Source organism: Citrobacter sp. XY323 (assembly GCF_025106035.1).
In the GTDB taxonomy this organism is placed as follows: Bacteria; Pseudomonadota; Gammaproteobacteria; order Enterobacterales; family Enterobacteriaceae; genus Citrobacter; species Citrobacter braakii.
This window is the reverse complement of sequence record NZ_JANYUK010000002.1, coordinates 1-57,671: the sequence shown is the minus strand read 5'-3', so window position 1 is coordinate 57,671 and position 57,671 is coordinate 1. Positions and strand designations below refer to the sequence as shown.

The 57,671-nt window shown below is 51.9% G+C and carries 44 protein-coding genes and 1 pseudogene (1 of these 45 running past the window's edge); 15 read left to right on the top strand and 30 right to left on the bottom strand.

The window, feature by feature from the left end; genetic code table 11:
* On the bottom strand, positions 1–2,028 hold the 5' portion of the coding sequence (gene pepN / locus N0B36_RS03710) for an aminopeptidase N (RefSeq protein WP_204551613.1). 585 nt of this gene lie to the left of the window's left edge; the window shows 2,028 of its 2,613 coding nt (coding positions 1–2,028); it begins with the start codon at positions 2,026–2,028; its stop codon lies off the left edge, out of view.
* 266 nt (positions 2,029–2,294) lie between these two features.
* Between pepN and pncB the strand changes: the two genes are divergently transcribed.
* The 4 genes from pncB (at position 2,295) to aspC (ending at position 8,115) form a co-directional block, all read left to right on the top strand.
* On the top strand, positions 2,295–3,497 hold the full coding sequence (gene pncB, locus N0B36_RS03705) for a nicotinate phosphoribosyltransferase (RefSeq protein ID WP_016152465.1): 1,203 nt from the start codon (positions 2,295–2,297) through the stop codon (positions 3,495–3,497).
* 165 nt (positions 3,498–3,662) lie between these two features.
* Positions 3,663–5,063: an asparagine--tRNA ligase gene (gene asnS, locus N0B36_RS03700; protein WP_016152464.1), complete on the top strand. Its 1,401-nt coding sequence runs from the start codon at positions 3,663–3,665 to the stop codon at positions 5,061–5,063.
* Between the two features lie 601 nt (positions 5,064–5,664).
* Complete coding sequence (ompF, locus tag N0B36_RS03695) at positions 5,665–6,741, top strand: porin OmpF (protein ID WP_016156126.1); 1,077 nt, start codon at positions 5,665–5,667, stop codon at positions 6,739–6,741.
* Between the two features lie 183 nt (positions 6,742–6,924).
* Positions 6,925–8,115 (top strand): aspartate transaminase, encoded by a 1,191-nt coding sequence (aspC, locus tag N0B36_RS03690; protein WP_016152462.1) that lies wholly within the window; start codon positions 6,925–6,927, stop codon positions 8,113–8,115.
* A gap of 54 nt (positions 8,116–8,169) precedes the next feature.
* On the opposite strand, the gene N0B36_RS03685 is transcribed toward aspC, so the two are convergent.
* From N0B36_RS03685 to cmoM, 7 genes are all read right to left on the bottom strand, one after another.
* A complete protein-coding gene (locus N0B36_RS03685; RefSeq protein WP_047501159.1) occupies positions 8,170–8,817 on the bottom strand; it encodes an MBL fold metallo-hydrolase in 648 nt (215 codons plus the stop codon).
* A gap of 28 nt (positions 8,818–8,845) precedes the next feature.
* Complete coding sequence (locus N0B36_RS03680) at positions 8,846–9,394, bottom strand: YcbK family protein (RefSeq protein WP_016152461.1); 549 nt, start codon at positions 9,392–9,394, stop codon at positions 8,846–8,848.
* A gap of 177 nt (positions 9,395–9,571) precedes the next feature.
* On the bottom strand, positions 9,572–11,323 hold the full coding sequence (ldtD, locus tag N0B36_RS03675; protein WP_200046463.1) for a L,D-transpeptidase: 1,752 nt from the start codon (positions 11,321–11,323) through the stop codon (positions 9,572–9,574).
* 255 nt (positions 11,324–11,578) lie between these two features.
* Positions 11,579–16,039 (bottom strand): chromosome partition protein MukB, encoded by a 4,461-nt coding sequence (gene mukB, locus N0B36_RS03670; RefSeq protein ID WP_016156124.1) that lies wholly within the window; start codon positions 16,037–16,039, stop codon positions 11,579–11,581.
* Positions 16,039–16,743: a chromosome partition protein MukE gene (gene mukE, locus N0B36_RS03665; RefSeq protein ID WP_016152457.1), complete on the bottom strand. Its 705-nt coding sequence runs from the start codon at positions 16,741–16,743 to the stop codon at positions 16,039–16,041. Before mukE ends, mukB begins: the two co-directional genes overlap by 1 nt.
* On the bottom strand, positions 16,724–18,046 hold the full coding sequence (gene mukF / locus N0B36_RS03660; protein ID WP_016156123.1) for a chromosome partition protein MukF: 1,323 nt from the start codon (positions 18,044–18,046) through the stop codon (positions 16,724–16,726). Before mukF ends, mukE begins: the two co-directional genes overlap by 20 nt.
* Positions 18,039–18,842, bottom strand: a complete 804-nt coding sequence (gene cmoM / locus N0B36_RS03655; RefSeq protein ID WP_016152455.1) for a tRNA uridine 5-oxyacetic acid(34) methyltransferase CmoM — start codon at positions 18,840–18,842, stop codon at positions 18,039–18,041. Before cmoM ends, mukF begins: the two co-directional genes overlap by 8 nt.
* Positions 18,843–18,977: 135 nt before the next feature.
* Here cmoM and elyC point away from each other — a divergent pair, with 135 nt between their 5' ends.
* A complete protein-coding gene (gene elyC, locus N0B36_RS03650; protein WP_047501165.1) occupies positions 18,978–19,742 on the top strand; it encodes an envelope biogenesis factor ElyC in 765 nt (254 codons plus the stop codon).
* A gap of 35 nt (positions 19,743–19,777) precedes the next feature.
* On the opposite strand, the gene N0B36_RS03645 is transcribed toward elyC, so the two are convergent.
* The 13 genes from N0B36_RS03645 to N0B36_RS03585 all read right to left on the bottom strand — a co-directional run bounded on the left by N0B36_RS03645 (position 19,778) and on the right by N0B36_RS03585 (position 34,810).
* Positions 19,778–20,671 (bottom strand): YcbJ family phosphotransferase, encoded by an 894-nt coding sequence (locus N0B36_RS03645; RefSeq protein WP_016152453.1) that lies wholly within the window; start codon positions 20,669–20,671, stop codon positions 19,778–19,780.
* A gap of 163 nt (positions 20,672–20,834) precedes the next feature.
* Positions 20,835–21,581, bottom strand: a complete 747-nt coding sequence (gene kdsB / locus N0B36_RS03640) for a 3-deoxy-manno-octulosonate cytidylyltransferase (RefSeq protein WP_016152452.1) — start codon at positions 21,579–21,581, stop codon at positions 20,835–20,837.
* Positions 21,578–21,760 carry a protein YcaR gene (gene ycaR / locus N0B36_RS03635; RefSeq protein WP_003035793.1) on the bottom strand — a complete coding sequence of 61 codons (183 nt, stop codon included), beginning with the start codon at positions 21,758–21,760 and terminating at the stop codon, positions 21,578–21,580. Before ycaR ends, kdsB begins: the two co-directional genes overlap by 4 nt.
* Positions 21,761–21,811: 51 nt before the next feature.
* The gene (locus tag N0B36_RS03630; protein WP_259686082.1) at positions 21,812–23,044 is read right to left on the bottom strand and encodes a winged helix-turn-helix domain-containing protein; all 1,233 of its coding nucleotides are present in this window, start codon (positions 23,042–23,044) and stop codon (positions 21,812–21,814) included.
* A 41-nt stretch (positions 23,045–23,085) separates the two neighbouring features.
* On the bottom strand, positions 23,086–24,063 hold the full coding sequence (lpxK, locus tag N0B36_RS03625) for a tetraacyldisaccharide 4'-kinase (RefSeq protein ID WP_259686080.1): 978 nt from the start codon (positions 24,061–24,063) through the stop codon (positions 23,086–23,088).
* Positions 24,060–25,808, bottom strand: coding sequence for a lipid A ABC transporter ATP-binding protein/permease MsbA (gene msbA / locus N0B36_RS03620; RefSeq protein ID WP_047501171.1), 1,749 nt, complete (start codon positions 25,806–25,808; stop codon positions 24,060–24,062). Before msbA ends, lpxK begins: the two co-directional genes overlap by 4 nt.
* Positions 25,809–25,844: 36 nt before the next feature.
* Complete coding sequence (locus N0B36_RS03615; protein WP_259686079.1) at positions 25,845–28,109, bottom strand: ComEC family protein; 2,265 nt, start codon at positions 28,107–28,109, stop codon at positions 25,845–25,847.
* A gap of 206 nt (positions 28,110–28,315) precedes the next feature.
* Positions 28,316–28,600, bottom strand: coding sequence for an integration host factor subunit beta (ihfB, locus tag N0B36_RS03610; RefSeq protein ID WP_003035780.1), 285 nt, complete (start codon positions 28,598–28,600; stop codon positions 28,316–28,318).
* A gap of 160 nt (positions 28,601–28,760) precedes the next feature.
* Entirely contained in the window at positions 28,761–30,434 is a 1,674-nt protein-coding gene (gene rpsA, locus N0B36_RS03605) for a 30S ribosomal protein S1 (RefSeq protein ID WP_003035776.1), read from the bottom strand.
* Between the two features lie 113 nt (positions 30,435–30,547).
* Positions 30,548–31,231 (bottom strand): (d)CMP kinase, encoded by a 684-nt coding sequence (gene cmk / locus N0B36_RS03600; protein WP_016152447.1) that lies wholly within the window; start codon positions 31,229–31,231, stop codon positions 30,548–30,550.
* A gap of 233 nt (positions 31,232–31,464) precedes the next feature.
* The gene (aroA, locus tag N0B36_RS03595; RefSeq protein ID WP_259686078.1) at positions 31,465–32,748 is read right to left on the bottom strand and encodes a 3-phosphoshikimate 1-carboxyvinyltransferase; all 1,284 of its coding nucleotides are present in this window, start codon (positions 32,746–32,748) and stop codon (positions 31,465–31,467) included.
* A gap of 68 nt (positions 32,749–32,816) precedes the next feature.
* On the bottom strand, positions 32,817–33,905 hold the full coding sequence (gene serC / locus N0B36_RS03590) for a 3-phosphoserine/phosphohydroxythreonine transaminase (protein ID WP_049043001.1): 1,089 nt from the start codon (positions 33,903–33,905) through the stop codon (positions 32,817–32,819).
* A 212-nt stretch (positions 33,906–34,117) separates the two neighbouring features.
* Positions 34,118–34,810, bottom strand: a complete 693-nt coding sequence (locus tag N0B36_RS03585) for a DUF421 domain-containing protein (protein ID WP_016156114.1) — start codon at positions 34,808–34,810, stop codon at positions 34,118–34,120.
* 136 nt (positions 34,811–34,946) lie between these two features.
* Here N0B36_RS03585 and ycaO point away from each other — a divergent pair, with 136 nt between their 5' ends.
* The 4 genes from ycaO (at position 34,947) to pflA (ending at position 41,237) form a co-directional block, all read left to right on the top strand.
* On the top strand, positions 34,947–36,707 hold the full coding sequence (gene ycaO / locus N0B36_RS03580; RefSeq protein ID WP_047414124.1) for a 30S ribosomal protein S12 methylthiotransferase accessory factor YcaO: 1,761 nt from the start codon (positions 34,947–34,949) through the stop codon (positions 36,705–36,707).
* Between the two features lie 404 nt (positions 36,708–37,111).
* Complete coding sequence (focA, locus tag N0B36_RS03575) at positions 37,112–37,969, top strand: formate transporter FocA (RefSeq protein WP_003831909.1); 858 nt, start codon at positions 37,112–37,114, stop codon at positions 37,967–37,969.
* 59 nt (positions 37,970–38,028) lie between these two features.
* Positions 38,029–40,311, top strand: a complete 2,283-nt coding sequence (pflB, locus tag N0B36_RS03570) for a formate C-acetyltransferase (protein WP_016152441.1) — start codon at positions 38,029–38,031, stop codon at positions 40,309–40,311.
* 185 nt (positions 40,312–40,496) lie between these two features.
* Positions 40,497–41,237, top strand: a complete 741-nt coding sequence (gene pflA, locus N0B36_RS03565) for a pyruvate formate lyase 1-activating protein (protein WP_003035751.1) — start codon at positions 40,497–40,499, stop codon at positions 41,235–41,237.
* 61 nt (positions 41,238–41,298) lie between these two features.
* Here the strand turns inward: pflA and N0B36_RS03560 are convergent, their stop codons facing one another.
* Complete coding sequence (locus N0B36_RS03560; protein WP_016156113.1) at positions 41,299–42,147, bottom strand: MurR/RpiR family transcriptional regulator; 849 nt, start codon at positions 42,145–42,147, stop codon at positions 41,299–41,301.
* 121 nt (positions 42,148–42,268) lie between these two features.
* Between N0B36_RS03560 and N0B36_RS03555 the strand changes: the two genes are divergently transcribed.
* Genes N0B36_RS03555 through N0B36_RS03535 form a run of 5 tightly spaced genes read left to right on the top strand, consistent with a single transcriptional unit; the run spans position 42,269 to position 46,077 of the window.
* Positions 42,269–42,544: a PTS sugar transporter subunit IIB gene (locus N0B36_RS03555; RefSeq protein WP_016152439.1), complete on the top strand. Its 276-nt coding sequence runs from the start codon at positions 42,269–42,271 to the stop codon at positions 42,542–42,544.
* A gap of 16 nt (positions 42,545–42,560) precedes the next feature.
* A complete protein-coding gene (locus N0B36_RS03550) occupies positions 42,561–43,826 on the top strand; it encodes a PTS ascorbate transporter subunit IIC (RefSeq protein ID WP_046274698.1) in 1,266 nt (421 codons plus the stop codon).
* Positions 43,827–43,838: 12 nt separating this feature from the next.
* Positions 43,839–44,636 carry a transketolase gene (locus N0B36_RS03545; RefSeq protein ID WP_016156111.1) on the top strand — a complete coding sequence of 266 codons (798 nt, stop codon included), beginning with the start codon at positions 43,839–43,841 and terminating at the stop codon, positions 44,634–44,636.
* Entirely contained in the window at positions 44,636–45,547 is a 912-nt protein-coding gene (locus N0B36_RS03540; protein ID WP_047501183.1) for a transketolase family protein, read from the top strand. The genes N0B36_RS03545 and N0B36_RS03540 overlap by 1 nt, the downstream gene beginning before the upstream one ends.
* 53 nt (positions 45,548–45,600) lie before the next feature.
* Positions 45,601–46,077, top strand: a complete 477-nt coding sequence (locus N0B36_RS03535) for a PTS sugar transporter subunit IIA (protein ID WP_049283211.1) — start codon at positions 45,601–45,603, stop codon at positions 46,075–46,077.
* Between the two features lie 45 nt (positions 46,078–46,122).
* On the opposite strand, the gene N0B36_RS03530 is transcribed toward N0B36_RS03535, so the two are convergent.
* Positions 46,123–47,271, bottom strand: coding sequence for an MFS transporter (locus tag N0B36_RS03530; RefSeq protein ID WP_016152434.1), 1,149 nt, complete (start codon positions 47,269–47,271; stop codon positions 46,123–46,125).
* A gap of 385 nt (positions 47,272–47,656) precedes the next feature.
* Here N0B36_RS03530 and ycaC point away from each other — a divergent pair, with 385 nt between their 5' ends.
* Complete coding sequence (ycaC, locus tag N0B36_RS03525; RefSeq protein ID WP_016152433.1) at positions 47,657–48,283, top strand: isochorismate family cysteine hydrolase YcaC; 627 nt, start codon at positions 47,657–47,659, stop codon at positions 48,281–48,283.
* 29 nt (positions 48,284–48,312) lie between these two features.
* Here ycaC and N0B36_RS03520 read toward each other — a convergent pair whose 3' ends face one another.
* The 7 genes and pseudogenes from N0B36_RS03520 to ftsK form a co-directional block, all read right to left on the bottom strand.
* Entirely contained in the window at positions 48,313–49,176 is an 864-nt protein-coding gene (locus N0B36_RS03520; RefSeq protein ID WP_181220603.1) for a dimethyl sulfoxide reductase anchor subunit family protein, read from the bottom strand.
* A gap of 1 nt (position 49,177) precedes the next feature.
* Entirely contained in the window at positions 49,178–49,795 is a 618-nt protein-coding gene (locus N0B36_RS03515; protein ID WP_003035741.1) for a DMSO/selenate family reductase complex B subunit, read from the bottom strand.
* Positions 49,796–49,805: 10 nt separating this feature from the next.
* On the bottom strand, positions 49,806–52,250 hold the full coding sequence (gene dmsA, locus N0B36_RS03510; protein ID WP_259686075.1) for a dimethylsulfoxide reductase subunit A: 2,445 nt from the start codon (positions 52,248–52,250) through the stop codon (positions 49,806–49,808).
* A 236-nt stretch (positions 52,251–52,486) separates the two neighbouring features.
* Positions 52,487–53,779: a serine--tRNA ligase gene (serS, locus tag N0B36_RS03505; protein WP_003831902.1), complete on the bottom strand. Its 1,293-nt coding sequence runs from the start codon at positions 53,777–53,779 to the stop codon at positions 52,487–52,489.
* Between the two features lie 92 nt (positions 53,780–53,871).
* Entirely contained in the window at positions 53,872–55,215 is a 1,344-nt protein-coding gene (gene rarA, locus N0B36_RS03500) for a replication-associated recombination protein RarA (RefSeq protein WP_016152429.1), read from the bottom strand.
* 10 nt (positions 55,216–55,225) lie between these two features.
* Positions 55,226–55,837 carry an outer membrane lipoprotein chaperone LolA gene (gene lolA / locus N0B36_RS03495; RefSeq protein ID WP_003831898.1) on the bottom strand — a complete coding sequence of 204 codons (612 nt, stop codon included), beginning with the start codon at positions 55,835–55,837 and terminating at the stop codon, positions 55,226–55,228.
* A gap of 111 nt (positions 55,838–55,948) precedes the next feature.
* Positions 55,949–57,671 (bottom strand): annotated as a pseudogene (ftsK, locus tag N0B36_RS03490) (DNA translocase FtsK); the annotation flags it as partial.

Genomic DNA, 57,671 nt, shown 5'->3' with positions numbered 1-57,671 from the left:
GCCAATATCGGCATGCTCAACGCGGTACTCATCAAGATGATTAGCGTTATAGATGGCGAGGAATTCATCAGCCAGTTCGGCCGCCAGCGTGCGAGTTAACGCTTCACGTACTTCCGTTATCGCCACCGGATCGATGATGTCGAACAGTTCAGCAATTTCATTCACCGAAGGCAGCGTCAGAATCTCTGCCGCCAGTGCCGGATCGATTTTCTCATCCAGCAAAATCGCCCGGAATGCATCGGCCACGTGTACCGGCAGCGACAGCGGCTGTCCCTGCTGATGGCGGGCTACGTTGAGCTTAATATAGGTCGCCAGCAAGCTTTGCGCCGCGTCCCAACGAGAGAAATCGTTACGCGCATGACGCATCAGGAAGGTCAGTTGCTGATCGCTCCATTTGTATTCCAGTTTTACCGGTGCGGAAAATTCGCACAGCAGTGCCGGAACCGGCTGGAAGTAGACATTATCAAAGACAAACGTCTGCTCAGTCTGGGTGACATTGAGTACGGAATTCACCGGGTGCCCGCCTTTTTGCAGCGGGATCACTTTCCCTTCGTTGTCATACAACTCGAGGGCGAAAGGAATATGCAGCGGTTGTTTTTCGGCCTGATCCGGCGTGGCCGGCGTGCGCTGGCTGATAGTCAGCGTGTACTGCTCAGTGGATGGATTGTAGTCATCACGCACGGTCAGAATCGGCGTACCGGACTGACTGTACCAGCGGCGGAAATGCGAAAGATCGACGTTGGACGCATCTTCCATCGCCTGCACGAAATCATCACAGGTTGCAGCGCTGCCGTCATGACGCTCAAAGTACAACTGCATCCCTTTCTGGAAGTTAGCCTCACCGAGCAGGGTGTGGATCATACGAATAACTTCAGCGCCCTTTTCGTACACGGTCAGGGTATAGAAGTTGTTCATTTCAATAACCATATCCGGACGGATAGGATGCGCCATTGGGCTGGCATCTTCGGCAAACTGCAGGCCGCGCATGGTGCGCACATTGCTGATCCGGTTTACCGCGCGTGAGCCGAGATCGGAACTGAACTCCTGATCGCGGAACACGGTTAGCCCCTCTTTCAGGCTCAACTGGAACCAGTCGCGACAGGTCACGCGGTTGCCGGTCCAGTTGTGGAAATATTCGTGACCGATGACGCGCTCAATATCGAGGTAGTCTTTGTCGGTGGCGGTATCGGTACGTGCCAGCACATATTTGGAGTTAAAGATGTTCAGACCTTTATTCTCCATCGCCCCCATGTTGAAGAAATCGACCGCGACAATCATATAAATGTCGAGGTCATATTCGAGGCCAAAGCGCTCTTCATCCCATTTCATGGAGTTTTTCAGTGAGGTCATCGCCCACGGCGCGCGGTCCAGGTTGCCGCGATCGACGTACAGTTCCAGCGCCACTTCACGCCCGGAACGGGTGGTAAAGGTGTCGCGCAGGACGTCGAAATCACCGGCTACCAGCGCAAACAGATAACACGGTTTCGGGAACGGATCCTGCCACTGTACCCAGTGACGACCATTTTCCAGTTCCCCCTGCGCCACACGGTTACCGTTGGAGAGCAGGAACGGATATTGGGTTTTATCGGCGATAATTTTGGTGGTAAAACGCGCCAGGACATCCGGCCTGTCGAGATACCAGGTAATATGGCGGAACCCTTCCGCTTCACACTGGGTGCACAGCGCATCGCCGGACTTGTACAGTCCTTCCAGCGCGGTATTGGCCGCTGGGCTAATTTCATTCACGATACGCAACGTAAAACGTTCCGGCAGTTGACTGATGACCAGAGCGCCCTCTTCTTCTTTATACTCTGCCCACGGCTCGTCGTTCACGTGGATCGACACCAGGGTCAGATCTTCACCATTCAGGCGCAGGGGCGCATCGGACGCGCCATGACGGACAGCCTGGCTCACGGCGGTGACCACGGTTTTTTCAGCATCCAGGTCAAAGGTCAAGTCAATATCAGTAATCTGGTAATCCGGCGCACGATAGTCGTGACGGTATTTGGCTTGTGGCTGTTGTGTCATAAAAAAACCTTTAGCATCTTTGGTAGAGTCTCGGCTTCAGTCTATTCCTGTTGCGTAAATCGCGCTACGCAGAATGTTCATCTTTTCAGGCACAAACACCCTTTTTGCTACATTTTTATAACACGCGGCACGAATTGCCCTCGACCAGAAAGACAGCTTATGGTGTGATCGGGGTTCAATAAATCGCTAAACAAGGTATACTCCAGCGGTTTTCTTAGTTGTTTATTGTACTAAACGCTCCCGTGAGAGGATGCTACTGCGCACCTATGACACAATTCGCTTCTCCTGTTCTGCACTCGCTGCTGGATACAGACGCTTATAAGTTGCATATGCAGCAAGCCGTTTTTCACCACTACTATGATGTACAAGTAGCGGCTGAATTTCGTTGCCGTGGCGATGACCTGCTCGGTATTTATGCCGATTCTATTCGTGAGCAGGTGAATGCTATGCAACACCTGCGACTGCAGGAGGACGAGTACCAGTGGCTCTCCGGCCTGCCTTTCTTTAAAGCTGATTACCTCACCTGGTTACGTGATTTCCGCTATAACCCGGAACAGGTTTGCGTCACCAATGATAACGGGAAGCTGAACATTCGCTTAACCGGGCCGTGGCGTGAAGTGATCATGTGGGAAGTCCCGCTGCTAGCGGTTATCAGCGAGATGGTACACCGTTACCGTTCGCCCGAATCAGGCGTCCCGCAGGCACTCGATGAGCTGGAAAGCAAACTAGTAGAATTCTCTGCTTTAACGAAAGATGTCGATATGTCCCGCTTCCATCTGATGGATTTCGGTACGCGTCGTCGTTTTTCACGTGAAGTACAGCAGGCTATTGTTAAACGCCTGCAGCGAGAGCCCTGGTTTGTCGGCACCAGTAACTACGATCTGGCCCGCCGCCTGTCATTAACCCCAATGGGCACGCAGGCGCATGAGTGGTTCCAGGCTCATCAGCAAATCAGCCCTGAGCTTGCCACCAGCCAGCGCGTTGCCCTGGCCGCCTGGTTAAATGAATATCCTGACCAACTCGGCATTGCGCTGACCGATTGCATCACCATGGATGCGTTTTTACGCGACTTTGGTGTCGAGTTTGCAACCCGCTATCAGGGTTTACGCCATGACTCAGGCGACCCGGTGGAATGGGGTGAAAAAGCCATCGCCCATTATGAAAAACTGGGCATTGATCCGCTGAGCAAAACGCTGGTGTTTTCAGATAACCTCGATTTGAAAAAAGCGATTGAGCTCTACCGCCACTTCTCTTCTCGTGTGCAGTTGAGTTTTGGTATTGGCACACGTTTAACCTGTGATATTCCCCAGGTTAAGCCGCTCAATATTGTAATCAAGCTGGTGGAATGTAACGGCAAACCTGTGGCGAAGTTATCTGATAGCCCGGGTAAAACCATCTGCCACGATAAAGCGTTCGTGCGCGCGCTACGCAAAGCCTTCGATTTGCCGCATATTAAAAAAGCCAGTTAAACCTTCCAGGGAGCCAGTTTGGCTCCCTTTTCACGCTAATTTCCGAAATCTTTCACTCCAGCTACGAATTCTGCTTGTCTGATTGCAGATGCCAGGTAACATAGGTATCCCCCCATTACGGGTGGACATGTGTTTATATATCCGACTATTAACAGAGAGAATATTATGAGCGTTGTGCCTGTAGCCGACGTACTCCAGGGCCGCGTAGCCGTTGACAGCGAAGTCACCGTGCGCGGATGGGTGCGTACCCGCCGAGATTCAAAAGCTGGCATCTCCTTCCTCGCCGTTTATGACGGTTCCTGCTTTGATCCTGTACAGGCCGTCATCAATAATTCTCTGCCCAATTACAATCAGGACGTACTGCGCCTGACGACGGGTTGTTCAGTTATCGTAACGGGTAAAGTCGTTGCATCTCCTGGACAAGGACAGAGCTTTGAAATTCAGGCCACTGAGGTTGAAGTAGCCGGCTGGGTTGAAGATCCTGATACCTATCCAATGGCGGCTAAGCGTCACAGCATTGAGTATCTGCGTGAAGTGGCGCACATGCGCCCACGTACCAACATGATTGGTGCCGTCGCGCGTGTACGTCATACGCTGGCGCAAGCGCTGCATCGCTTCTTCCACGAGCAGGGTTTCTTTTGGGTATCGACTCCGCTGATCACCGCTTCCGATACGGAAGGTGCCGGTGAAATGTTCCGCGTGTCTACGCTGGATCTGGAAAACCTGCCGCGTAACGATCAGGGCAAAGTCGATTTCGACAAAGACTTCTTTGGTAAAGAAGCTTTCCTGACCGTTTCCGGTCAGCTGAACGGCGAAACCTACGCCTGTGCTCTGTCCAAAATTTATACCTTTGGCCCGACGTTCCGTGCAGAAAACTCTAATACCAGTCGTCACCTGGCAGAGTTCTGGATGCTGGAACCGGAAGTGGCTTTCGCCGACCTGAACGATGTTGCAGGCCTGGCTGAAGCGATGCTGAAGTACGCGTTCAAAGCCGTACTGGCTGAGCGTGCGGATGATATGAAATTCTTCGCCGAACGTGTCGACAAAGACGCGATTTCACGCCTGGAACGTTTCATTGAGGCTGACTTCGCGCAGGTGGATTACACCGACGCGGTAAGCATTCTGGAAAAATGCGGCAAACAGTTCGAAAACCCGGTTTACTGGGGTGTGGATCTGTCTTCTGAGCACGAACGTTATCTTGCTGAAGAGCACTTTAAAGCGCCGGTCGTCGTTAAAAACTACCCGAAAGATATCAAAGCGTTTTATATGCGCCTTAACGAAGACGGTAAAACCGTTGCAGCAATGGACGTCCTGGCTCCGGGAATCGGTGAAATCATCGGTGGTTCTCAGCGTGAAGAGCGTCTGGACGTACTGGATGCCCGTATGCTGGAAATGGGTCTGAACAAAGAAGATTACTGGTGGTATCGCGACCTGCGTCGCTACGGTACCGTTCCACATTCCGGCTTCGGTTTGGGCTTTGAGCGTTTGATCGCTTACGTGACCGGCGTGCAGAACGTCCGTGACGTTATTCCGTTCCCGCGTACCCCGCGTAACGCCACGTTCTAACCCTGCATTTTTGATACAAAAGCCAGCATTGCTGGCTTTTTTTTGTCACCGCTTCACGTTTTGGGATCCCCCTCCCGCGTTTAACACAACCCTTCGCCTTCCCCCTTCCTGTTACGTAATATTTCACCGCAACATATTTGAACAAAAAATAATCAGCATTTTTATTGTGGATTAGCATTTTCTGATTAGATAGTACATTTTCTGACCATTTGCACGGCATTCCAGACGTCCAGAAATAGCTATCTGTAAACCATGAACTTTATGGCAGAACAGAGAAAAAAGGAGTTTATCTAAATTAAATATAAGAAAATCATATAAATAGAAATAGAAGTGGTGATTTTTAGCGCACGGACATCTGAAATTTGAAGTTGTTCACAAAGTTGCACAAAAATAACATTTTGTTACACACTTTTTCTTTTTGAAACCAAATCTTTATATTTGTAGCACTTTGACGGTAGCGAAACGATAGTTTGAATGGAAAGATGCCTGTCAGACACATAAAGACACCAAACTCTCATCAATAGTTCCGTAAATTTTTATTGACGGAAATTATTGGCGGCAGTGGCAGGTGTCATATAAAAACCGATGAGGGTAATAAATAATGATGAAGCGCAATATTCTGGCAGTGGTTATCCCTGCTCTGCTGGTAGCCGGGGCAGCTAACGCTGCAGAAATCTATAACAAAGATGGCAACAAAGTAGACCTGTACGGTAAAGCAGTAGGTCTGCACTATTTTTCCAAGCACAACGGTGACAATGCCTACGCACCTAATGGCGATCAGACTTACGCCCGTCTTGGTTTCAAAGGGGAAACTCAGATTAACGACCAACTGACCGGTTACGGCCAGTGGGAATACCAGTTCAGCGGCAATAACTCTGAAGGCGGTGATGATGCTCAGAATGGCAACAAAACCCGTCTGGCGTTTGCCGGTCTGAAATTTGGTGACGCAGGCTCCTTCGATTACGGTCGTAACTACGGCGTCGTTTACGATGCTCTGGGTTACACCGATATGCTGCCAGAATTCGGTGGTGACACTGCTGCTTCCGACCAGTTCTTCTCCCAGCGTAACGGCGGTCTCGCAACTTACCGTAACTCTAACTTCTTCGGCCTGGTTGAAGGCCTGAACTTCGCTGTTCAGTACCTGGGCAAAAACGAGCGTGATGACGTTCGTCGCTCTAACGGTGATGGCGTTGGCGGCTCTGTTAGCTACGAATTCGAAGGTTTTGGTATCGTAGGTGCGTATGGTGCAGCTGATCGTACCGATGCCCAGCAAAACCCACTTCTGCGCGGCCACGGCGACAAAGCTGAGCAGTGGGCGACCGGCTTGAAATACGATGCTAACAACATCTACCTGGCGGCGAACTACAGCGAAACCCGTAACGCAACCCGTATCGCTAACGGTTATGCTAACAAAACTGAAGACGTCCTGTTGGTTGCTCAGTACCAGTTCGACTTCGGCCTGCGTCCGTCCCTCGCCTATACCAAATCTAAAGGTAAGGACATCGAAGGAATCGGCGACGTAGATCTGGTGAACTACTTCGAAGTGGGTGCGACTTACTACTTCAACAAAAACATGTCCACCTATGTTGATTACATCATCAACCAGATCGATTCTGACAACAAACTGGGCGTAGGCTCTGACGACACCGTTGCAGTGGGTATCGTTTACCAGTTCTAATAGCAGACCTCTTTGTTAAATGCCTAAAAAACAGGACTTCGGTCCTGTTTTTTTATCTCTGCTAGCGGATTCTTGCGTCTTAAAAAAACACCTCGGCTTTTCGTCAGTAACGGTTGGCATTTTGTAAATCTACCGTTAACCTGATAGCGGACTTCCCTTCTGTAATCACTATGGAACCTCGTCATGTTTGAGAACATTACTGCCGCTCCTGCCGACCCCATTTTGGGTCTGGCTGATTTGTTTCGTGCCGATGACCGCCCAGGAAAAATAAACCTTGGGATCGGTGTATATAAAGATGAGACAGGCAAAACGCCGGTACTGACCAGCGTTAAAAAAGCCGAGCAATATATTCTGGAAAATGAAACCACCAAAAATTACCTTGGCATCGACGGTATTCCAGAGTTTGGTCGCTGCACTCAGGAATTACTGTTTGGTAAAGAAAGTTCGCTTATCAACGACAAACGTGCGCGTACAGCACAGACTCCTGGCGGCACTGGCGCACTGCGTGTGGCCGCTGATTTCCTGGCAAAAAACACCTCAGCTAAACGCGTATGGGTGAGCAATCCAAGCTGGCCAAACCATAAGAGCGTCTTTAACTCTGCCGGTCTGGAAGTTCGTGAATACAACTATTACGATGCCGCGAACCACTCATTAGACTTTGATGCGCTGCTGGCAAGCCTCAGCGAAGCGCAGGCTGGCGACGTGGTGTTATTCCACGGCTGCTGCCATAACCCAACCGGTATCGATCCTACGCTGGAGCAGTGGCAAACGCTGGCTCAGCTTTCTGTCGAAAAAGGTTGGTTGCCGCTGTTTGACTTCGCATACCAGGGCTTTGCCCGCGGTCTGGAAGAAGATGCAGAAGGTCTGCGCGCATTCGCTGCGCTGCACAAAGAGCTGATCGTCGCCAGCTCCTACTCCAAGAACTTTGGTCTGTACAATGAGCGCGTAGGCGCCTGTACGCTGGTTGCAGCCGATGCTGAAACCGTCGACCGCGCGTTTAGCCAGATGAAGTCCGTCATTCGTGCCAACTATTCCAACCCACCAGCACACGGCGCGTCGGTTGTGGCAACCATCCTGAGCAACGATGCCCTGCGCGCTATCTGGGAGCAGGAACTGACTGATATGCGTCAACGCATCCAACGCATGCGTTTGCTGTTTGTGAATACGCTGCAGGAGAAAGGTGCGAACCGCGACTTCAGCTTTATCATCAAACAGAACGGCATGTTCTCATTCAGCGGCCTGACCAAAGAGCAGGTTCTGCGTCTGCGTGAAGAGTTTGGTGTCTATGCCGTCGCTTCCGGACGTGTGAACGTAGCAGGAATGACGCCAGATAACATGGCGCCGCTGTGCGAAGCGATTGTCGCAGTACTGTAATCTAACGCGTACTAAAAAGGCCGCAATAGCGGCCTTTTTCATTTATCTGCGGTGTTACCAGACTGGCATTTCATCCTGCAGGAACGGATTATGTAGCCGTTCGTTGCCCAACGTCGAAAGTGGGCCGTGACCCGGAATAAACGTCACGTCATCGCCTAACGGCAACAGTTTACGTTTAATCGAATCAATCAATTGACTATGATCTCCGCGAGGAAAATCGCTGCGCCCAACGCCGCCTTTGAAAATCACGTCACCAGAAATCAGTAGCTTCGATTGTTCATCAAAGAAGACCACATGTCCCGGCGTGTGGCCCGGGCAATGCAGTATCTGCAACGTCACGTTACCCACGCTTACCCGGTCGCCTTCATTCAACCAGCGATCGGGCGTCAGCGGCTCACAATCGCCCAAGCCAAACATGCGACTCTGAGCAGGAAGTCCTTGTAACCAGAACTCATCTTCTTTTTCCGGACCAATAACCGGTACACCATAATGCTGTGCCAGTTCAGCCGCAGCACCTACGTGATCAAGATGACCATGGGTGAGCAGGATCTGCATTAGCGTCAGGCCACTGGCATCGACTTCCTGTTTGATTTTCTCAGCATCGCCGCCGGGATCGACCAGCGCAGCCAGACGGGTTTGCTCACACCAGATTAACGAGCAGTTCTGGGCGAATGCAGTGACCGGAATAATACGATAGTTCATACGGCTCCTGTTTCATTAAGCTTATGGATCACCAATGACGCGCCGGTCCGGTGTCAATATGCACAAAGTTACTGCGTGGGTAGTATCCTACACCACCTGCGCGCATAGATAACGCAGCTTTGCGAATATTACTTAATGCGATACCTTCAATATGGAAATCCATGGCCTGCCCTTTCGTGTGGTAGCTTTTCTTTGCCACACCGCGGCTGTGCGCACGTAATTCATTATTGGTATCAATAGAGCGGTAACCAGAAATAAGCTGTACGGGTTTACGCGTGCCCAGCAGGCCCTGCAGACGGAAGAGTTGATCGAACAATCCCGGATCGATGGATTTCACTTTATTCGCACGAAAATCACGGAAAAAGTGATTAAGTTTAGCTAATTCGTCCTGAATATAGCCCCTGCCATCAAAAAACTCTGCTTTTATTGACTCACCGGTATGCAGGTTATTCAGAGTCAAAATGCGCGGACGTGGGGTAGAGAGTGTAGCAAACGCAGGCGTAGGCAGGATGGCAGCGCCGAGGGCAATGCCACCAAGCGCCAGCAGTTTGCGGCGATTAGCGTCAAATTTGTCCATGGTTTTAAGGTCTACAAGGTCAATGTTATCGTATGTATGCTCTAGCGCACGCGGGAAACCTTATCTGGCTAAGTAGTCCACGTCAAGGCTCCCAACCCCAGGAAATACGGGGCTTGCAGCCATTTCGCCCCGTTTCCAGCATAACTTACGACAATTATTTTCCTCGAACTGCTTCATTTATCTGATTAATTGTTCAGCTTTTGACACAATTTGTGCACTGGATCGCGCTGTCTGATCGTAATTGTAAATATCTGTACGATACTGCGTGCGACCATCCGGGCCAACAAATGCGGTCAGATAGTAGAGGTTAACGGGGATATTCTGGCGAATATTCACGTACCTTGTATCCCCTTGCTTCAGGGCATCCGAGATGCGCGTATCATTCCACCCCGCATCCTGTAGCAGCATATTCGCCAGCTCAGATGCCTTGTTCACGCGCACGCAGCCGGAGCTTAACGCCCGCGAATCCTTCTGGAACAGAGTGTGGTTCGGCGTATCGTGCAGATAAATAGCATCCGAACTCGGCATATTGAATTTATAGCGTCCGAGCGAGTTACGCGCTCCCGGAGCCTGCTGGAAGCGGAACGGCAGATTGGAGGCGGTGATGGTGGCCCAGTCAACCTGCCACGGATCTATCGTCTCTTTGCTGTTCCAGCCGCGCATTACGGTATAGCCGTGACGCTCAAGATACCCCGGATCATTCCAAACCTTAGGCAGAATATCCTTCCGGGCCAGCGTCGGCGGCACGTTCCACGGCGGGTTAACGACCACGTTATTCAGCGCACTGCTCATCATCGGCGTTTTACGATCGGGACGTCCGACGATAACGCGCGAGGCCAGCACCTGATTGCCGTTCTGATAATACACCAGCGAGTAGGCAGGAATATTCACCATAATACCGGTAGACAGCGTACCCGGCAGCAGGCGCAAGCGCTGAATATTTAACGCCAGCACGCCCGCACGTTGAGCGGGCGTCACGTTCAGCCAGTCACGCGTGGCAGGGCCAATCGCGCCATCGGCCCCAAGCCCCTGCCACGTCTGAAATCGCTTAACCGCGTCAACAAGTTCACGATCGTAAGCGCTACGGCCTTCTTTGACAGCCGTACTGACAACAGATTCCAGCATCCCGGTGCGGCGCAAAATTTCACGCAGCGCAGGGATGTCGTTACTCCACTCCCCCGGACGCAGCGTCGCGGTACTGGTCAGTTGCGGCCAGGGCCGCGTATCACCCACCAGTTTGAGCAGCGATTCATGCATTGCTGCGTACTGCGGATGTTGCGGTGCCAGGCTGGCGACAAACGAAGTCAGTTGACCGTTATCCAGCGCGACTTGCCATTGGTTGATCACGGAAATCGGCGGCGTCGTCAGCGCATAGGGCTTATCGCTATAGAGCCAGCGATTACCTTTGACGGGGATGTTGGCAATAAAGTGCAGATATCCCATCATCGCATCTGAGAGCACGATATCTCGCGCCTGACCGGTTACTGCCGGGTCAGTCAGTAGAGCAACCCAGGTGGTGAACTGCGGCTGAAAGCCGGCAATCGCCACTTCAGCTAACTGTTGCTGAAAGGCTTTTACCGCATCACGATTTTCCCACATCGGTTTCATTTCGCGTGCGGCATACAGCAGTTCCAGTTGGCTCATATAAACCGGTGTGAAGCCCGCTGGAAGTTGAGATTGTAATTCGGCGCGGGCTTTATCAACTGACACGCCCTCGGGCAGTGGTTGGATACCTGCCATGATAGCCGTCGCGGAAGATTGAGCCTGCGGCTGCGATAACGCTGTTGGCTGTTCACTGACGGTCGCTGAGCTATCGCCAGGGATCATTTCAGGCTCATCGGCCTGCGCATTGAACAGTGGAGCGAATGTTACGGCCAGGCACAAACTAATTGCCGACAGCCGACGACCACACATTTTATTAAGCAACATCCCTTGCCCCCTGTTTTTTATCATACTTTGAGTAGCCAGGCCGTATGTCTTCCCCTTATTTTGGCGGGGCCGAACCTGTAAAACGCCAATACAAGCTGAAGTATGACGAGCAAGCCTGTGACGCGTTAGGCTTACCTTTAGTATATAAACATGAAAAAATTTTTGCCTAACCTAATGTAAAGAAGTTTAAAGAAATTACACCAGTTATTGAGAATTTTCGGAAGAAAAGAAGGCGGCCATTTAGCCGCCTTTTATTTAGCTTGCCTGCGAGGAGGCATCTTCGGTGCCAGGCAGCGGCTCAGGTAACTGAGGCGCAAACCCGCGCAGACCTACCACGTGAACGTGTTCGGTGTTCTGGAAGACTTTACGCACCAGTTTGTAGGTGGTGCCTTTCTCCGGGCTAATGTTTTCTGGGGCTGCGATAATCAGCTGCATTTGCAGACGCTCGCACAGTTCAAACAGAGTCGCGATAGAGCGTGCATCAAGTCGCGCAGCTTCATCCAGGAACAGCAGACGGCAAGGAGAAATATCTTTCCCGCGCAGTCTACGCCCTTCGTCTTCCCAGCTTTGCACAACCATCACCAGAATAGACATCCCGGTCCCGATCGCTTCACCGGTTGACAGCGCGCCAGATTCAGCACGCAGCCAGCCGTCAGAGCCACGGTTAACTTCAACTTCCATTTCCAGATAGTTACGGTAATCCAGCAGTTCTTCACCGATGGTTTGCGGCGTACGTTGCCCCATATCAATCTGCGGATTCAGACGCTGATACAACTTCGCCAGCGCTTCAGAGAAGGTCAGACGATTGCTGTTAAACAGATCCTGGTGCTGCTCATGCTGTTCGGAAAGTACGTCCAGCAAGGTAGCATGCGTCTCGCGTACGTTGACGTTCAGACGAACGCTGTTTACCTGGCCAAACGACACGCTTTGCAGCCCCTGGTTCAGCATGCGAATACGGTTCTGTTCGCGCTGAATGGTCTTACGAATGATATTCGCCACGCTGCGAGAGCTGATCGCCAGTTTCTGTTCGCGAGACGTTAATTCTTCCGTCAGACGGCTCAGCTCAATCTCCATCTGTTCGATCGCTTCAACCGGATCGTCGGTACGGATGATATCCTGGCGAATACGTTCACGCAGATGCTGATAAACCGCGACAAAGAACTGAATTTTACGCTCTGGGCGTTTTGGATCTTCAGACATGCGCAGTACATCGCGCAGGTGTTCGTTATCCGCAACCGCCAGGCGCAGCGCACCAAGCGCCTTATCCGACATCGAGCGCAGTTCATCACCGGAAAGATACGCCAGCTCACGACGGTGCAGGCGGCGTTCAACGCCGTTATCTTTCACCATCCGCATCACCGCACACCATCCGGCTTTCGCGGTAACCACCTGCTCGCGCATTTCAAAATAATCACGTTCCAGCTTGCGCAGCCTGCGGGTCAGGTTTTCCATCTCCGCTTCGCAGAAGGTCAACGCTTTTTCCAGTTGGTTACGGCGCGCACGGTTATTGCTGAGCTGCGCATGCAGTTCATCACGACGAATACGCGCGCGCTCTTCGGCACCGCTGTCCGCACGAACGCCAATATCCTGCAGTTCACGTTGTAAATCGTTAAGCAGCTCTTTTTTGGTGTCATAGGAGCTTTTCAGCGACGCCATGACCTGGTTGTACTGGCTTAACTGTGCGGCGTGACTGCGTAGCGCTTCACGGGCGCGGGTACGTTCAGCTTCCGCCAGTTCCAGGCGCTCACGCAGTTTTTCGTTCAGATCGCTGTTGCCGCTAAGCATTTCAGCAGAGTCGGAATAGCTAAAGTGCGCCCGGCGCTGCACCACTTCGGTCAGAGCAAAAGCTTGCTGACGCGCATCGCGCTGCATCTGCTGGGAATACGCGTAGTCTTCCTTCAGTTGTTCAAACTGCTCAGGGTCATTTTGCAGGACCGAAACAATCGGTTCCAGTTTGGCTAACTGGTTGCCATGTTGCTGCACAAAACGCGCCGCTTCCTGGGCTTCATCCAGGCGCTCACGAATTTCGTCCACGCGATCGGCCAGCGTGTCATCCGCCAGCAGATTCAAACGCGGGAGAAGGCGGTTAAGAGCAGAGACCCCCTCTTTCGCCTGCTCAAACTGCATACGGCTTTGCTGATTATCATTTTCATGATTGCTCAGCGCACGTTCCAGTTCAACGCGACGGCCATTCAGTTGGCGAATTTCCGCTTCCGGATCGGCTTCAAACGCCACCGACAAATGACTGCCAATGAAACGACTGAACGCCTGATGCAGACGCTGGGTTTTCTGGACGTCAAAGGAGAGCGTTGCGAAACGTTCAGACAGCCCTTCACGCTCGGCATGCAGGGTTTCGATACGGCTTTCGCGCGCTGCACGGCCAAAAATCGGCACCGTCGGGAAGCGGGAATAACGCCACTGACGCTCGGCGGTTTTCACCACTACCGCTTTTTCCAGCTCATCAACGCTGAAAACGCTGTCATCAAACGACTGCGGATCCCCTTCGATGAAATAGAGATCTTCCGGACAATCCGTCAGCCCTTCAAGCTGCTCGGTAATCAGCGACAGATCCGGCACCACGATGGCATGACGCGAAGGACCGTACAGCGCAGAGAAGTACGGCGCATCTTCAAGGCTAACGTCGTCATAGATTTCTGACAGCAGAACGCCACCGAAGCGCTCCGCCAGCGCGTTCAGACGCTGATCTTCTGCCCCGCCCGGCTGACTTAAACGTTCAATTTCTTCATCAACTGCATTTTTGCGCGCACCGACTTCATCACGCTCAACAATGGCTTCACGCTCGCGCTCCAGCAGTTGTTGCAGATACTCGGTCACGTCCTGGCTTGAGGTAAACTCTTCGCCACACTGCTCGCTAAGCTGATTCAGGCTATTCTGCGCGGCCAGCCAGACAGGCGCACGTTTCATCAGATGCTGGATACGAGACTGCAGTTGTTCCTGCTCCTGACGCAACGTCATACGCTGTTCGCTGGCAGAAGAAACGCTATCCGACAAGGCGGCGATGCGTGCTTCCAGCTCCTGGTGCAGCGCTTCCAGCTCATCGATATCGAACTGTTTACCCTGACGCTTGCAGAATTCAGCCAGCAGACGCTCGGCGTCTTGCTGTTCGCGCAGACGCTGCTCCAGCTCGCTAAGTCGCATACGCAACGGCTGAACCTGTTCCGCCAGGTGGCGCTGTTCAACGCCTTCTCGTAGCAGTTCACGCGCCACGCTCCAGGCTTCACCACGCGCCAGCGGGCCATTGATAGCCGCCACCAGCTGATAAGCCTGTTCGAACTGGCTGTGCGCGGTTTGCGCCACGCTCATTTTTTGTTCCAGCGTCAGCAGTTTTTCAGTAGCTTCCTGCTCTTTAGCCTGGAAGGTTTCCAGCCATTCAGCAGCGCTGTCGGCGGTCAGATCCGGTAAGTGGCAGAGCTCTTTCGCCCGATTCAGCGCCTGGATCGCCTGGGTATATTGGATGGCTCGCGTTTGCTGGACGTCCAGCGCTTGCTGATAATCGGCAAGCTGGCTTTTCAGCTCATCCACTTCCAGTTCCGCGGCTTCTGCGCGGGCTTCGTTTTCATCCTGGCGGTCAACGGCCTCCGCGACCACCTCATTTTGTTCTTCGAGACGGACCTGCAGTTCTTCGAGATCCGCTTCGTAGCGTTCAATTTTTTCCTGCTGACGCAGCGCGGTTTGCACCAGATTCAGGTGATCGCTCGCGGCCTGGTAATCAGCTTCCAGATCGCCTTCCGCGCCGTTATGCTCGCCCAGTTCGCGCGCCATATCCACGTGCTTATACTGCTCCGCGGCCAGCTGCTTACGTGAAGTATGCAGCTCACGACGATATTCCAGCGCTTTATCAAGATGGATACGACGTTCGTTGGCGTGACGCATATAATCCGCGGCCACATAGTTGGTCGCTTCGCTGATCAAATGCTTAAACAGATCACGGTCAGACTGAGTTACGCGAATCGCTTCCAGCGTCATGCGGTTTTCACGCAGCGCAGCTTCCATATCCTGGAAGGCTTTACGTACGCCGCTGTTTTCCGGCAGCAGGTAGTCACGCAGTGAACGGGTAATGGCACTGGAGATCCCACCGTACAGCGAGGCTTCAATCAGACGATAGAATTTACTACGGTCAGACGCGGAACGCAGACGACGGGCGATGATGCCCAGATCGAACATCAGTGAGTGATAATCGGTGATTGAGTTGAACTGTTTAAACTGCACGCCTTCCATCTCATCAAGCTTCTCTTTCAGCTCAGAGAGGGACAGCACGCGCGCCTGGCGTTCATTCAGCGTTTCCGTCACCAGTTGGGTTGGCTGCACCGACATCGGCAGTCCCTGAATGGCAAACGGTTTGATATCAACTTTACGATCGCGACCGGCAACCTGTTGCAGACGCACCCCCACGACCACGCGCTGATGGCGCGAGTTGAGGACGTCGAGCATTGAGTAACAGACGCCCGCTTTCAACTTACCGTGCAGGCCCTTATCACGTGAACCACTGGTTGCACCGGCTTCGGTGGTGTTACGGAAATGCAGCAGGGTTAAGTCCGGGATGAGCGCTGTAACAAATGCCGCCATGGTGGTGGACTTACCCGCACCGTTACCGCCGGACAGCGTGGTAACCAGTTCATCAAGGTCGAATGTACGGGCAAAAAAACCATTCCAGTTAATCAGCGTAAGTGAGCGAAATTTACCGCGTTCAATCATTATTCTTCTTCTCCACTGTCCGGCTGATTCTCTTCGGGCTCATCGTTGAGCTGCAGGCGGTTCTCGACCGGCATCGCTTCGCCATCACGAATTAAGCGACGCTGCGCTTCTCGCGGATCGTCACCGCTGCGCACGTCCGCGCCAAAGCGGAAGACTGATTCCGTAATACGGAATTTGCTGCTGTCGTGACCCATAAACCACACCATGCCTAAACGGCGCAGACGGTTTAGCGAAGAACGAACTTTTTCCTGTAGCTTCTGGCGATCAACATCCGAACCGGTTGAACGATTGTTCACCAGTTTCAGCAGCTTCGCTTCATCAGCCAGCGTTAGCAGCTCGTCGTACAACTCTTGCTGGGTAAAAATCCCTTCATTCGCCAGGCGTTCCGGGCTGAGATAGAGATAGCAAAGAATTTTACCGACCATCATGTCCAGTTCAGACAGGACCGAACGGGGAATGAGCGTCGTTGAACGCGGGCGAAGGTAGAAGAACCCTTCCGGCGCACGGATCAATTCCACGTTATAGCGGCTGTAAAACTCTTCAAAATATTCCTGAAAATCCATCAGGAAGGCATGATTATCCAGTTCATCCAGACCGATATGGCGGCCCGAACGTAAGGCGCTGTCCAGCGCCGGAAATAACGGATTCGCCAGCGCCTGCGCCAGCTTTACCGGCATCACTTGTTCAATATTTGTCAATGACATGCGCCTGTACCTTGGCTCCGTAATCATTAATCGGCTGCCATTTGGCTGGCAGTCCGGTGAAGTCTGCTTGCGCTACGCCAAGGCGTACCGCCTGATCGATAACTATGCGCGCGACGTCGAAATGACGCGCACGTGGGTATTGCGCCAGATACTCGCGCACGACCAAACCGAGATCCAGTGGTGTTTGTCTGGATTTGTAGATAGCTAGCTGTTCTTCGATGATCGCCGCCAACTGTTCACGGATCTCGTTAAATTCTTCATATTCCAGATCTTCCGGAAGCTCGCCGGTGACCTCTTCGTCACGCAGCACCATCTCTTCGTCACGCATATCCAGCAGACGATCGGCGTTGGCATAGGTTAGCGCCCACGGATCGTCAAAGTATGTCTGCACGGACTGGCGCAAACGCTGGGCAAAGACGCGGTTTTTATCCATATCGATCGCGGTACGGATAAACTTATGCACGTGACGATCGTAGCCGATCCATAAATCAATGGACTGCTGACCCCAACTGATAATGCGGTCGAGCTTACTTTGTAAGTCAAACACCAACCGATCGACGAAATGCAAATCGTCATGCGTCATCGTGGCGTCCTGGATGTGTAACAGGTGAGCCTGTAGCTTATCCCCCGCCGCTTCCAGCGTATCCTGCAGTTCACGCAGCGTACCAGACGTTTCAGAGAGCAGCAGTTCACAGCTGGAGATCGCCGCCCGCCAGTCTTTATTAAGCAACTGTGCGATGTCGTCTTTTACCTGCTGTTGCTGTTCATCCATGATGCGCTGAGTCAGATCGATACTGTCGAAAATCTCCGCCACCGAGTATTTCAATGGCGCGTAGACGTTACGATGCCAGTGGAACTCATCGCCACCTTCCGCTGCCGCATCCGCCGCACGCTTTAGTTCACCTGCAACAATCGACAGCTGCATTGAAAGACGTAGCGTAGAGAATTCACGCTGACGAATGTAGTAATCCGTGATGCCAATTCCCAATGGCGTTAAACGATATATAGCGTTGCCTTCCGCCTGCTCGCTGGTAAAGCGGTTCAGCAGACGTTGACGCACCATATCGTTGATCGCGTTGTTGGCGCGTACGCCGATGGTTTCGCTGGTTTGCTCAAACGCATCACTCACATGGCGGAACGCATCCACCAGCTCACCTTCACTCATCTCGCCGTCAAGTCGCTCACCGTTCAGGGTCGCGACCGCCAGCAGGAACGAAAGTCTGTCTACCGGCAGAGAGATGGAGAAGTCATTTTTTCTGGCCCAGGCAACCAGTTCGGGGACTGTCTGGGAAAATTCACTCATAAATTATCCTTGCATCTGCGGCTCGGGCCGAACTTTTAATCGCGGTGACATGAATATAGCGCCCAAGGCTGATATACGGTTCCTGGCGGCAATAGCGCGTTTCTAACTCAAGTAACATTTCAAAGTCGTCATGCTGTTTATGTTTATCTCGCAGATAATCATGAAACACACGGACGCCCGTTTTACCGGTTATCTGCCAACCGATCTCGTCCAGCCACTGGTAGACCTGCCCCGGATCGCGCGGGTAGTCCGGTGAAAGCGTGCGTTTTTTACGTTTCGGCATCCCCACCTGCACATAGTCAAAGTTCCCTGCGACCATGTTATGCATCAACAGACCGTTAGCATTGTAGAACATTAACGACAGCGCGCCGCCTGGACGCAATACTGACCACAGAGTCTGCAACACGCTGACCGGATCTGTCACCCACTCCAGCACAGCATGAAACAATATCAGATCAACCGGGCTTTCCAAATGCGAAGCAACATCCTGAGCGGCGCATTGTATAAAATGCATGTTCCCGCTCACACCTTTTGCCTCTGCCGCCTGTTGCGCTCGGGCGATCATCTCGCCAGACAGATCGCATAATGTGACGAAATGTCCTCGTTCCGCCATTTTGATGGCCGTTTGCCCTTCACCACCACCGGCATCCAGAATGTGCAGTTTTTGCTCACCGAACGTTTCCAGTAATCGATCCAGATCCTGCCAAAGGATAGCCTGTCTTAATTGACCTTTGGTGGTGCCGTAAATGTTACGGGAAAACTTCTCTGCAATGTCATCAAAATTGCGATCCCGCATCGGGCTCTCCGCATACTGGCTTTAGGGTGACTAAGTAAAACCGCTATTTTGTCACACCCACGCCGAGAATGAACCTTCCTGGTGTAATATCCCTGCAGATCCCCTGCTGTATGGTTAAAAAAGGAACCAAAAAGGATGCTTTTTACGCTGAAGAAAGTGATTGGCGGTATGATGCTGCCGCTGCCACTGATGCTAATTATGATGGGTATTGGCCTGGCGCTGGTCTGGTTCAGTCGCTTTCAAAAAACAGGGAAAGTGTGTATTAGCCTGAGTTGGCTGGCACTGTTACTCCTTAGTTTACAGCCCGTCGCCGACAGCCTGTTGAAACCGATTGAGGACAGTTATCCAACGTGGCAAGGTTCGCAAAAAGTAGAATATATTGTGGTGCTGGGCGGAGGGTATACCTGGAATCCGCAGTGGGCGCCGAGTTCAAATCTGATCAGCAACAGCCTTCCACGTCTGAATGAAGGTATTCGCCTATGGCGCGCAAACCCGGGATCGAAGCTCATCTTTACCGGCGCGGCCGCAAAGACGAATAACGTCAGTACCGCAGAAGCTGGCGCCCGCGTAGCGCAGTCGCTGGGGGTGCCAGCCGATGAAATCATCACCCTGGATCACCCCAAAGATACCGAAGAAGAAGCCGCAGCGGTAAAGAAGGCCATCGGCAATGCGCCGTTCCTGCTGGTAACCTCTGCCTCCCACTTACCGCGGGCGATGATCTTCTTCCAGCAGGCCGGCTTGCATCCGCTGCCAGCGCCAGCCAATCAGTTAGCAATTGATTCACCGCTTAATCCGTGGGAGCGCGCTATACCTTCACCCGTCTGGTTGATGCACAGCGATCGCGTTGGTTACGAAACCCTGGGACGCATCTGGCAGTGGCTGAAGGGATCGGAACATTGACAGGAATGTTGCCTGATAAGGTGTTCACATGTTTATCATGCGAGCCACGGCAGCAATGATTTCGTTGCCAGGTCAAAGTTGGAACGATTAAAGCGTCCGGTGTTGACCAATTGCGTCACTTCATCCCATAACACATACAACCAGCGCCGCCAGATGAATGACTCCGCCACTGGCGCGCGCTGCAGGTATTGCCAAAGCAGGCTTTCCGCCAGCGCATTATCCATCAGGCGGAACAGTTCATATTCCCTTGGCGCCCACAGCATCAACCCCGGTCCCACCATAGCCAGAAGCTGATCGCTACGGGCGTCTTTGAGCATGCTACGTAAACTGAAATTACCGTGGATCAGCACGCAGTTATCATTGAATCCTGCAAATAAGGTAGGTAAGCACTCACGGGTGCGAAACAGGATCCGCTTGTCCTGCATCGTTAGCCCGGTATTGTTGAACTGATTTAACGTGGTCCACAGCACCTCAACCCGCTGACGATACCAGGATGGCCAGATATTCTCTTGCGTGTTATCCACCATTCCCACGCAGCCAGCACTATCCTGCCGATGCCATGACAGCAGACCTTCTACGATCTGATCTTTTAAATGTTCCCAGCGTTCGGGCGTTCGGGCAGGCGCTTCCACCGGCACTCCACGTAAACGCTCAAGCAGTAGCACATCAGGACCGGGATGTTCCTCGTGGGTTAAGACCCCATAAATGACGGGCATACGCACCGTACCACTGCGCGCCAGCATGGAGGTTTTCCATGCCAACTGCTGCGCCATACCCGGCGTGGTGAAACTTCTCGCCATCAGTGGCATCGGATTTCCCTGGCTGTCGTACAGTGACCACAGGGCCGTATCCACTTTTTCATTCACGCATTCTATACGACTGAGTTTTTCACCCAACAGATGACTGAGTTCGGCACGCAACTGTTCCATTTCGGATTGCCCTCATAAATGCTACTGCTTTCATAATGAGCGTCGTGCAGACAGATGTCACCCGGATGAGATCAATTGATGAAAAGAAAAGTGGCGGGAAAGCGTAACGATATGACACTCCTCCCAAAAATTCGCGTCATCAGGGGGAGTGTCGTGAGAAAAACTAACGCATTTCGGCGCGAACGCGCTCAAGATCTTCGGCTGTGTCTACGCCGGTACCGGGTACTTCTTTGGCGACGGCAACATGAATTTTTTCGCCGTACCACAGCACACGTAGTTGCTCCAGCATTTCAATATGCTCAAGCGGGCTAGGCTGCCAGTTAACATAACGGCGGATAAAACCAGCGCGATAGCCGTAAATACCCAGATGTCGCAGGAAGGTGTCACCCACCGTTTCCAGGCTTTTAGCGAAACGGTCGCGATCCCACGGAATGGTCGCGCGTGAAAAATAGAGCGCATAACCTTCGGCGTCCAGAACGACTTTCACCGCATTCGGATTAAATGCCTCTTCCGCACTGTGAATCGGGGCAGCAAGGGTCGCCATACCGACCTGGCGCTGTGCCAGATTCTCAGCGACCTGGCGAATAATGACCGCCGGGATCATCGGCTCATCACCCTGTACGTTCACAATAACGGTATCATCGCTAAAGCCACATTTCTCGACGACTTCCGCCAGACGCTCCGTACCGGACTGGTGATCGGCGCGGGTCATGCATACTTCACCCCCCACCGCTTCTACCGCGCGAGCGACATCTTCGTGATCGGTCGCAACGATAATACGTTCAGCGCCAGATTCACGCGCACGCTCCAGCACATGCACGATCATCGGCTTGCCATTGATATCCAGCAGCGGCTTGCCCGGCAAACGTGTGGACGCATAACGCGCAGGAATAATGACCACAAAACTCATGATTTACTCTCATCAGCAGTCAGAACGCGAGCTTCGGTTTCCAGTAACACGGGAATGCCATCACGCAGTGGGAAAGCAAGGTTATCCAGTTTACAAATCAGTTCCTGTTTTTCCTGGTTAAACCAGAGTTTGCCATTGCATACCGGGCAGGCAATGATTTCAAGCAGACGATGATCCATAGTTCCTCCAGATGGACCGGATTGTGAATCCGTAAATATTAACATAATCGCTTACCGTGCTGGGTCTATTTCCCAACCATGGCGCGCATCAGCAAATAAACCTTCAGGATAGCGTCCCAGCGTCACACGTGTTGCCTGCTGCCAGCGGGCAAAATCATCGATCGCCTGAAACAATCCTTTTTGCAGAGTAACCCCAGGTTTGACGCCATCCTGTAACCACAGCGAAATCACTTCCAGTACGCCCGTTTTGCGGTGCATTTTGGCATCCATCCGCCCAACTAACTGCCCGCGATGCAGCAGCGGCAAGACGAAATAACCATACTGACGTTTCGGTGCTGGCGTGTAACATTCCAGCCGATAGCTAAAATCGAATAGCTGCTCTGCCCGTTTACGATCCCAGACCACCGGATCAAAGGGTGATAATACTGCGCTATGCGTCGCCGTTAATTTACCCGTCAATGCCTGCTCCAGCAGCGGCTGAAGGTGGCTATGCAGCCACAGGGTTCCTAACCCTTCGACATCGACAGGAATAATCTGTTGCTGCTGTGCACGTACGTTGCACCAGTTTTTTAGCGCCGGACGCTTCAGGCGATAGTAGTCTGCCAGCCATTGTTCGCGAAAAATCCCCAGACTGCGGGCGCTGTTATCCAGCATGAGGTTTTCAGCTTCTTCCTGTGAAAGCCGGTCGCGTTCATCATCCCAGTGCGGCATGACGCGATGGGTTAAATCATACACTCGCTGGAAATTACGTCGTTCCACCACCATCACTTTCCCGGCGGTGAACAGGCCTTCAAGATGACGCTTATGCGGTTTCCATGCCCACCAGCCGCTGGCCCCCTTGTGCAGATGCTCAAAATCAGCAGAGCGGACTGGTCCGTTATGCTGGATGTGCTGGAGCAGTTGCTCAATCTCATGAGCATGTTCTTTCATCCACTCCGCTTTATATTTCCAGCCCATTTTCTCCGGGGCCAGCATGCGGTGACGTATCAGCATAAAGTCGCTACGCGGCAAAAAGCAGGCCTCGTGCGCCCAGTATTCCATCAGTTCGCCCCGCTGCAATGCGTCATCCAGCCACTGGGGCGAATAATCACCCAAACGACTAAACAGCACCAGGTAAGGGCTGCGCGCCACAATATTGATGGTATCGATTTGCAATAACGACATGCGCGAAATGGCAGCAAGAATATCTGCTGGGGTTGCCCGACGGCGTGTTTTTTTCAGCAGCCCTTGAGCGGCAAGGTGAAGATGACGGGCATCCGTCAAAGAAAGACGCGGCAACGACATTTATGGCCTCATAAATGATTCGCTGCCGCAGCGTGAATCAGTTAGCGAGTCAGCGAGATTAAGCTATCCAGCAACATATCAGGCCGATCGCCTGACAAATGAGCGTCAACAGGTAAATACCACCAGTTTTCATCGGCAAATGCACGGCACTTAACCGCATCTTTTTCCGTCATCACCAGCGTTTGCCTAGCGTCTGCAAACGCACTGACGTCACTGTAGGTCAGAGACTGATGGTCTGCCAGCGCAATACTTTTTTGCACGCTGGCACCGCATGCTTCCAGCGTGGCAAAAAAACGCGGTGGATGGCCAATGCCCGCCATGGCGACAATATTGGACAGCTGCGACACATCGCGGCGTTCACCCGTACGTAAATTAACGGCCAGCCCCGGTTCAAGTCGCATAGGGATTTCCCCTGGCTGCGCAACGCCACCGTTAACGATAGTCGCATCCACCGATTTAAGCCGACCTGCGCGTTCCCGCATGGGACCCGCGGGAAGCCACCAGCCATTGCCAAACCGACGTTCTCCGTCAATAACCACGATTTCAACATCTCGCGCCAGACGGTAGTGCTGTAGCCCATCGTCCGTCACAATCATCTGCACATCGTGTTGGGCCAAAATGGCTTTGACCGCATCCGATCTTACCGGGGATACCGCTACGGGCACACCGGTACGTTGGGCGATCAGTACAGGTTCATCACCCGCTTCTGCCGTAGTGGTATCTGCGGTCAGTAACAGCGGGTAAGCAGCCGCTTTCCCGCCATAACCACGCGACACCACGCCCACGCGAATCCCACGTTGACGCAGTTGTTCAACCAGCCAAATCACCACTGGTGTTTTGCCATTGCCACCCGCGGTCAGGTTTCCGACCACCACAACCGGGACTGGTGCACGCCACGCGCGTTTAATCCCAAGCTTGTAACATAAGCGGATCCCCCCGCTGACCAGGCCATACAGCCAGGAGAGCGGGAGTAACAGTCGCCACAGCGGCGACTCACCAGACCAGATTCGAGCGATCATTGACCGAATTGCATTTTGTGTAATTGTGCATACACCCCACGCTGCTCAATCAGCTCGCTATGGGTTCCACGCTCAACAATAATACCGTCTTCCACCACGATGATTTCATCCGCCTGTTCAATGGTAGAAAGGCGGTGAGCAATCACCAGGGAGGTACGGTTTTTCTGAAGCTCATCCAGAGCAGCCTGAATTGCGCGTTCAGACTCGGTATCGAGTGCCGACGTTGCTTCATCAAGGATCAGAATCGGACTGTCACGCAACAAGGCGCGGGCAATAGCGATACGCTGGCGCTGACCACCAGAAAGCAGGACGCCGTTTTCGCCAATCACTGTATCCAGGCCATTGTCCATCTTATTGATGAAATCCATTGCGTAAGCCATTTTCGCCGCTTTTTCGATCTGCTCACGGCTGTACAAATCGGTACGCGCGTAGGCGATGTTGTTAGCAACCGTATCGTTAAACAGGTGCACATTCTGCGAAACCAACGCGACCTGATCGCGCAGGGATGCCAGGGTATATTCACGTAGATCGTGTCCGTCCATCAGAATCTGCCCTTCATCAATATCATAGAAGCGCGTGATCAAGCTGGCGATGGTGGATTTCCCTGAACCCGAACGGCCAACCAGGGCAACGGTTTTCCCCGCTGGGATACTCAGGTTGATGTTGCGCAGCGCAGGTACTTCACGTCCCGGATAGGTGAATGTCACGTTGCGGAATTCGAGATTGCCGGTAGCGCGTTCGATTTCGCGTGTACCTTCATCTTTTTCCTGCTCGCTATCCAGAATCGTAAATAAGGTCTGGCAGGCCGCCATACCGCGCTGGAACTGCGCGTTGACGTTGGTCAGCGATTTCAACGGACGCATCAGCGCGATCATTGACGAGAAGACAACCGTAATTGTCCCTGCAGTCAGGTTTTCCATTACGCTTGGGAAGCTGGCTGCATACAACACGAAGGCCAGAGCCAGAGACGCAATCAGCTGGATGATAGGATCGGAGATAGAAGAGGCGGAAACCATCTTCATGCCCTGCAAACGCATCTTATTGCTGACTTTATCAAAGCGCTTAGTTTCGACTTCCTGACCACCAAAAATCAGAACTTCTTTGTGGCCTTTCAGCATCTGCTCCGCACTGGTCGTAACCTGACCCATGGTGTTTTGCATATTTTTACTGATGCTACGAAAACGCTTGGAAACTATACGAATCGCCACTGAAACAATTGGCGCCAGTACAATCAGGATCAATGACAGCTGCCAGCTGTAATAGAACATCATGATAAACAGGCCAATAATTGAAGCCCCTTCACGTACCACGGTGATCAGCGCGCCGGAGGACGATGATGCGACCTGCTCTGAATCATAGGTAATACGTGACAACAGCGTACCTGTAGACTGTTTATCAAAAAAGGAGACCGGCATGCCCATCATATGGCCAAACAGGCGGCGACGCATGGTCATGACCACTTTGCCTGATACCCATGAGATGCAGTAGCTGGAGACATAGCTGGTGAATCCGCGAAGAACCATTAGTCCAATGACCACCAGCGGCATCCACAGCAGCACCGAGCGATCCGTTTTACCAAAACCATCATCCAGTAATGGCTTAAGGAGCGATAGCATGAAGGTATCGCTGGCCGCGTTCAGGATTAACGCTATACCCGCCACGATCAGACCCGATTTAAAAGGCGCTATGGTTGGCCATAGTCGGCGAAACGTCTGCCACGTAGAGAGATCTTTATCGTTATGCATTCAAAAAACCAGCATTTGTTAGAATAGCCGCATATTCTACCCGTTATCCTCCGACACGCCAAACCACTGATGATACCAACGAGGTAAAATCTGATCCCGCAAGCTGTTTATTCGCCAGTTTTTTTGATAAAAATCCAGCGTAATCTGCCCCTGGTGTGGTGTATCCAGCCATTGATAATTTTGTTGCCGATAACGTTGCTTCACTTTCCTGGACGGGAGACGCCAGGCATTGTAACGGGATGCGGAGGCTAGCGCGGCCTGCCCGCCGACCCGCTGAATCAGCGCCTGCGATGATGAGGTATTGCTACCATGATGTGGAACCTGTATCACCGTAGACTGCAGATGCTGCCAGTAGTGACTTAGCATTTTTTGTTCAGCGGGAGACTCAATATCTCCGGTCAGCAGAATACTCTGATGCCCGTCATCGACCTTAACCACGCAGGAGTGGTTATTCCCCAGATCTTTATTTCCACGCACGGGCCAATGCGCACTAAAGGTTAACCCTTGCCATTGCCAGCGCTCCCCGCGTAAACACGGGAGATGCCCTTCCCATCCTAATGGGCTTCTTATCCATAGCGACGGCCAGGCTTGCTGCAGTGAACGCAACCCGCCCCGGTGATCCATATGCTCATGGCTTAAAATAACGCCTTCTGGCTCCAGGTTGTGCCAGCGTAGCCATGGAATAATCAGCTGTTGCGCGCTATCGCCTTCAGGCCATGCCAGACCGGTATCGTAAAGAATCGCTTTCCCATTGCGCGCAATTACCATCGCCAGCCCCTGCCCGACGTCCAGCATATGCACTTGCCAGACATCAGTACGTGGCGTTCGCCAGAACGGGGCGCTCAGTAAAAGGAGCACAGTGACGCAAACTACCGGTATAGTTCGCCACGCGTTCAGCCGATATGCGATGAGCAGGAGTCCGGGTACAAATGCAAGCCATTGCCAACGTGCATCAATATTGATCCACCCTTCAGGCAGGCTCCTGAGCCCCCAAAATAATAGCGCGAGGGAGCGATCCGCTAAATACCATAGGTTCGACTCAACCATCGCCAGCCCGGTTAAATGGACGATCATGCCTGCTAATATCAATGGTACGGAAATAAACGTAACCAGCGGTACAGCAAACAAATTCGCCAAAAATGAGGTCAGGCTAAAACCGTGAAACATCGCGATTTGCACAGGCAGAAGCAGGAGCGTAATTCCCAATTGCAAATGAGCAAGCGCCAGAAATTGGCGTCCAACGCGAGACAGCGGCCAATCCGGCATCGGAACCCATTGATACCAGAACAGCAGCGCTGCAACGGCAAAAGCAGACAACCACAGACTTTGTGAAAGAACGGCGACAGGATCCACCACCAGAATGGCTGCCAGACAGCAGAGCCACACCGACCATCCACTCCACTGCCTGCCGCTGAGTTTTAGCCCTCCCCAGACCAGTAGCGCAACAACCGTACGTAATGCCGGGGGCTGTAGCCCCGTTAACCAGGCATAGAATGTTGCGCAGACGATCCCGCCAACTAATGGAACCTGCCAGCAAATCCATCTGGTTGGCATAAAAAATTGCCCCGCGCGAATTAATCCTGCTGCCAGAAGTGCGGCAAATGCAATATGCAGCCCGGAGATAGCCATCAAATGGGCCGTACCGGTATCTCGCATAATGGTTTTCACCGCTTGTGACACGGACAAGCGCTCCCCCATTCCCAGGCCCAGTATAACCTGCTGCCAGGGATAGTCAGCGAGCGCGCTTTTCAACGAGGAGAGATACCTCGAACGCAAACTGCATTGTTGTGTGATAACCGAAGCCTGCAAAAATCTTCCCGTCAGCAGCTGGTGCTGCGCCAATGCGTAACGCTGGCTATCAAACCCGCCCTCGTTCAATTGACCGTGTATAACACGAACCCTCAACGTCATCGCCCATGTCTGGCCCGCACAAACGTTGCCGGGTAAGTACTGCCCATACAGAGTAATTCCGATGGCAGGAAATACCCGCTTCCCCTGCAGATGCGTGATCTGGCCGTAGTGCGTTGTCATATTATCGGTTCCGGTTATCCGCACGATGGCCTGCTGGCTTTTTGCAGGCAGCGTATTACCGGCCCACAGCGCATCTTTCGCAGCCAGAACTCCCCAAAGAAAAAATAGCAGGGTTAATCCGGCGAAACGTACAGGGCTGTGAGAAATAAGACAGAGCAGAATTGCCAGACCAAATATAACGCCGATGCACAGCATGTCAGGTAACGCAGGTAATAGCATAAGCGGGAGAATGCCGAATAATGCACTCGTACTAACCGTTGTTATTTTCATCAGTCACCTCCCTGTAGCAGGAAGTGTGCAGTAATGTTCGACGGTTGTCTGGTGCCAATTTAGCGTTATACGGTACGCATTCCGCTAACATTTAGCGGCGCTTGTAACGTGCAAATTAACTGGGATGGAGATTCCAGGATGGGTTGGCAGAAATGAAAAAAGCACCCGTGCGGGTGCTTTTCTCGGCGTTAAGTCTCGCTAAAAACTTAACCGTAAATATTGGCGCGATCGCGCAGTTCTTTACCTGGTTTAAAGTGCGGAACGTATTTTCCTTCCAGGTCCACTTTATCGCCGGTCTTCGGATTACGTCCGGTGCGCGGTGCGCGGTAATGCAAAGAGAAACTGCCGAAACCGCGGATTTCAATACGCTCGCCCTGCGCAAGAGTCGAGGCCATATGTTCCAGCATCTCTTTAACTGCATCTTCAACCGCTTTCGCGGGAATATGAGGTTGCTGGGTTGCAAGTCTTTCAATCAATTCTGACTTGGTCATGATTCCTCCGGTTCCTTAAAGGCATAATTAGCTGCTGCATTGATTAAGGGCGGCCTTAGCCGCCCTTTGTCATTGATTACAGGACGAATCCTGTAATCTGTCAAGCTACTCGTCACCCTTTGTGCTGTTAACAGCACAAAGGATTTAGGAGCACTCGATATTACTCGCCTTTAGCTGCTTTGAAAGCTTCAGCCATTGCGTTGTTAGAGAAGTTAGCATCTTCCTGTTTGTTAACAGTTGCGATTGCATCTTTCTCATCAGCTTCGTCTTTAGCACGAACAGACAGGCTGATTGCGCGGTTCTTACGATCAACGCCGGTGAATTTAGCTTCAACGTCGTCGCCTACGCTCAGAACCAGAGTTGCATCTTCAACGCGGTCGCGGGAAGCTTCAGAAGCGCGCAGGTAACCTTCAACGCCGTCAGCCAGTTCTACGGTTGCGCCTTTAGCATCAACTGCAGTGACTTTACCGTTTACGATTGCGCCTTTCTTGTTCAGTGCAACCCAGTTGTTGAACGGATCTTCTGCGAGCTGTTTAACGCCCAGAGAGATACGCTCACGTTCTGCGTCAACCTGCAGAACAACAGCTGCGATTTCGTCGCCTTTTTTGTATTCACGAACTGCTTCTTCACCTGCAACGTTCCAGGAGATGTCAGACAGGTGAACCAGGCCGTCGATGCCGCCGTCCAGGCCGATGAAGATACCGAAGTCAGTGATAGACTTGATTTTACCTTCAACACGGTCGCCCTTGTTGTGGGTTTCCGCGAACTGCTGCCATGGGTTGTTTTTGCACTGCTTCAGACCCAGGGAGATACGACGACGTTCTTCGTCGATATCCAGAACCATAACTTCCACTACATCGCCAACGTTAACAACTTTGGACGGGTGGATGTTTTTGTTGGTCCAATCCATTTCGGAAACGTGAACCAGGCCTTCAACGCCTTCTTCGATTTCAACGAAGCAGCCGTAGTCGGTCAGGTTGGTCACGCGACCAGTCAGTTTGGTACCTTCCGGATAACGCTTAGCGATAGCTACCCATGGATCTTCGCCCAGCTGTTTCAGGCCCAGAGATACACGAGTACGCTCGCGGTCAAACTTCAGCACTTTAACAGTGATTTCGTCGCCAACGTTTACGATTTCGCTCGGATGCTTAACGCGTTTCCATGCCATGTCGGTGATGTGCAGCAGGCCGTCAACGCCACCCAGATCAACGAATGCACCGTAGTCAGTGAGGTTCTTAACGATACCTTTAACTTCCATGCCTTCCTGCAGGTTTTCCAGCAGCTGATCGCGTTCTGCGCTGTTTTCGGATTCGATAACGGCACGACGGGAAACAACAACGTTGTTACGCTTCTGATCCAGCTTGATTACTTTGAATTCAAGCTCTTTGCCTTCCAGGTGCAGCGTGTCGCGGACCGGACGAACGTCAACCAGGGAACCCGGCAGGAACGCGCGAATACCATTCAGCTCAACAGTGAAGCCACCCTTGACTTTGCCATTGATAACACCAGTAACGGTTGCAGCTTCTTCGTAAGCTTTTTCCAGCGTGATCCAAGCTTCGTGACGTTTAGCTTTTTCACGGGACAGCAGGGTTTCACCGAAGCCGTCTTCTACTGCATCCAGAGCAACGTCAACTTCGTCACCAACCTGGATTTCCAACTCGCCCTGGGCGTTTTTGAACTGCTCAGCCGGAATGGCGGACTCAGATTTCAGACCAGCGTCAACCAGTACTACGTCTTTGTCGATAGCAACAACAACACCACGAACGATGGAACCCGGACGGGTTTCGATTTCTTTTAAGGATTCTTCAAACAGTTGAGCAAAAGATTCAGTCATGTTTAATCTTCAGGTTTCATATTTAACGTCCACCTGGCTCCATGCCGGATGGGGTTGTTTAACATACCCGCTGTCAATCCATTGCAACGGGGGTACTGCAAATTCGGTCGCACTTAAGCGAGTGCCAGTTTTTGGCGCGCGTATTGTAACGCTTTTTCAATCACTTGCTCAATGCTTAATCGGGTTGAATCCAAAACTAAAGCATCAGCAGCGGGAACCAGCGGCGCTACAGCACGGTTACGATCGCGGAAATCGCGTTCTTCGATCTCGGCCAAAAGGCGTTCAAAGTTAACACTAAAGCCCTTTTCCTGCAACTGTAGCATACGTCTATGCGCACGTTCTTGCGAGGAGGCGTCCAGGAAAATTTTCACTGGTGCATCCGGGAACACCACGGTCCCCATGTCTCGTCCGTCGGCAATCAGGCCGGGCGCTTCACGAAACGCGCGTTGACGACGTAACAGCGCTTCGCGTACGCGAGGAAACGCAGCGACCTGAGATGCGGCATTCGCTACTTCCTGGGTGCGGATTTCGCCGCTGACATCTTCACCTTCCAGAATGACTTCCAGGTTGCCGTCCGTTGAGATAAAACGCACATCCAGGTGTGAGGCAAGCGGTACCAGAGCATCTTCAGATGTGACATCAACATGGTGATGCAACGCTGCGAGCGCCAGTACGCGGTAGATCGCGCCTGAATCTAACAGATGCCATTGCAATGCTTCCGCCATTGCCTTGCACAAGGTGCCTTTTCCTGCACCACTTGGGCCATCAATGGTAATAACCGGGGCAATTGCCGTCATCTTTTTCTCCTTAAACAGGCATACGTTAACGTGAACGCCGCGCATTATACGCGCCAACGCTAATAATCGTTAACACAGAGTGTAAAAACCCGATTAGTCTGTAACGATGTGAGGAAGAATTGCGCAATTATAGCGGGCTGGCGAGAAACCAGCCCGGAAGATGACACTGATTTACTTTTTATCTGCAGCGATGCGCTCACGAATATGCTGAGCGCGATCGTCAGATGTGAGGATCAGGCAAGTGTACTAATACGCGCCAACTGTTCGAAATAATCCGGGAAGGTTTTGGCGGTACATTTAGGGTCCAGAATGGTCACCGGCGTGTCAGACAACGCCACCAGCGAGAAACACATCGCCATGCGGTGATCGTTGTAGGTCGCGATCTCCGCAAACTGTAACGTCGCCGGTGGTGTGACACGAATATAGTCTTCGCCCTCTTCAACGATCGCGCCCACTTTACGCAACTCGGTCGCCATCGCGAACAGGCGGTCGGTCTCTTTGACGCGCCAGTTATAGATGTTACGTAAAGTCGTGGTGCCTTTAGCGAACAGCGCTGCCGTGGCTATGGTCATCGCCGCATCGGGAATATGGTTCATATCCATGTCTATCGCGTTCAGCTCACCGTGAGTACAAGCAATAAAGTCATCGCCCCAGGTAATGGTCGCGCCCATTTTTTCCAGCACATCAGCGAAGCGGATATCACCCTGCATACTGTTGCGGCCAATCCCGGTGACTTTTACCGTACCGCCTTTAATGGCTCCCGCTGCGAGAAAATAGGAAGCGGAAGAAGCATCGCCTTCAACCAGATATGCCCCCGGTGACTGATACTGCTGCTGACCCTGCACAATAAAGCGCTGGTAGTTCTGATTCTCAATTTCAACACCAAACGTTTTCATCAGGTTCAGTGTGATATCAATGTAAGGTTTGGATACCAGCTCGCCTTTAATGGCGATCGTCGTATCCTGCGGCGCCAGTGGCGCAGTCATCAGCAGCGCAGTCAGGAACTGGCTGGATACGCTGCCGTCTACCTCAACCTGTCCTCCGGTAAAGCCACCGCGCAGACGTAAAGGCGGATAGTTTTCCTGCTCCAGGTATTCAATGTTGGCTCCGCCCTGACGTAACGCATCAACCAGATGGCCAATCGGGCGCTCTTTCATGCGCGGCTCGCCCGTCAACACGATGTCATTGCTGCCCAGACACAGCGCAGCGGCCAGCGGGCGCATTGCGGTTCCGGCATTGCCAAGGAACAGTTCCACTGCGCCTTCGGCATGCAGCGCGCCGCCATTGCCGATAATCTCGCAACGCGTACGGTCGGCAGAAAGGGTATAGCTAATTCCTAACGCATTCAGAGCATTAAGCATATGGCGGACATCATCGCTATCCAGCAGATTAGTCAGGACAGTGGTGCCATTTGCTAATGCAGCCAGCAGCAAAGCGCGGTTAGAAACACTTTTGGATCCAGGCAGATTGATGGTGCCATCCACCCGCGCAATGGGTTGTAACGTCAGGGATTCCATGAAACTCGACTCTCAAAAACAGACATAAAAACCCCACAGACTGGCTGTGGGGATGAAAATACAGCAGATCAACCGCGGCGGCGCTCGAAATCGACCATGAAATCGGTCAGCGCTTTTACACCTTCTAGCGGCATTGCATTGTAGATGGACGCGCGCATACCACCGACCACACGGTGCCCTTTCAACGCGTGCAGACCCGCAGCGAAAGACTCTTCCAGGAAGAGTTTATCCAGTGCGCTGTCAGCAAGCTGGAACGGTACGTTCATGCGTGAACGGTTCGATTTTGCCACGTCGTTACGGTAGAAATCGCTGTTATCGATTACGCCGTACAGCAGTTCCGCTTTTTGCTGGTTAATTTTATCCATCGCGTTAACACCGCCCTGCTCTTTCAGCCATTTAAAGACCAGGCCAGACAGATACCAGGCAAAGGTTGGCGGCGTGTTGAACATGGAGTCGTTGTCATTCAGCACGGTATAGTCGAGGATTGACGGGCATGACACATGAGCCTTACCCAGCAAATCTTCACGTACGATGACAATGGTCAGCCCGGCCGGGCCGATGTTTTTCTGCGCCCCGGCATAAATTACGCCATAACGGCTCACGTCAAGCGGTGCGGAAAGAATGGTAGAGGACAGATCCGCCGTAACCACCACATTGCTGGCAAAATTCGGCGTTTCATCGATCGCAATGCCATCAATGGTTTCATTCGGGCAATAGTGCAAATACGCCGCGTTGTCAGAAAGCTGCCATTCGCTCATTGGCTTAACAGCACGCAGTCCGTCAACGGTGACTTTGGCGTCGATAACGTTTGGCGCACAGTATTTTTTCGCTTCTTTAATTGCGCTGGCGGCCCAATAACCGGCATCAACGTAATCCGCCGTGGTTTTGTCACCCAGAATATTTAACGGGATACCCGCAAACTGCCCGCGCCCACCGCCATGGCAGAACAACACTTTATAGTTGGAGGGGATGCTGAGAAGATCGCGAAAATCCTGCTCCGCTTCCTCTGCGACCTGGATGAATTCTTTGCCACGGTGGCTAATTTCCATCACCGACGTGCCAAGACCGTTCCAGTCGCGAAGATCCTGTTGAGCCAGTTTAAGTACTTCTGCCGGTAACATTGCCGGACCTGAACTAAAATTGAAGACCTGAGCCATTTCCCCTCACCACGTTGTGTTGTTGTCCAATCAACATCCTGTCATTGGCGATAATCCGGTGACAGACATTGGTATAAGTTATTCCTGTGGATATCGGTTTTATCATTCAGTGACACGCGCCGCAATGGGTAAAACTGACCAGGGTAAAAATGTGTCATTGGTCACACAACAGAATCTATCGGATTGACGGGTAAAAACCGAGATTTTCGCTGTCAGGTGACCCGTTTTGCCCGACTGGCCTTCGACCATTCTGGATTTGCACAGCGTGGACATAATTGATGATCTCCGGCGTTCATTTGCACCACTTCACTACACCGTATACATGCATAGTCCCCAGCTTCAGGTATCACTTTAAATCGCTGTGTACAGCGTTTAGGCAAAATACTGAGCCCCGGCTTTACGTCTTCATCGGCAAAGAAATAGACGCTGATTTGCCCATTTGTCTCCAGGATGGCCAGTCTCACCTGTCCCAATTGCTCCACGCCGTTCAAACGCAATTCCATAAAGAATTCGAATTCCGTCATATTGGCGCTATTGAGCTTCGACCATGCCAGCTCGCCGTCCTCAATGATCACAACGGGCTTGCCCTCCAGCAAATCCTCCATTTTCTCGCTATGCGCCATCAGCCACATAACCAGCCGATACAGCACAGCAAGCGTAATAAAGACCACCAGCACCGGCAGCATCGGGACATCATCATAAAATGCCACGTCTCCCGCCGCAGACCCCAGCGTAAGGATAATCAGCACTTCAAAAAGCGACATCTGGCGTACGCCGCGACGTCCGGTGATTTTTAAAAACAGAAAAACCAATATAAAGGTATAGAGGCTGCGCAGAGCAACTTCTCCCAGAAAATCCATGGGCACCTTATCCAGTACCATTCGGTGTAAATCGAAAGCTTTCATTATTATGCTCTAAACGTGGTTGGCTGTAGGAAAGCATAGCTAATACTTTTATTTACGTCTGAACTCCGGCGACGATAGCGCCATTCATTTAAAACCCGTATCATTGCGCGCTTTCCGTACGACAAAAGTGATTTTCATGACGCAAACATTTATCCCCGGCAAAGATGCCGCTCTGGAAGACTCCATCGCTCGCTTCCAGCAAAAATTGCTCGACCTTGGTTTTCAAATTGAAGAAGCCTCGTGGTTAAATCCCGTCCCTAACGTCTGGTCAGTACATATTCGCGACAAAGAATGCGCGCTGTGCTTCACCAACGGTAAAGGCGCGACGAAAAAAGCGGCGCTGGCCTCCGCGCTGGGCGAATATTTTGAGCGTCTGTCGACTAACTATTTCTTTGCGGATTTCTGGCTGGGTGAAACCATCGCCAACGGTCCATTCGTGCATTATCCGAACGAAAAATGGTTCCCGTTGACTGAAGAAGACGACGTACCTGAAGGTCTACTGGATGCTCGTCTGCGTGCGTTTTACGATCCAGACAACGAACTGACTGGCAGCATGCTTATCGATCTGCAATCCGGTAATGAAGAACGTGGGGTCTGCGGCCTACCGTTTACCCGTCAGTCGGATAACCAGACCGTCTATATTCCGATGAACATTATTGGCAACCTGTACGTTTCTAACGGCATGTCTGCGGGTAACACCCGAAACGAAGCGCGCGTTCAGGGCCTGTCTGAAGTCTTTGAGCGTCATGTGAAGAACCGTATTATTGCGGAAAGCATCAGCCTGCCGGAAATCCCGGCCGAAGTCATGGCGCGCTACCCGGCAGTGGTGGAGTCCATCGCCAAACTGGAAGCGGAAGGTTTCCCAATTTTCGCCTACGATGGCTCCCTGGGCGGCAAGTATCCGGTGATTTGCGTTGTCCTGTTCAACCCGGCCAATGGTACCTGCTTTGCCTCCTTCGGTGCGCACCCGGATTTCGGCGTTGCGCTGGAGCGTACTGTCACTGAACTGCTGCAGGGCCGTGGTCTGAAAGATCTTGATGTCTTCACCCCACCAACCTTTGACGACGAAGAAGTAGCTGAACACACTAACCTTGAAACTCACTTCATCGATTCCAGCGGCCTGATCTCCTGGGATCTGTTCAAGCAGGATGCTGACTATCCGTTCGTTGACTGGAATTTCTCCGGTACCACCGAAGAAGAGTTCGCCACCCTGATGGCCATCTTCAATGCTGAAGATAAAGAAGTGTATATCGCCGACTACGAGCACCTGAGCGTTTACGCGTGCCGCATTATTGTTCCGGGAATGTCTGACATCTATCCGGCTGAAGATCTGTGGTTAGCCAACAACGCCATGGGCGCCCATCTGCGTGACACTATTCTCTCGCTTCCGGGCAGTGAATGGGATAAAGAAGACTATCTCAATCTGATCGAACAACTGGATGAAGAAGGCTTTGACGACTTCACCCGCGTACGCGAGCTGCTCGGTCTGGCAACCGGTGCGGATAACGGTTGGTACACCCTGCGCATTGGCGAGCTTAAAGTGATGCTGGCGCTGGCCGGCGGCGACCTGGAGCAGGCGCTGGTCTGGACAGAATGGACGATGGAATTCAACGCCTCTGTCTTTAGCGCTGAACGTGCCAACTACTACCGCTGTCTGCAAACGCTGCTGCTGCTATCTCAGGAAGAAGATCGTCAGCCGCTACAATATCTGAACGCGTTTGTTCGCATGTACGGTGCCGAGGCGGTTGAAGCCGCAAGTGCAGCATTAAGTGGCGAAGCGCCGTTCTACGGGCTTCAAACTGTTGATAGCGATCTGCAGGCTTTCCCGGCGCATCAGTCTCTGCTGAAAGCCTACGAAAAACTGCAGCGCGCGAAAGCAGCACATTGGTCAAAATAGTGACAATCAGCCTGCGCTGAGTAGGCTAAAGGTATTGTCTGGGCTATATTACGGGGCGCTTAATGCGCCCTGTTTTTTATTTTGGTCAAATCAAAAAATAAATGTAAAAACAAGGTTAAATATTAGTAGTTGATATTAAGAAAATTAGCTTATTAATGTGGTTTTTTATCTCAATTACTCCATTTTAATTAACCGCCCCAGAGGAGACAGAAAGAAAAAATTCAACTCACCTTATAATTTTTAAAATTTATTTTTATTTGGATAATCAACAAGTTACACCGTAATTGCATAAAAACCATGCGCCTTACGGGCCTATAAGCCAGGCGAGATATGATCTATATCAAATTCTCATCTATAATGCTTTGTTAGTATCTCGTCGCCGACTTAATAAAGAGAGAGTTAGTGTGAAAGCTGACAACCCTTTTGATCTTATTCTTCCTGCTGCAATGGCCAAAGTTGCCGAAGAAGCAGGCGTCTATAAAGCAACGAAACATCCGCTTAAGACGTTCTATCTGGCAATTACTGCCGGTGTATTCATTTCAATTGCCTTTGTTTTCTATATCACCGCCACAACCGGTACCGGCACAATGCCTTTCGGCATGGCGAAGCTAGTAGGTGGTATCTGCTTTTCCCTGGGGCTGATTCTCTGCGTTGTCTGCGGTGCAGACCTCTTCACCTCAACCGTACTGATTGTCGTAGCGAAAGCCAGTGGTCGCATCACCTGGGGCCAATTGGCTAAAAACTGGCTTAACGTTTATGTCGGCAACCTGATTGGCGCCCTGATCTTCGTGTTACTCATGTGGCTTTCTGGCGAGTATATGACCGCTAACGGCGCGTGGGGTCTCAACGTCCTGCAAACAGCCGACCACAAAGTGCACCATACTTTTGTTGAGGCGGTAAGTCTTGGCATCCTGGCGAACCTGATGGTGTGTCTGGCAGTATGGATGAGCTATTCGGGTCGCAGCCTGATGGACAAAGCGTTTATCATGGTATTACCGGTCGCAATGTTTGTTGCCAGCGGTTTTGAGCACAGTATCGCAAACATGTTTATGATCCCTATGGGTATTGTAATTCGCGATTTCGCCACCCCGGAATTCTGGACCGCTGTTGGGTCTTCTCCGGAGAATTTTTCTCACCTGACCGTGATGAATTTCATCACCGATAACCTGATTCCGGTTACTATCGGCAACATTATCGGCGGCGGTTTGTTGGTCGGGTTGACATACTGGGTCATTTATCTGCGTGGTAACGATCATCATTAATCTGATGATGCCCATTACACGCAGTAAATAAAAAATCCACTTAAGAAGGTAGGTGTTACATGTCCGAGCTTAATGAAAAGTTAGCCACAGCCTGGGAAGGTTTTACCAAAGGTGATTGGCAGAATGAAGTAAACGTCCGTGACTTCATTCAGAAAAACTACACTCCGTATGAGGGTGACGAGTCCTTCCTGGCTGGCGCAACTGATGCGACCACTGCACTGTGGGACAGCGTGATGGAAGGCGTTAAACAGGAAAACCGCACTCACGCGCCTGTTGACTTTGACACCTCCGTTGCTTCTACCATCACTTCTCACGACGCTGGCTACATCAACAAAGCGCTCGAGAAAATTGTTGGTCTGCAGACTGAAGCTCCGCTGAAACGTGCGATCATTCCGTTTGGCGGCATCAAAATGGTTGAAGGTTCCTGCAAAGCGTACAATCGCGAACTGGACCCGATGCTGAAAAAAATCTTCACCGAATACCGCAAAACCCACAACCAGGGCGTATTCGATGTTTACACCAAAGACATTCTGAACTGCCGTAAATCCGGTGTTCTGACTGGTCTGCCAGATGCCTATGGCCGTGGCCGTATCATCGGTGACTACCGTCGCGTTGCGCTGTACGGTATCGACTACCTGATGAAAGACAAATACGCTCAGTTCGTCTCTCTGCAGTCCGATCTGGAAAACGGCGTAAACCTGGAAGCCACTATCCGTCTGCGTGAAGAAATTGCTGAACAGCACCGCGCACTGGGTCAGATCAAAGAAATGGCTGCTAAATATGGCTGCGATATCTCTGGTCCGGCAACCAACGCTCAGGAAGCTATCCAGTGGACTTACTTCGGCTACCTGGCCGCGGTTAAATCTCAGAACGGCGCAGCAATGTCCTTCGGTCGCGTATCCACCTTCCTGGATGCCTACATCGAACGTGATATCAAAGCAGGCAAAATCACCGAGCAAGACGCTCAGGAAATGATTGACCACCTGGTCATGAAACTGCGTATGGTTCGTTTCCTGCGTACCCCTGAATATGATGAACTGTTCTCTGGTGACCCGATTTGGGCAACTGAATCTATCGGTGGTATGGGCGTTGATGGCCGTACTCTGGTTACCAAAAACAGCTTCCGCTTCCTGAATACCCTGTACACCATGGGTCCTTCTCCGGAGCCGAACATCACCGTTCTGTGGTCTGAAAAACTGCCTCTGAACTTCAAGAAATTCGCCGCTAAAGTGTCCATCGACACCTCTTCTCTGCAGTACGAGAACGATGACCTGATGCGTCCGGACTTCAACAACGACGACTACGCTATCGCTTGCTGCGTAAGCCCGATGGTTGTTGGTAAACAAATGCAGTTCTTCGGTGCGCGTGCAAACCTGGCGAAAACCATGCTGTACGCAATCAACGGCGGCGTTGATGAAAAACTGAAAATGCAGGTTGGTCCTAAATCTGAACCGATCAAAGGCGACGTTCTGAACTTCGACGAAGTTATGGAGCGCATGGATCACTTCATGGACTGGCTGGCTAAACAGTACGTCACTGCCCTGAACGTTATCCACTACATGCACGACAAGTACAGCTACGAAGCCTCTCTGATGGCGCTGCACGACCGTGACGTTATCCGCACCATGGCGTGTGGTATCGCTGGTCTGTCCGTTGCTGCTGACTCCCTGTCTGCAATCAAATATGCGAAAGTTAAACCGATTCGTGACGAAGACGGTCTGGCTGTCGACTTCGAAATCGAAGGCGAATACCCGCAGTTTGGTAACAACGACTCTCGCGTTGATGACATGGCGGTTGACCTGGTAGAACGTTTCATGAAGAAAATTCAGAAACTGACTACTTATCGTAACGCTATCCCGACTCAGTCTGTTCTGACCATCACCTCTAACGTGGTTTATGGTAAGAAAACCGGTAACACCCCAGATGGTCGTCGTGCTGGCGCGCCGTTCGGACCGGGTGCTAACCCAATGCACGGTCGTGACCAGAAAGGTGCTGTTGCCTCTCTGACCTCCGTTGCTAAACTGCCGTTTGCTTACGCTAAAGATGGTATCTCTTACACCTTCTCTATCGTTCCGAACGCACTGGGTAAAGACGACGAAGTTCGTAAGACCAACCTGGCTGGTCTGATGGATGGTTACTTCCACCACGAAGCGTCCATCGAAGGTGGTCAGCACCTGAACGTGAACGTCATGAACCGTGAAATGCTGCTGGATGCGATGGAACATCCGGAAAAATATCCGCAGCTGACCATCCGTGTTTCTGGCTACGCAGTACGTTTTAACTCCCTGACTAAAGAACAGCAGCAGGACGTTATTACTCGTACCTTCACTCAGACCATGTAATTGGTTTTGACTGAAATCGTACTTTAAAAAGCGTACAATAAAGGCTCCACGTAAGTGGGGCCTTTTTAATAGCCTGCTTTGTCAGCTATCTATACTTATGGATAGCAGCCAAAACAGACTCGACACAGTTAATAACTGTGCACTAACACTGGCCCCGGATGGGCCACACCTGGAGAAACACCGCAATGTCAGTTATTGGTCGCATTCACTCCTTTGAATCCTGTGGCACTGTTGATGGCCCGGGCATCCGTTTTATTACCTTCTTCCAGGGCTGCCTGATGCGCTGCCTGTATTGTCATAACCGTGACACATGGGATACGCACGGCGGCAAAGAAGTCACCGTCGACGAGTTAATGAAAGAGGTCGTGACCTACCGCCACTTTATGAACGCCTCCGGTGGCGGTGTGACAGCGTCCGGTGGCGAAGCTATCCTGCAAGCTGAATTTGTACGCGACTGGTTTCGTGCCTGTAAAAAAGAAGGTATTCATACCTGTCTGGATACCAACGGTTTTGTTCGCCGCTACGATCCGGTGATCGATGAATTGCTGGAAGTCACTGACCTGGTGATGCTCGATCTCAAACAGATGAATGATGAAATCCATCAGAATCTGGTGGGCGTATCTAACCATCGTACGCTTGAGTTCGCACGTTATCTGTCCAATAAAGATATCAAGGTGTGGATCCGCTACGTCGTTGTGCCTGGCTGGTCTGACGATGACGACTCCGCACACCGCCTGGGCGAGTTTACCCGCGATATGGGCAACGTAGAGAAAATCGAACTGCTGCCATACCATGAGCTGGGCAAACACAAATGGGTGGCAATGGGTGAAGAGTACAAACTTGACGGTGTTAAGCCACCGAAGAAAGAGACCATGGAGCGCGTGAAAGGCATTCTTGAGCAGTATGGTCATAAAGTAATGTACTAAGGTATGACGACCACGGCGTCGCAGCGCTCTGCTTGAGTAGCGCGACGCCAACGTTCGATGCCTACGACATAAAATATTCTGAAAGTTTATTGGTCACGCTTTCAATAGAGAAAATACGTTTCTGGTGTGCTTTACGACACTGCACGTAACGCTCATCCTGCTCTTCCAGAGCACTGAGTATGCGATCCGCCACCATCATCGCACCAGCAATTTCAGCAAAACCAGACTCACCTTCCCCCTGTAACGCAACCGCCGCCTGCAAATTCCAGTCAGAAAGCCGATTTAATGGAGCAAACGATCCGCGAGTTAACGAGAGAATTTTTATGCCTTGTTCCTTCGCTAGCGTCAGCGACTGCATCATATCGGTAGAGACTTGTTCTGTATGAATAACGATAATCCCTGTTTTTTGGCTGTCCGCCAACGGAGAGATAGCCGCCGGATAAAATCGGTCGATATAACTGGCTATTTTCCCCATCTGCACGAGATTGATTTGCAGGAATAACGCCACCGGCACCGCCGTACCTACCGCATAAATTGCAATATTACTGAGCTGATTTAACCAGGTCGCAACCGCCTGCAATTCTTTGCTGTCGATGATGGCATTGCTGTCACAAACGCTTGCCAGTACCGCCGCCGTCTCCTCACTTCCTCCATCATTCGGCCGTGCAGCTCCTTGTTCCAGTGCAAGAGCCGTTCTGAAATCAGAAAACCCCTTAAAACCAAAGGCACGGCAAAAACGAGTGATACTCCCCTCACTGGTATCAATAGAATCGGCCAGCTCGGTTATCGTATGCCGCATCACAAAATCAGGATTTTCAGTGATAAAACGCCCTACCTTTTCCAGGATCGGACTCAGCTCTGAAGCCCCATTTCTTATGTTAATCAATAAATTAGTATCTATCTGACTCATTTTTCGCCTTTTTGCACAAAATGCAAATGCTGTCACATACTTTGCCCGGCTTTGCGATAATAATTTTTATCGCACCAATGATAATTAAAAATAATTATTTTTACAAACAGGAGAACGTCTAATGAAAGGTCTGATCGTCTGTCGTACCGGTATGGGCAGTTCGCTAATGCTGAAAATCAAAGCCCAAAAAGTCATCGATAAACATGGCTGGGATATCGATCTTGAACACGATGTCCTGTCAGGGCTACGAACCTGGCAAAACATCGACTTCGTGATCACCATGAGCGACCTGACCGATGAGGTAGAAGCCGCCGGGTTCAGAGCAATCGGTATCACCGATCTGATGAACAGCGAAGAAATGGAATCTGCGCTCACCAGCGTTGTTCAAAACAACTAACCTCTCCGGGGGAAATATGGATCTCCTAAAGTTCATTGTATTCGACATTTTGGGTGTAACCCCACTTTTAGTTGGCTTTATTGCGCTAATTGGTTTGCTTATCCAGCGTAAACCCATCGAAAAAGTGCTTTCAGGTACCTTTAAAACCATCGTCGGATTTCTGGTATTTGCCGGCGGAGCAGGGATTGCGGTGACATCCTTAGGTAATTTTCAGACCTTATTCAGCGATGGATTCGGTCTGAAAGGTGTGATGCCGTTAGCCGAAGCGTTAACTGGGCTGGCACAAACCAAGTTTGCCATGTGCGTTTCACTCATCATGGTCGTTGGTTTCGGCTGGAACTTGTTTTTTGCCCGCGTAACGCCGTTCAAATACATCTTCCTGACGGGTCAACATAATCTGTATCTGTCTGCCCTCTTAACCGTTACGCTTAAGGCGCTTGGCTACAGCGATGTAACAACAATTATCGTCGGCTCCATACTGCTGGGGCTTGCGGCCTGTGTCTATCCAGCTATCGCTCAGCCGTGGATGCGTAAGATTACCGGTAATGATGAAATCGCGATGGGGCATTACGTTACTCTGGCCTACGCGCTATCGGGATGGATCGGTTCGAAAGTGGGTGATCCTAAGCAGTCAACAGAAAAGCTAAATCTTCCCGGATGGTTGGGGATTTTTAAAGACTACATCGTCTCCGTGTCCATCTCTGTCAGTATTTTCTATTACATCGCGGCGCTTGCCGCAGGCGAAGAAGCGGTAACGGCCGCCGCCGGTGGAATGCATTGGCTGGTTTATCCGCTATTCCAGTCACTCACGTTTACCGCATCGCTTTATATCATCATCACCGGCGTTCGCTTGCTGTTGTCAGAAATAGTCCCGGCATTTCTGGGCATCTCTGAAAAATTTATCCCGAACGCCAAACCCGCACTGGATTGCCCAGTCGTCTTTCCGTATGCCCCAACCGCCACCGTTTTAGGTTTCATCTCTTCCTTTGTGGGTGGATTGGTGGTTATGGGGGTCCTCGCATTAATTGGGCAAACGGTCATTATCCCCGTCGCCATCCCCTACTTCTTCATTGGTGCTACCGCCGCCGTCTTCGGTAACGCGTCAGGAGGCTGGAAAGGGGCCATCGCCGGTAGCTTTGTCACTGGCATATTAATTGGTATTGGCCCGGCACTCATCTATCCCATCATGGAGTCGGTGGGTTTGTCCGGTACTAGCTTCCCGGAGACAGATTTTGTCGCCCTCGGCTTAGTGGTTTATTACATTGGCAAAATGTTGCCCTGATAAGGAATGAACATGAATATTGACGAATTAAAATCCCATGCGCTGGCTGCTCGCCGGGATATTGTCACCATGATTTATGAATCAGGCATTGGCCATCCTGGCGGTGCATTGTCCATCATCGACATTCTGACCTGGATTTACGATCAAGAGGTGGACTTCTCCTGCGCCCCTCGCGCTCGCGTGGTCATGAGCAAAGGTCATGCGGTTGCTGCTCAGTACGCCATGCTGCATCAAAAAGGCAAAATTGAGCGCAGCGAATTTAATACTTTTCGACAAATTAACTCACGTTTACAGGGGCACCCTAGCATCAAATCTCTGCCCGAAGTCGATGCAACAACCGGCCTGCTGGGCCAGGGATTATCCATTGCCTTTGGTATGGCGGCGGCCAAAAAACAGCGGGGGGAATCACAGCGCGTTTTCGCCATCATTGGCGATGGCGAAATGCACGAAGGACAAATCTGGGAAACGCTACAACAAGCAGGCCATATGAAGATGGATAACCTGGTGGCGATTATCGACTACAACGGTTTTTCCTCCCACGACCCCGTTAATCAGGTGGTGAATCTGGAACCTCTGGCCGACAAAGTGCGTCTTTTCGGCTGGCACGTACTCGAACTCCATAACGGTAACGATATGCATCAGGTTGCCGACACGCTGATGCTTTCACGCCATCTGAAAGGAAAACCTGTCGCCATTATTGCGCATACCACCAAAGGCAGTGGCGTTAGCTATATGGAAAATAACGGTGACTGGCATTCAAAAACCCCAACCACCGAACAATATCAGCAGGCTATGGAGGAGTTGCAGTGATGAAAGCCCCACGTGATGAAATTGGTAACGCACTCATTGCCCTGAAAAAAAAGGGCTATCCCATTGTCGCCATTGATAGTGATTTAGCCAGCTCCACCCGCACTGACCAGTTCCAGGCCGTCTATCCAGACGCTTTCTTTGAAATGGGTATTGCGGAAGGATCGGCAATGAGCTTTGCCACTGGCCAGGCGTTGGAAGGAAATATTCCGTTCTACGTTAACTTTGCGATGTTTGTGACAGGCACCGCCTGGACTCAACTGCGCCAGGCGTGCTACGCCAAAGCTAACATTAAATTAGTTGGTAGCCACCCAGGAATGGATGATGGACCTGACGGCGCATCGCATCATGCGCTGGAAGATCTGGCCCTGACGCGCGTACTGCCGGGGCTCACAATTCTAACGCCTGCCGACGCTGAAGAAGTTGAGGCCGCATTTGAACAGGCAGTAAACATTCCCGGTCCGGTCTATATTCGCGTAGCCCGAGAACCGATGCCCGTGCGCGATAAATCTGCCGTTCCGCGAGTGACCGATATCGCCGCCGTGGAGGACTCAGGCAATGACTTCGCCATTCTCTATGAAGGGACCGTTCTGGAGCAAGCAAGCGCAGGTTATGTGCAGCTGTGCGCCCAGGGAAAACGTGGCAAGCTGATTCACGTCGCCATGCTAAAACCGTTTAACCGCCAGCGCTTTCTGCAACTGATTGCCAGTTGCCCGCAGATCGCAACGATTGAAAATCACACGATCACCGGTGGGCTTGGCGGACAGGTTGCTGAAGTATTGGCGGAGGAAGGATTAACCACGAGATTAATCCGACTGGGGACACAAGACACGTTTACGGAATCAGGCAATAGCCGCCAGTTGAAAGAGAAATACGGTATTTCGGCGACCGCACTCTTTGAAGCCCTCAGATAGTTCGGGTTGGCAGACCGCAATGCGGTCTGCTGCTCTGAAATAAGGAGAACACAATGACATCTGCGCTATTTTCTGCCTGTCAGTTTCGTGAACAATGCCACTCCTGGCAGGAGGCCGTGACGCTGGCTTGCCAGCCTCTGGAAGAACTGGGCGCGATTACGTCCGCCTACGCTCAGGCAATCATCCGTGAAACAGAACAACTGGGTCCGTGGTACATCTTAAGCCCTGAGTTTGCCCTACCGCACGCTCGTCCGGAAGAAGGAGTGATAAGCAGTGAGACACATCTGTCGCTCTTGTGTCTGAAAGAGGCGGTGCCTTTTCCAGGGCATCCAGATGTGCGGTTAATTATTGTCCTGGCGGCTGCCAGCAGCACCCGACATATTGAAATGATTCAAAAACTGGTTTGCTGGCTGGATGAAGAGGAGCATTTACAACAGCTAACGAGTATGACCAGTCAGGCGCAGCTTCACTGCACGCTGAAAGCATGCGAATACCTCGCAACTTCCGGCATACCCGCAATGGGAAAATGAGTCACGGTATGCAAACATTTTGCCTTGCATACCGTCTGGCGCGCTTTATACGTGAGCCACCGGAGTCGGCGTATGTCTGGCGCTACGCAACAACATCAGCAGATAAATAAACGATACGCTGGCAATCATAATGAATAACAGATTATCGGAATAATTCTGCATCAGCATTGCGGTGAATGAAGGACCCAGCAGGCTGCCAACGGTATAGCTTAATAACAATGCCTGATTCATGGCGACCAGCTGATGATGTTCAACCTTTTCACAGGCCCAGGCCATCGCCACCGGATAGAGGGTAAAACCTGCCGCACCCAACATAAACAACGCAGGCGCCATCGCCGCCTGATTCAGCATGGCAATACTTCCGACGATAACCACGAAGACCTGGACGCGTAAAACCAGCAGGCGTCCCAGCTTGTCTGCCAGGCGGCCAATCGGCCATTGCCCCAGAATACCGGCGCTAACCAGAACCGCCATCCAGAAACCAATGCTGGCGTTGCTCACCCCTTGATGGTTGAGATACAGCGGCATCAGGCCATACAAAGACCCCAGCACAATCCCGGAAATAATACAGCCGTTAACGCCCAGACGCGCCTGCCGCAGCTTCAGCATGGAGGTAATAGGAGTAGACTGCTGTTCATCACCCTGCTGATTGGCAATGCGCGTAAAGAGCAATGGCAAAACGCCAGCCAGGATCGTACCCGTCACCCACGGCAGGACGTTCATCAATTCTGTTGATACTTTACTAACCAGTAGCTGGCCTAAAAACGTCCCCACGTAATAGATCATCATATAGGCGGCAAGCAAGCGTCCGCGATTACGCGAAGTCCCGCTGCACATCAGCGCACTTTCCACTACCACCCAAATCATGGCGCAGCCAACACCGGCGATAAAACGCCAGGTCATCCAGCTCCAGAATCCCACCATAACCCCCAGGCCGATACAGCCCGCGGCAAAAATAAGCGAGGCAATGTAATAGCTGCGATTAAAACCAAGGTGTTTTATTAAATACCCGGTCAGCAACGTCCCTACCAGATTGCCGGTAAAGTAGGAAGAACTCACCACACCTACCTGCCAGGTGGGCAAATTTTCATGGGCGAGCCAAAGCGGGACGAGCGTGTTTAACACGGCGATCGCCAGGGTCAGCAGAAGCAGCCCGCACAGCAACAGCATGACGGGACGGGTATAAATGGACATGAATAAAAACCGTGAGGAAGTTCAAATTTCATGCGCATCATGCCACTGCCAAAAACATTGTCAATCGGCGCAATCAAAGGGCTGAGGCGCTTTCCGGACGATCGATTTGCATTACTGATTCTTAATGTGAATAGATAAAAAACACAAAAACACATCTGCTTGTTTTTATTGATCTAAAACAAAAATCTCGCGTTGCGTTCAGTCGAAAAATTTCATGGACTCCCCTTACTTTTATTTCTTACTAAACTCTATGCGGGATGCAGATCTGCATTGTCTTCAAAATAGAACAGTGAGTTCTTATTTAGGTATCTAATCCATATATCGTTCTTTCTGTAGACTTAAACTCATCAAATTTCCCCCACTGATGCTGAACAGGAGAAATATCATGACTAAACCTTACGTAAGACTTGATAAAGATAATGCGGCAGTACTGCTGGTCGACCATCAGGCTGGCCTGCTCTCTCTGGTTCGGGATATCGATCCCGATAAATTTAAAAACAACGTGCTTGCCCTTGGCGACTTAGCAAAATACTTCAAACTCCCAACCATTCTGACAACCAGTTTCGAGACAGGACCAAACGGGCCACTGGTACCGGAACTGAAAGCTCAATTTCCCGATGCGCCTTATATTGCTCGCCCCGGAAACATTAACGCGTGGGATAACGAAGATTTCGTGAAAGCAGTGAAAGCGACCGGTAAAAAACAGCTGATTATTGCCGGTGTCGTGACGGAAGTTTGCGTTGCTTTCCCTGCGCTCTCGGCTATTGAAGAAGGTTTTGATGTCTTTGTCGTAACCGATGCGTCGGGTACATTTAATGAAATTACTCGCCATTCAGCATGGGATCGGATGTCCCAGGCCGGTGCTCAACTGATGACGTGGTTTGGTGTCGCATGTGAGTTGCATCGCGACTGGCGCAACGATATCGAAGGTCTGGCGACGCTGTTCTCTAATCACATTCCTGATTATCGCAATCTGATGACCAGCTACGACACGTTAACTAAACAGAAGTAAAAAACCGGGGCTATGCCCCGGTTTGTCATTTAGCTGGCAACCGCCATACCGACGGTCATATGCAGCCCGTAGAACACGCCACGACCAATCAACTCGCCGACTAACAGCAGAATAAACGCGACGGAAAGCAGCGGAACTGCAGGCTGGTAGCCTTTCACTTGCGGTACAATCCAGCAGCACAACGCTACTGCCAGAGCGACAATCCGCCACGCCATCAGCGAGCCGTAATCCGGAACCAGCGCAGACGCCTGTTGAATGGAACTGTGGATCGTCGCCAGTTCAGCCCCCTGCATTACAGACATGATGGCGCTCACGACCAGAGCAAGCACTGAAATAGCCGGCAACAGGCGCATCGCCCAACCGTCCACGCCAGCAATTCTCAGCAACAGATATCCCAGCAGCGGACCGCCCATAAACATCGTCAGGAAGAAGCCCAGCGGCGTCCAGATGCTGTACCAGGTCGGTACGGTATCGATGGTGTTATACACGCGCACCATCATCCAGACAAAAACCACGCCCAGTACCATGGTGACAACTAACCACAGATTGCGTAATACGGGCGACATTTTTTTCAACGTTGCCAGCAGCCAGCCGATGCCGCCAACGGCAAAGAAGATTGAGCCGCTGGCAATTTCATTACTCAACGCAGAAGACCCTACACGATTGAGTGAGTTAAAGGCGCGCATCGGTGAGCCCAGGTGGAGCATGGAAGCAATAAAGCCAATGCCCATTAATACCCACAGCCCGAACATGCAGGCAATCACGCGCTGCTGCGATTCAGGGCGTAAGTCCCCTTTCATCAACGCCAGCGCCAGAACGATAAAGCCACCAACTACACACTGTCCGAAGACAGTGAAGATCATCAGCGGCCATTCATGCCATCCACTTCCCATCTTACACCTCCTTCGGATTGGCCAGATAACCTGTAGTATCCCCGGTCGGGCGGCTATTGGCGTTAGGTTTGATGACAATACTTGGTTTGGTAAAGTGCGCGCCCGGCAGTGGCGCTACCGCAGCCAAAGTACCGTGTTTTTTGCGCAGCTCTTCAATCGGACCAAAATCCAGCGCACGCAGTGGGCAGGACTCCACGCAGATAGGTTTCTTGCCTTCAGCGACGCGCTCATGGCAGCCATCACATTTAGTCATATGCCCTTTTTCAGCATTGTACTGTGGCGCGCCGTAAGGACAGGCCATGTGGCAATACCGACAGCCAATGCAAACATCTTCGTCGACAACGACAAAACCATCTTCACGTTTGTGCATCGCGCCGCTCGGACAAACCTTGGTACAGGCCGGATCTTCACAGTGGTTACACGCAATGGAGAGGTAATAAGCAAAGACGTTCTGATGCCAGACGCCGTTGTCCTCCTGCCAGTCGCCGCCTGCGTATTCATAAATGCGGCGGAAGCTGACTTCCGGGGTTAAATTTTTGAAATCTTTGCAGGCCAGTTCGCAGGTTTTGCAACCGGTGCAACGGCTGGAATCAATAAAAAATCCATACTGGGTTGTCATCGGTTACTCCTTACGCCTTTTCAACCTGAACAAGGTTCGTGTGTGACGGATTCCCCTTTGCGAGAGGAGACGGACGCTGGGTCGTCAGGACGTTAATGCAACCGCCCTGATCCACGCGTTTTGCATCCGGGTCATACCAGGCCCCTTCGCCCAATGCCACCACGCCGGGCATCATACGTGGCGTCACTTTCGCCTCAATATGCACTTCACCACGATCGTTAAAGATACGTACCTTGTCGCCGTTGTTTATACCGCGTCGCTGCGCATCCATCGGGTTGATCCACATTTCCTGGCGGCAGGATGCTTTCAGGACATCGACGTTGCCATAGGTCGAGTGAACGCGAGACTTATAGTGGAAGCCGGTCAGCTGCAAAGGGAATTTCTCCACCAGCGGATCGTTTAAGCTTTCAAAGCCTGGGGTATAAATCGGTAGCGGATCAATTACATCACCTTCCGGCAGTTCCCAGGTTGCCGCGATCTCGGCAAGCTGCTGCGAATAAATTTCGATCTTACCTGACGGCGTGGTCAGCGGATTGGCTTTAGGATCCTCACGGAATGCCTTGTACGCCACATGATGTCCTTGCGGATCGCGCTGTTTAAAGATCCCTTGCTGACGGAATTCTTCAAACGTAGGCAGTTCAGGAATCGCTTTGCGCGACTGCTCATACAGATGGCGCATCCACTCTTCCTGAGTACGACCTTCTGTAAACTGCTGCTCAACGCCAAGGCGCTTCGCCAGCTCGCTGGTCATCTGGTAGATAGTCTTGCATTCGAAGCGTGGTTTGATCGCCTGATCGGTGAAAATCACATAGGACATGTTCCCGCATGAGGCATCCAACGCGAAATCCATCTGCTCAGAGGCGGTACAGTCCGGCAGCAAAATGTCCGCGTATTTCGCCGAGGAAGTCATATGACAGTCGATGACGACGATCATCTCGCACTTCTTCTCGTCCTGGAGGATTTCATGCGTGCGGTTAATATCAGAGTGTTGGTTAATCAGACAGTTACCGGCATAGTTCCAGATCATCTTAATAGGAACATCGAGCTTGTCTTTGCCGCGTACGCCGTCACGCAGGGCCGTCATCTCCGGGCCTCGCTCAATCGCGTCCGTCCACATGAACATCGAGATGCTGGTTTCAACAGGGTTTTCCAGCGTTGGCATACGCTCGAACGGCAAACTGTATGAGCCCTCACGCGCCCCGCTGTTGCCGCCGTTGATCCCAACGTTACCGGTCAGGATAGCGAGCATAGAAATGGCGCGGGTCGCTATTTCACCGTTAGCATGACGCTGCGGCCCCCACCCCTGGCTGATGTATGCCGGTTTAGCGCTACCTATTTCACGCGCCAGTTTGACGATACGTTCAGCGGGAATACCGGTAATCTGCGCCGCCCACTCCGGGGTCTTGGCAATGCCATCCTTACCCTGCCCAAGAATATACGCCTTATAGTGACCGTTCTTCGGCGCGTCGGCCGGTAAGGTTTTCTCGTCGTAACCCACGCAGTATTTGTCGAGGAACGGTTGGTCAACTATGTTTTCGGTGATCAGGACATACGCCAGACCATTGACCAGCGCCGCATCAGTACCAGGACGGATCGGGATCCATTCATCTTCACGCCCCGCACCGGTATCCGTATAACGGGGATCGATAATGATCATGCGGGCATTGGATTTCTGTCGCGCCTGTTCAAGGTAATAGGTTACCCCACCCCCGCTCATACGGGTTTCACCAGGGTTATTACCGAACAGAACCACCAGCTTGCTGTTTTCAATGTCGGACGGGCTGTTACCGTCAGCCCAGCCGCCGTAGGTATAGTTCAACCCGGCAGCGATTTGCGCTGAAGAGTAGTCACCGTAGTGATTAAGATAGCCGCCGCAGCAGTTCATCAACCGTGCTACCAGCGTTTTACCCGGCGGCCACGAGCGCGTCATAGTGCCACCCAGCGTACCGGTACCGTAGTTCAGGTAGATAGACTCATTGCCGTAGTCTTTGATAAGACGCTGCATATTGCTGGCAATGATGTCGTAGGCTTCATCCCAACTGATGCGCTCAAATTTTCCTTCGCCACGCTTACCAACGCGTTTCATCGGGTATTTCAGACGATCGGGATTATAGACTCGGCGACGCATGGAACGACCACGCAGACAGGCGCGTACCTGGTGCAGACCGTCATAGTTGTCATCGCCGGTGTTGTCGGTTTCGACATACTTTATTTCACCGTCGACCACATGCATACGCAGCGGGCACCGGCTGCCGCAGTTCACCGTACACGCGCTCCAGATCACTTTCTCATTAATCGGTGTCGGATTAAGGGCTTCTGCAGCATTTGCAATACGGGTAAATGGCAGGGTAAACGCGCTACTGGCCACCGCCAGTCCGCCTATCGCCGTCGTTTTCACCAAACCGCGGCGAGTAACCTCAGCTGCCAGCACGGCATCGGGGATCTTAGTTTTCATAGTGGCTCACTCTGCTGCTCACAATAAACAAAATACAAATATTCGATGTATAGTTTTTTATATAACGTTAATATCGATATACGGGCTGGTAGAAACTGAATTTGCTAAAAGACAGAGAAAAATACTGACTTTCATTCGAAGTCAGTATTACCCCTATGGGAGTAGTCGTTATTGTCCGACGTCAAACGGGCATAAAAAAAGCGCCCTGAGGCGCTTTTTTAGCAGAGAAAGGTAGCTTAGCCGATGAATTCCAGGCCATTCATGTACGGACGTAATACTTCCGGAACCTGAATGCGGCCATCAGCCTGCTGATAGTTTTCCATTACCGCAACCAGCGTACGCCCAACCGCCAGACCGGAACCGTTCAGAGTATGCACTAAACGGGTCTTTTTGTCGGATTTGCTGCGGCAACGCGCCTGCATACGACGAGCCTGGAAATCCCACACGTTGGAGCAAGAGGAGATTTCGCGATAGGTGTTCTGCGCCGGGATCCACACTTCCAGATCGTAAGTTTTGCATGCGCCGAAGCCCATGTCGCCAGTGCACAGGATGATTTTGCGATACGGCAGACCCAGCAGTTGCAGGACCTTCTCGGCATGGCCGGTCATCTCTTCCAGCGCGTCCATCGAATCTTCCGGGCGAACAATCTGCACCATCTCAACTTTATCGAACTGGTGCATACGGATCAGACCACGCGTGTCACGACCGTAAGAACCTGCTTCAGAACGGAAGCACGGCGTATGCGCAGTCATTTTGATCGGCAGCGCATCTTCATCGATGATTTCGTCGCGCACCAGGTTGGTCAGCGGAACTTCTGCCGTTGGGATCAGCGCATAGTTGCTGCTATCAGCTTCTTCATCCAGCGGACGGGTATGGAATAGATCGCCAGCGAATTTCGGCAGTTGGCCTGTACCGTACAGCGTGTCGTGGTTAACCAGATACGGGACGTAGTTTTCGCTATAGCCATGCTGTTCGGTATGCAGATCCAGCATGAACTGAGACAGCGCACGGTGCATACGCGCAATCTGCCCTTTCATAACAACAAAACGAGAGCCGGTCAGCTTAACCGCCGCGGCGAAATCTAAACCCGTGTGCATTTCACCCAGGGTAACGTGATCGCGCACTTCGAAATCAAACTCACGCGGAGTACCCCAGCGGCTGACTTCGACGTTGTCATTTTCATCTTTACCCACCGGAACGTCGTCCGCTGGCAGGTTAGGAATGGTCAGCGCAATGTCGCGGATCTCGGCCTGTAAGGTATCAAGTTCAGCTTTCGCGGCATCCAGCTCTTCGCCCAGTTTGTTCACTTCCAGACGTAAAGACTCGATATCTTCCCCGCGCGCTTTTGCCTGGCCGATGGATTTCGATCGCGAGTTACGCTCTGCCTGCAGGTTTTCAGTTTGTACCTGCAGAACTTTACGACGCTCTTCAAGAGCGCGCAGCTTATCTACATCCAGCTTAAAGCCCCGGCTTGCCAGTTTTTCTGCGACTGCGTCTGGCTCATTACGCAGCAGATTGGGATCGAGCATGCTTATCCTGTGCTTATCGAATTAAAATAGGAGAAAGTGACCACAGCCTGCGGTCACAGGGATACAGAGACAACATTACCGCAACGATAACACTAACGGTAGCGTTTTATAGGGCTATTTTGATCCTGTCCGGCGAGCCAGGCGAGCTTTTCGCCAATCTTGCCTTCAAGACCTCTGTTTGTGGGCCGATAATAGCGCGTTTGTGCCATTTCCTGCGGGAAGTACTCTTCTCCGGCGGCATAGGCATTAGGCTCATCATGGGCATAACGATACTCCTGACCGTAGCCCATCTCTTTCATCAGCTTAGTCGGCGCATTGCGCAGGTGAACCGGCACGTCGTAATCCGGACGTTCGCGGGCATCAGACAGCGCGGCTTTGAAGGCGGTGTAAACCGCATTACTCTTCGGCGCACAGGCCAGATAAACAATCGCCTGAGCAATCGCGCGTTCGCCTTCCGCGGGTCCCACGCGGGTAAAACAGTCCCATGCGGAAATCGCCACCTGCATGGCGCGGGGATCGGCATTGCCGACATCTTCTGAGGCAATCGCCAGACAGCGACGGGCAACATACAGCGGATCGCCACCAGCGGTAATAATTCGCGCATACCAATAAAGCGCCGCATCTGGGGCGCTTCCACGTACCGACTTGTGTAATGCGGAGATGAGATCGTAAAAACGATCGCCTTTATTATCGAAACGCGCACTACGTTCACCGGCAATTTCGGTGAGCAATTCTGGTTTCAATACGCGCTTGCCGGAATCATCAACTTCGGCCATATCGGCCATCATTTCCAGCGTATTCAGCGCCCGCCGCGCGTCACCATTAACCAGTTCGGCAATAGCCCGACGCGTTTCTGGCGGCAGAACAATATCCTGGCCGCCATAACCACGCGCTTTGTCTGACATCGCCTGGTCCAGCACCTGTTCAATGTCGTCGGAAGTTAACGATTTAAGTAGATAAACGCGTGCACGCGACAACAGCGCCGAATTGAGCTCAAACGAGGGGTTTTCAGTGGTGGCGCCAATAAACGTAATGGTACCGTCTTCAATATGCGGTAAAAACGCATCCTGTTGGCTTTTATTAAAACGGTGAACTTCGTCCACGAACAGGATCGTGCGTCGACCCGCGTTACGGTTCTGACGCGCACGCTCAATCGCTTCACGAATTTCTTTAACGCCAGACGTAACTGCCGAAATTCGTTCGACATCGGCGTTGGCGTAACGGGCAATAACTTCGGCAAGCGTCGTTTTCCCGGTCCCCGGCGGTCCCCATAAAATCATGGAGTGCAGATGCCCGGCCTCGATAGCGCGCGGCAAGGGTTTGCCCGCAGCCAGCAGATGCTGCTGGCCGATATACTGCGCTAAATTTTCTGGCCGCATACGCGCGGCCAGCGGCTGAAAAGTATTATCAGAAAAGTCGAGCGACAGATTGCTCACTCACACGCCTCTACTTACGTTGATCGTCAACCGTTACACCTTGCGGCGGGGTAAAGGTGAATTTAGAGGGTTCAATCGCACCATTCTGCTGAGATTTCAGCTGATAGCTGCTGCGCTGATCGTCTTGTTCAACGGCGCTGAACTGGTGGATCGTCCCGTCACGCCCAACATTGATAGTAAACTGTTTAAGGTTACCGCTGCTGGTTTTTGGCGTCAGCACGAAATCATCGCCATTTTGCTTAATATTGTACTGCTGCCAGTCGCTGGCCTGGTTACGTGCAATCAGCATGAACGGCGTGTTGCCCGTGGCGTCTTTCAGCCATGTCGCCGTCGCCTGCTCAACAAACGGGTTAAAGAACCACAGCGTTTTACCATCGGAAACCAGGATGCTCTCGTCAGGCTGCGTCATATGCCAGTTAAACAGATTAGGACGTTTAACCCATAAGTCACCCTGACCTTCCTGCACCGCCGCACCGCTACCGTCCGTGACCTTCTGAGTAAAGCTGGCATGGAAGCTACTGACTTTATCCAGGCGGCTTTTCAGGTCGCTGGCAGCATCTGCCCAGACGCTGCTCACCACAAAGCTCGACAATAATGCACAGGTGATTGCGATTCTTTTCATTGTTATTCCTCAAAATACGTCACTCCCAACGGGGAGATCCCTCTGCTATCCATTTCAGGCCAAAAATCAGCATGAGGAAAGTAGAAAATACTGAATTACTTAACTTTGCAATCATTCGAAGGGCGGTGGAGCCAGCACTTCACGATTACCATTATGCCCTTGCTCGCTGACAATTCCCTGCGCTTCCATCTGTTCGATGATGCGCGCCGCTCGGTTGTAACCGATACGGAACTGACGCTGGACGCCGGAGATTGAGGCTTTGCGTTTCTGGGTAACAAAGTTTACCGCCTGATCGAACAGCGGATCCAACTCTTCGCCACCATCAAAGCCGCCACCGCCGCCTTCGCTTTCGCTGTCAGACGTTATGCCGTCAACGTATTGTGGACGACCGCGCGCTTTCCAGTCCTGAACCACAGCGTGAACTTCTTCATCACGTACAAAGGCGCCGTGTACACGCACTGGGATCGTTGAGTTTGGTGCGGAATACAGCATGTCACCCATACCCAACAGCGATTCCGCGCCGCCCTGGTCAAGGATGGTACGCGAGTCAATTTTACTGGACACAGTAAAGGCGATACGCGTTGGGATGTTCGCTTTAATCAGACCAGTGATAACGTCAACCGACGGTCGCTGGGTCGCCAGCACCAGGTGGATCCCCGCCGCACGCGCTTTTTGCGCCAGACGAGCAATCAGTTCTTCCACCTTTTTACCCACGGTCATCATCAGGTCGGCGAATTCATCCACCAGCACAACGATATACGGCAGTTTTTCCAGCACCGGATGCTGAACATCCATACTGTCGCCCGGCTTCCAGTACGGGTCCGGAATCGGACGCCCCATACGGGCGGCTTCAGCAATTTTTTCGTTATAACCGGCAAGGTTACGCACACCAAGCGCCGACATCAGCTTGTAGCGACGTTCCATTTCATTGACGCTCCAGCGCAGGGCGTTGGCGGCATCTTTCATGTCGGTCACAACTTCAGTCAGCAAATGCGGAATGCCTTCATAAACCGACAGTTCCAGCATTTTCGGGTCAATCATGATAAAACGAACGTCTTCCGGCTGCGCCTTGTATAACATGCTGAGGATCATGGCGTTCACCCCAACCGACTTACCGGAACCGGTTGTCCCTGCCACCAGCAGGTGCGGCATTTTCGCCAGATCGGCAACCACGGGTTCGCCCGCAATATCTTTACCCAGTACCACGGTCAGCGGAGATGAGTTATCACGGAATTTGGCGTTATCCAACACTTCGCGCAGATAAACGGTTTGACGTTTTTTGTTGGGTAACTCCAGCCCGACATACGGTTTGCCCGGAATGACCTCGACCACGCGTACCGCTGCGGTCGATAATGAACGCGCCAGATCTCGCGACAGGTTGGAAATACGCGCCGCTTTAACTCCAGGAGCAAGATTAAGCTCAAAGCGGGTAATAACCGGACCAGGTGAGTAGTTCACCACATCGGCTTTAATGCGGAAGTCCGCCAGACGAGCCTCCACCAGACGAGCCATTTGCTCCAGAGCGAAAGTATCTATCGGCTCAACCTCACTCGGCGGCGGCGTGAGCAGATCCAACGATGGCAACGGCGTACTTGGACGGTGCGCCGGACGACTGTCGCCATTACGCATCAGGAGCGGATGGATCAGACTATCCTGCGGCGATGGTGTAACAGGCTGCGCCGGCTGCTGATAATGCTGCTGCGGTGCGACTGGCTGCGCTGGCTGCTGGTAATGCTGTTGTGGTGCGACAGGCTGCGCCGGCTGCTGAAAATGCTGCTGTGGTGCGACAGGCTGCGCTGGCTGCTGGTAATGCTGCTGCGGTGCGACAGGCTGC

Coding starts and splice junctions, on each gene's coding strand:
- pncB (WP_016152465.1), top strand. CDS start 2,295: ATGACACAATTCGCTTCTCCTGTTCTGCACTCGCTGCTGGATACAGAC.
- asnS (WP_016152464.1), top strand. CDS start 3,663: ATGAGCGTTGTGCCTGTAGCCGACGTACTCCAGGGCCGCGTAGCCGTT.
- ompF (WP_016156126.1), top strand. CDS start 5,665: ATGATGAAGCGCAATATTCTGGCAGTGGTTATCCCTGCTCTGCTGGTA.
- aspC (WP_016152462.1), top strand. CDS start 6,925: ATGTTTGAGAACATTACTGCCGCTCCTGCCGACCCCATTTTGGGTCTG.
- N0B36_RS03685 (WP_047501159.1), bottom strand. CDS start 8,817: ATGAACTATCGTATTATTCCGGTCACTGCATTCGCCCAGAACTGCTCG.
- N0B36_RS03680 (WP_016152461.1), bottom strand. CDS start 9,394: ATGGACAAATTTGACGCTAATCGCCGCAAACTGCTGGCGCTTGGTGGC.
- ldtD (WP_200046463.1), bottom strand. CDS start 11,323: ATGTTGCTTAATAAAATGTGTGGTCGTCGGCTGTCGGCAATTAGTTTG.
- mukB (WP_016156124.1), bottom strand. CDS start 16,039: ATGATTGAACGCGGTAAATTTCGCTCACTTACGCTGATTAACTGGAAT.
- mukE (WP_016152457.1), bottom strand. CDS start 16,743: ATGTCATTGACAAATATTGAACAAGTGATGCCGGTAAAGCTGGCGCAG.
- mukF (WP_016156123.1), bottom strand. CDS start 18,046: ATGAGTGAATTTTCCCAGACAGTCCCCGAACTGGTTGCCTGGGCCAGA.
- cmoM (WP_016152455.1), bottom strand. CDS start 18,842: ATGCGGGATCGCAATTTTGATGACATTGCAGAGAAGTTTTCCCGTAAC.
- elyC (WP_047501165.1), top strand. CDS start 18,978: ATGCTTTTTACGCTGAAGAAAGTGATTGGCGGTATGATGCTGCCGCTG.
- N0B36_RS03645 (WP_016152453.1), bottom strand. CDS start 20,671: ATGGAACAGTTGCGTGCCGAACTCAGTCATCTGTTGGGTGAAAAACTC.
- kdsB (WP_016152452.1), bottom strand. CDS start 21,581: ATGAGTTTTGTGGTCATTATTCCTGCGCGTTATGCGTCCACACGTTTG.
- ycaR (WP_003035793.1), bottom strand. CDS start 21,760: ATGGATCATCGTCTGCTTGAAATCATTGCCTGCCCGGTATGCAATGGC.
- N0B36_RS03630 (WP_259686082.1), bottom strand. CDS start 23,044: ATGTCGTTGCCGCGTCTTTCTTTGACGGATGCCCGTCATCTTCACCTT.
- lpxK (WP_259686080.1), bottom strand. CDS start 24,063: ATGATCGCTCGAATCTGGTCTGGTGAGTCGCCGCTGTGGCGACTGTTA.
- msbA (WP_047501171.1), bottom strand. CDS start 25,808: ATGCATAACGATAAAGATCTCTCTACGTGGCAGACGTTTCGCCGACTA.
- N0B36_RS03615 (WP_259686079.1), bottom strand. CDS start 28,109: ATGAAAATAACAACGGTTAGTACGAGTGCATTATTCGGCATTCTCCCG.
- ihfB (WP_003035780.1), bottom strand. CDS start 28,600: ATGACCAAGTCAGAATTGATTGAAAGACTTGCAACCCAGCAACCTCAT.
- rpsA (WP_003035776.1), bottom strand. CDS start 30,434: ATGACTGAATCTTTTGCTCAACTGTTTGAAGAATCCTTAAAAGAAATC.
- cmk (WP_016152447.1), bottom strand. CDS start 31,231: ATGACGGCAATTGCCCCGGTTATTACCATTGATGGCCCAAGTGGTGCA.
- aroA (WP_259686078.1), bottom strand. CDS start 32,748: ATGGAATCCCTGACGTTACAACCCATTGCGCGGGTGGATGGCACCATC.
- serC (WP_049043001.1), bottom strand. CDS start 33,905: ATGGCTCAGGTCTTCAATTTTAGTTCAGGTCCGGCAATGTTACCGGCA.
- N0B36_RS03585 (WP_016156114.1), bottom strand. CDS start 34,810: ATGAAAGCTTTCGATTTACACCGAATGGTACTGGATAAGGTGCCCATG.
- ycaO (WP_047414124.1), top strand. CDS start 34,947: ATGACGCAAACATTTATCCCCGGCAAAGATGCCGCTCTGGAAGACTCC.
- pflB (WP_016152441.1), top strand. CDS start 38,029: ATGTCCGAGCTTAATGAAAAGTTAGCCACAGCCTGGGAAGGTTTTACC.
- pflA (WP_003035751.1), top strand. CDS start 40,497: ATGTCAGTTATTGGTCGCATTCACTCCTTTGAATCCTGTGGCACTGTT.
- N0B36_RS03560 (WP_016156113.1), bottom strand. CDS start 42,147: ATGAGTCAGATAGATACTAATTTATTGATTAACATAAGAAATGGGGCT.
- N0B36_RS03555 (WP_016152439.1), top strand. CDS start 42,269: ATGAAAGGTCTGATCGTCTGTCGTACCGGTATGGGCAGTTCGCTAATG.
- N0B36_RS03550 (WP_046274698.1), top strand. CDS start 42,561: ATGGATCTCCTAAAGTTCATTGTATTCGACATTTTGGGTGTAACCCCA.
- N0B36_RS03545 (WP_016156111.1), top strand. CDS start 43,839: ATGAATATTGACGAATTAAAATCCCATGCGCTGGCTGCTCGCCGGGAT.
- N0B36_RS03540 (WP_047501183.1), top strand. CDS start 44,636: ATGAAAGCCCCACGTGATGAAATTGGTAACGCACTCATTGCCCTGAAA.
- N0B36_RS03535 (WP_049283211.1), top strand. CDS start 45,601: ATGACATCTGCGCTATTTTCTGCCTGTCAGTTTCGTGAACAATGCCAC.
- N0B36_RS03530 (WP_016152434.1), bottom strand. CDS start 47,271: ATGTCCATTTATACCCGTCCCGTCATGCTGTTGCTGTGCGGGCTGCTT.
- ycaC (WP_016152433.1), top strand. CDS start 47,657: ATGACTAAACCTTACGTAAGACTTGATAAAGATAATGCGGCAGTACTG.
- N0B36_RS03520 (WP_181220603.1), bottom strand. CDS start 49,176: ATGGGAAGTGGATGGCATGAATGGCCGCTGATGATCTTCACTGTCTTC.
- N0B36_RS03515 (WP_003035741.1), bottom strand. CDS start 49,795: ATGACAACCCAGTATGGATTTTTTATTGATTCCAGCCGTTGCACCGGT.
- dmsA (WP_259686075.1), bottom strand. CDS start 52,250: ATGAAAACTAAGATCCCCGATGCCGTGCTGGCAGCTGAGGTTACTCGC.
- serS (WP_003831902.1), bottom strand. CDS start 53,779: ATGCTCGATCCCAATCTGCTGCGTAATGAGCCAGACGCAGTCGCAGAA.
- lolA (WP_003831898.1), bottom strand. CDS start 55,837: ATGAAAAGAATCGCAATCACCTGTGCATTATTGTCGAGCTTTGTGGTG.